The following is a 57,671-nucleotide window of genomic DNA, read 5'->3' as shown; positions in this document are numbered from 1 at the left end:
TCATGGTGGTGGCGCGTGGGTGCGGCTGAGTCTGCGGTCGGAGGAGGTGGGAGGGCGGCGTTACTGGCGGCTGGCGGTGTTGGACCCTGGCCGATCGGCGTCGGTTCCCATGCCGCGTATGCCCGCCCTGGGCGAAATACGCGGGAGGGGCCTATGGCTGGTCAACGAGCTGACAGGCGGCTGCTGGGGCACCGAGCTGACGCAGGTGGGCGAACGGGTCGTGTGGGCGTTGCTCCCGCTGGATGAGCGATCAGAGGAGCCAGCGACGTGAGCCGGCCCGGGGTAGCTGAGCGTTGAGGGCGGCGGCCGGAGTGTGGAGTGATCCGGGACGGTCGGCGGGTGAGCTCGCGAGTGAGCTGGCGGAGCGTCTGGGCCGTCGGGGCGTCACGTCGGAGGTCTCCGAGGCTCACGGGATCGCGCTGGTGGGGATCTGGTCGGTGGGCGTGACGGTGTGGTGCGAGTGGGAACGCGGCATGTGGCGTTTCCGGTGGTCACCAAGAGAGGAACGCGGGACGGGAAGATGGGAGTACACGGTGTGCCCGTGCTCGGAGATGGACACGGCGGTGCAGCGCATCGAGGGCTTGTATCAGGAGCGATACAGGCGAAGGTACGGTGCAGCCGGGTCGGGGACGGGCTACAGGCCGAATGCGGGGCAGGACGGCCGGGCGTGAGCAGCCGCACGAGGGTGGTGCCGTACGTGACGGCGTACGACGGCGAGAGCGTGGCCTATCAGCTCGCCGCATGCCCGCACGCTGAGGCGACTGACGGGTACGGCTGACCTACGAACGCTGTCGCAACTCGCTTACAGAACCACTGCCCGAACCTCCGGGCATGACGGGTTGCGGCCGGCAGGTCACCCACGCGCCGCCAACCTGCCGGGGGTGCATCCCGCGAGCGCTCGTGTGGTGCCCGTGGCTGGGCTCGGAGTCGTATGTCTACACCGCACGGGCCACAGAGCCCTACGGGGTCGTGGCGGATGTGTACCGGACCGCCGCCGCGCGAAAGGTCGTCGTGGTCCAGCACGCCGTGCAGGTTCCCTTGGAGGCGTTCCGGGTGTTGGAGTACGCGCTGGCCACGCAACTGCTCGTCGGGCTCGACGGCCTACAGCGGACGAAGCCGGACGGTCTGGGCAAGGCGTTGAGACCGGTCGGAAGGTTGCCCGCCACATCGCCGACGGGATCACCGCCGCCCCTGGCACTGTCCCCGCGCCAGTGATCGTCACATGGTTCTCCCCTGGAGCCGAGTGGCTTTGGGGCCGCTCTGCTCTGGCACCGCCGACACGTCCGGCACCGGGCTGCTCATATCCGCTGTTCGACCTCTGATCCCACGCAGCTTGAGCGGCCTCCCCCGGATGCCGCTTCCCCCGTGAATGGAGTCCTTCGTCGTGTCCCGTTCGAAGATGATCAGCGTGCTGGCGCTGCTGTTGACCGCCGGCTACGTCGCCTTCGTCCTGCTGGCCCCGGCCAGTGTGACCAAGCCGATCACTCAAGCCCTGGTGGTGGGCCTGCTGATCGCCTGCCTCGTAGCCACCCTGCGGGCGGTCTACCAGGCACGGCGAGCCGCCCACCGCAACCGGCCACATCCCGAACGCCCACAGCCGCCCTCCCCGCCCACCCCGTGAACAGCAGGCCCTCCCCCTCCCCAGCAACCATCCACCACCTTTCGGAGTCAGCCATGCCCAACCCCATCACCCCCGCTGTCGCCGCCGAAGCCGCCACCCACCTCGGCAACCTGCAGGAAGCGCTGCAGAGCTTCGGACTGCACGCTCGCCTGCTCACCCAGGACGACCGGCTACCGCGTCTGCGTGTGATCAACCCCGAAGCCACCACCCTGACGGAGACCATCTCCGTCAGGCCGAGGGACGATCAATGGCTGTTCTGGTGGTCCTGGAACGCACCGATCACCGACGTCGCCCAGCTCGCAACAGCCGCCGAGCGCATCCGCTACGTCCTGGCCACAACATCCCCGAGCGCCGCGTAGCCCCGCTCAACGCGACACGGCCGACGCCCCATTCTCGGCGTACGGATGCCCACCGTCCGGCGGCCCCGGTGATGCATCGACGGCGGCCGGGGCGGTGAAGGGCGCAGTGGTGATCAGAGACACACCTGTCAGGCGGTCAGTTGGCGGCGGCCGTGCCAGTAATCCTCAAAGTCGCGCACCTGGGTGCCGGACCGGGAGGGCTTCAGACGGCGGTATGACCTTCCCCGCCACCGACCTGCCTCGCCGCGCGGACGGGTTGTGTCCACGGACGCAGCCCGGTACGGATGCGCTTCTGCGCCACGTGCACGGCTGTGGCCTCCGTCTCACCTGGCCGGCCCTCTCAGCATCAGGAAGGAGCACGCCGTTGGGCCGTCGCTTGGTGGCGGATCCGTATCCGGTCGTGGGCGGCGCTGACCGTCGAGACGAAACACCGTGATCAAGTGGGAGCCGTATCACAGCTCAACCGGCCAACCGCCTCGGACCAGAGGCGCATGCCGATGTGGCGCACTGGAGTTCGCCTGCCAAGGCGGACACTATCTGGTTCTGCGACGCTCCTGCTCCGGCGACCGTGAGGAAACAGCACGGGGCCGGTATCCGCAGGCACGCGCCGTTTGGGACCACCTGCTGAGCGAGCACGCCGGGCAGTGCAACCAGCCGGACAACCCGATCATCGACATCTGGCTGGACAGGTGGCCTCGACCCCCCTGACAACACAGAAAGGTTGCGGCAGGACGGTCGGGGAGGCAGGTCGGCCGACCTGCCTCCCCACTACGGCTACCTCCCGGAGGTCAGCGTGGCCGTCGTGCTGGCGGCAGAGCAATCACCGACCCGCCGCCCTTTCCCGGCCCATCGTCTACGCCAGACTTCGCTGCGCGTAGCCCCGGCGGCATCGACGACGGCGCGGGAAGCGGTTGAGCGGCGAGCAAGGCGGCGGTCGCTTCTGCCGCCGCGGCGGCGGCTTCGGGGTAGACGCTGGTATACGTGTCGCGCGTGAAGGCCGAGGATTTATGCCCGAGGGTCTCCTGCACGATCTTGATGTCCACCCCGGCGGCGAGCATCGCGGTGGCCGCACCATGGCGGAGGTCGTGGAGCCGGATCGGTGGCAGGCCGGCTTGGTAGCACAGCCAGTAGAAGCGGTCGGTCACGTGCTGCGGGTGCAGCGGACGGCCGATCTCGTCGGTGAAGACGAACCCGGAGTCCATCCAGTCTTCGCCCGCGGCCAGCCGCTCTGCCGTCTGGCGCTTCTTGTGTTCCTTCAGGATCGCCATCGTGTCGGCGTCGACGGCGATCTCGCGGTCGCTGGCGTCGGTCTTCGGAGTGCCCTGGATCGGGTCCCAGCCAAGCTGGGTGATCTGCCAATGCACACCGATCCGCCCCTTCTCGAAGATGACGTCCGGCCAGCGCACCCCCACCCCCTCACCCCGCCGCAACCCGCGCACCGCGATCAACCGGTACAGCGCGAACAGCCGATCCCGGCGCGCGTAGGCGAGAAACGCCGAGGTCTGCTCGGGCGTCCACACCATCACCGGCGACGGCCGCACCGCCCCGATGTAGGCCGCGATCGGGTCAACCCGTTTGCCCTCACGGGCCCACTTGAGCCGGTCCAGGTGCCCGGCGTGGTCCTTGCGCCACTGGGTGACCTTCTCCTCGGTCCAGATGACCGGCTTGGGGCGGACGGCGGGAGCCAACTCGACCACGGCGGCGGGGTTGAAGTCCAGCAGCCGGTCCTGGCTGATCGCGATGTTCAACGCGTGCCGCAACGTCGCCCGGATGCGATGCAGGGTGGTCGGCCCGACCGGACGCCGGTACCGGACCGAGGTGATGCGGGCGGGGTCGCCGCTGGCGCGTTCGGTGGCGATGATGTCGTTGAACTCCTCGATCGCATCGAACATGCCCGCGATGTCCGACACGCGCAGCCGATCCAGCCGAATCTCCCCCAGATACGGCTTCAGGTAGAGCCGCACGTGAGACTCGTACGACCGTTTCGTGGTCGCCTCGATCGCGCGCTTGCGCTTGAGGAACTCCTCCAGCCACTCCGCCACCGTGACGTGCCGGTTCAGATCCTGGCGGGTGCGGACCTTACGCCGCACCTCCTCCAGGTCGGGCAACCGCTTGGTGTCCTTGAAGACCGACAGCATCAGCTTGGTGATCTGCCGCCGCACGGCCGGATCGGCGTCGAGAGCGAGCAGACCGCGGGCGTGGTCCAGCTCGGCCTCGGCATCCTCCAGCGTGGCGAACCCGCTGCGCCGCAGCGGGTTGCGCCGCTTGCCGTCGGCGTTCGCTGGGAGTTCGAGCTGGTAGCCCCAGGTGCCGTGGGTGCTGCTCCACCTGCCGCCGCCTCCGTCTCCGTGGGTGCGGCGCAGCTTGGGGCAGCTCTTGCTGATGTTCTTGCCGGTCACCGGGTCGATACACGAGCAGATCTTGAACGTGGTGCCCTTGGCGACGTTCAACTCTCTGCCCGCCGTGGTGTTCGGGTCTTTGGCCATCGTGGTCATCCCTTCTCTGGTGTCGGGCGGCTGTTGGGGCCGTCCTCGTTGATGCCGTCCTCGTTGATGTGGTCGAGGTTGGTGTGGTCGAGTAGCGCCCGCAGCCCGCGTACCGGCACCGCGTACCGGCCGCCGATGCGCAGCACCCGGCACGGAAACGCGCCTGCCTTGGCGAGGCGGTAGATCGTGGAACGGCTCAGGCCAAGCAACCGACCGGCCGCGAGCAGACTGATCACCTCCGGCTCCTGCTGAGCCGGGTGGCCGGTTGGGCTTGTACTGCTGGTCATGCATCACCTCCGTGACGTTGATGAACAGGGCGCGGCACGGGCCGCGCGGGATGCGCGGGTCCGTATGGCCATGGCGGGCTGTGTGGGTGCTACGCCACCGACCCGGCGCCGCCCGGCCCCCGGGCCGGGGTGTGACCGGCCGTTCATGGACGGGCGGCCACAGCCCCATCACCACGGGGTTCCGGTGCGGACGGGCCGGTGACGGCGGTATCGACGCCCGCCTCCACGTCCCGCGTCAAGCCAAAATCCGCAGGTTCACGCCGCGCCCCAGCGCCCGGCCCGAATTGCGGGCCAGGACGCCGGAAACGATCCGCGCTACTCCAACTCGCACTCCGCTCGAAGAGCCTTCAGCTTTCGTGAACCCGCGGGCTCTTGCGGCCGGCGGAACACGAGCAGGTCCTCATGGGCGACGGCGTGAATCGGCACCCCGCGCGCCCACGCCTTACGCGCCTCGTGCAGTTGGAAGAACGAGGCCCGGTTCAGCAGCCGGCCGTCGCCGAGGCCGCACAGCAGGCACACGATGCGATCGGCGAACACCAGACCGGCCGCCTCCGCCAGCCGGTGGACATGGCCGGGCAGGTCCACCAGCTCACCCCGCACCCGGTACGGCCGCACCGTGATCGCCGCCACGCCGCCCGGCCGCAGCAGCTGCGCGCAGCCAGCCAGGATGCGGCCGAACCCGTCCAGGAGCTGCGGGAGCTGCTGGTGGGCCAGGTTGGCGCGATCGGCCGAGTAGCGCTGGTTCCACTTGCGTACGCCCGGCTGTCCGGTGTCGCGGGTAGAGCGGATGTGCCCGTGCGTGGCCGCCCCGTACGGAGGCGAGGTCAGCACCAGCGCCGCCCGCCCTACCAGGTCGGGCAGCAGCCGGGCGATGTGCCGGGAGTCCCCGGCCACCACCCGCCCGACACCGGGCGCCCCCTGCGCGCGAGCGTGGCCGAGGTTGGCGACCGCCAGGCGCGCCCACCGCTCCTCGTACTCCACGCCCGCGGCATGTCGGCCGAGATGGGCAGCTTCGACCAGGGTGGTGCCGATCCCGCACATCGGATCGACCACCAACTCCCCCGGACCCGTGTAGGTCGCGATCACCTTGGCGGCGATCGAGGGCAGCATCTTGCCCGGATGCCGCATCGACTCCGGCACATACCGGCCCGCGCGCTGCACCCGCGACGGCCGCTGCCCCGTCGCCCACACCGACGTCGTCACCCCGGCCATCAACGCTCACCCCCGCCCTGAACCGAAGACTCCACCGGCGCACAGCTCAGCCCCCGACCCTCGGGTTCGTGCGGAGAACCCTTCAGTTCCCGTGAACCTGCGGACGACTTCGGCTTGGTGAAGATGAGCACGTCACTGTGCACGCGAGCGCTGGCCGGCAACCCGGCGCACCCCGACATCTCCTCGATCGCCGTCTGGGTGCGGCGGGACAGAACCGGGTCGATGCGCTCGCCCCGAGCGGGATGCCGCAGGGCGATGATGTGCTGCAGATACACCAGCCCCGCAGCGCGGGCGCGGGCGATGATCTCCGGCACCGGGTCGACCACACCACCCTCCCGGTGCAGGCCGGTGATCAGGGCCAGATGGCCATCCGGCTTGACCAGTTCCGCCGCACCGGTGACGTCGAAGACCTCGCCTCCGGCCTCAGAGTCCGGTCGGCCGGTGGACGGGAGCAGGGGCTGGCGGCAGGTCTGCTCGGCCACGACCAGCCCTGCACCGCCCGCCAGGTCGGCCAGCATCGGGGAGTCATCGCCGGGGTCGGTGATGCGTAGTTCGGTGACCTCCAGGTCATAATTGGGGTGAGTGCGGGCCAGGCAGGTCCAGGACACGCCCGCGCGGGTGGCGTCGGTGAAGACGGCCACCGGCAGGCAGCCTGCGGTTAGCGCGGCCGAGACGAGCTGGTGGTCGCTCGCGCCGAGGTGGACGACGGTCTCGCCGAGGCGGGCGCAGGCGGCGATGAGGTGGCGGGCCAGCGGGCCGCTGACCGGATGACAGCAGCCCGCCGGGCAGGTCGCGGCTGCTTCGGTGTCGGCTGCGGCCAGCCACACCGACAGCGGCAGGTGCCCTCGACCCGCATCCTGAGCCTCCCGAGCCAGCCGGAGGCCGGGCTCACGGAGCCGGGCGTCCGGCTCGGATGCGATGGATGAGGAGCCGGGCGTGGCAGACCCGGCAGGCCCGGTAGCGGCGCCGGAGTTGGCAGTGGTGGAAGCGGTTGAGGTGGTGGTGGATTCGGTCATGTGGGTGTGGCCCGAAGTGCCGGGCTACCGATCCCTGTCACTATTCCAAATACCTGCCGCGAGACCCGAGTTAGGACAAGCCGTCCAGCAAAGGTTCGGCAATACCAGTCCGTGCCATGCCCCCGCCGGGCACCGCCGCTCGGGGGCTCCCGGCTTCTCATCCACAGGCTGTGGGCGAACGTGCCGGTCAGCCACTCGCCAGACCATCGAGGCTGTACCACGCCTGGAAGGACGATTTTCTGCACCCCACCTAAGCTGTTCACTCTTCGCATTCAAATAGTCACGCAGATAATGTTGCGGCGTACGGGTCGGATGCCGGGAGGGGGATCCGGCCCGTACGGAGACGTGCAGGCCGGGCTGGCCAGTCAGCCGGGCCGGCGCCCACACTCCCGCATCTCCGGCCCGCGACACCTCACCAACGAAGCACGTTTTCGCAGGTCACAGCCGCTCCGGACAGTTTCCGGACAGTTTCCGGGCAATGTCCGTCACCGGCTCCATCACGGGCACCCGCCCGCCGTTGACCCCGTGCGACCTACCCTGAGATGAGGACACACCGAGGCGTGCCATGAGCGGGAGGCGATCAGCATGCCGCGCCAGAAGGACGAACTGGCCGAACGCCGCTTCGCCAAGCTCGTCGCACAGATCGAGGCGATGATGTCGGCCTGCCTCAAGCCGGAGTACCGCGGCTTCTACGGCCAGCTCGTCCTCACCCGCGACGCGGTAGCCGAACTGGGGGATGCGGGTGAGGCGGCCGAAGTCCGACGAGCCGCGCGGACGGCCGGACGCCGGCTCGGCTGGAAGGTCCGGACCCACGCCGCCGACGACGGAACGCTCATCATCATTGATGACCGCGACCCACCTCAGGAGGTCCGGGAGCTGGCGGCCCGCCGTTCCGCCGAAGCCGTCTCGGCCGTCATCGCCGGCGCCCAGGCCGAAGAGCGCATGCTCCGCACCAGCGCGCCCAGCACCTTTCCCACCCGGCCGTCCGGCCCTGGGGACAGCCTCTGAGCGGCCCGGCGCAGGCCGATCCCCGCAGCGGCAATCCAGGGCATGTCACGGGGTTCGGGCTCCGGTCCAGCGCTTTGACGCAACCTTGACCCCGAAAATCTCGGCGTCATCGCATTACCGCAGGTCAAGGCTGTTTTCTTAGTTCGATGCCCTGGATCCTGTCTTCGTGCTTCTCGACGGGCGCAAACTCCCACTCCTCAGTGTTTTCGCAGGTCACCCGTGGGTTCGGAGCGTGACCGGAAGCTGGAGTGATCTTTGCCGTGCCCGATGTCTGATCATTTCCTGCCCGGTTCCTGCCCGGTTTCTGTCTGGGCGCTGTGGCGCCATGGCGACGTCCGAACCGACCACGCCTTCTCGGGAGCGTCGCCTTGTCTCACCCTTCGATCCGCCTCGCCACCGACACCACCGATGCGGCCAGCGCCAGCGAGACCATCACCGGCCCAGCCGCCGACCGTCCGGCCGCTACCGGCCCGACCCCGCCCCACCTGCCCAGGACCCGCCCGGCCCCGGCTGAAGCGCTGTCCACCGGCGGCCTCGACGCAGACGACGCGCACCACAGCCAGGCGTCCGATCTCCTCGACGCCCATCTGGGTCTGGGCGGGGCGCTGCCGCTGGATGCGGCCGAGCACGCCTTCAACCTGCTCATGCGCGGCCCGGACCCGCTGTCGGCCGACGGCGCACTGCTCGGGCACGAGCTTCCGGCCCGGCTGATCCCGCTCCACGAGCTGCGCGCGATGCTGCTGCACCCGTCCTGCTCCCGCACCACCCGCGACCACGTGTGGCGGCACCTCATCGAGCAGGCCCGCACCCAGCGAGGAGCGTGGATGGTCGCCGCCGTCACCCTGGCCATCCCGATGCTGCGCCGCCTCATCGCAGCGCTCGCCGACACCATCCCAGCCGAACGGATGGACCGTGAGGACCTGGAAGCCGACGTCCTGGCGGCCTACATGCAAGCCCTGTGCCGGGTGAATCTGACCTGGTCACACCCGCTGCTGCGGCTGTCGCGGCTGACCCGCATTGCCGTCCTGCGCGCCCACGCCACCGGCCAGCCGCACCCGCTGGCCGACCCTGACCTCACCGACCGGGCCGAAGGCGGCCACCAGCGGACGCTCGCCTACCCGACCGGCCACCCGGACCTGCTCCTGGCCCAAGCCGTCGCCCAGCAGATCATCACCGAGCAGGAGGCGGAACTGATCGCCGCCACCCGGCTGGAGGGCATCGCGCTCAGCTCCTACTGCCGCCGCCGCGGCCTGCTCTACTGCACCGCGCTCAAGCGCCGACAGCGCGCCGAAACCGCCCTCCACCAGGCCCTCCAGACCGGCGAGCTGTCCAGCAGCCTGTAGCGATCGCACCAGGGTCGACGGCGCGCGGCCAGCAAAGATCACGCAAAATCCGCTGGCCCCGATGTCCTAACTCGGCCTTTCACCCAGGTCTTTTAACCACTGAGAAGGCAGCGCGGAAGGCGCCCGGCCCGGCAGCGGGACCCGTACCTGGTCACCGGTCCCTGTCACCCGGCCCAGCCCACCCACACTCACTCGCCGAAGGAGGACGCCCACCGGCCCCGCGCCGGGCCCGGCACCTCCGCGCCGCCACCTCACCCGCACCACCCAACACACCCAGCCCAACCCGTTCCAGGAGACAGCACATGACATCCCGCCAGCGCCACACCAGCCCATCGTCCCAGGCCCACAGCTGCAAAGTCCTGCTCATCGCCGTGACCATCCTCGGCGGCATCGTCCTGGGCATCTTGGTCGAATACGCCATCGCCCACGCCGCCACCACCCGCATCTCCAGCCCTGCCGCCGTCTCTTTCTCCGGTCAGGTTCTGGCCGCGCCCGCCTCACTGAACGCGGTGATCGACAACCTGCGCAACGTCATCGTCGGCCTACTCGTCGCCCTCGCCACCCTGTTCCTGACCGTCGGCGGGGTGCGCTACATCCTGGCCGGCGGCGACCCCGGCGAAGTCGAAGCGGCCAAGAAGACCCTGCGCTACGCCGCCCTCGGCTACGGCATCGCCGTCCTGGCGCCGCTCTTCGTCACCATCCTCAAAAGCATCGTCGGAGCCTGACCGTGACCCGCCACCCACCACCGCGCCTGCACCGGGCAGGCATGCTCCTGGCCATCGCCTGGCGTGGCATGGCGCGGATCCTCACGATCATCGCCATCACCCTCACCGTTACGGCCACGTCGGCTGCCGCAGAACCCGAGCCACCCGCACCCTCGCCCACGGCCAACTCACAACCCGCACCGCCCGCCACGCCCGCGCCGAGACCGGCCTCGACGCCCACGGCACCGACCGGGCCGATGCTGACGCCACCGGTCCAGCCGATCCCGAGCACCGAGCCCACGGCTCCCTTCTCGAAACCGACTCCGGCACCAGAACCCGAGCAAGCCGGGCAGGCGGAGGAGTGCGGGTGGCTGGATTTCGGCTGCAAGATCAACCGGGCGTTGAACGGCTGGTTCGGCCTGATCGTCACCGAGGCCATCCAGCCCGCCTTCCAAACCGTCGGCACCCTGCTGCTGTCCTCGCCGCCGCCCTCGATGGTGGCGCGGGTTCAGGAGCTGTCGGCGCATGTGCGGGTGGTGGCCAACGCGCTGCTGGCGCTGTTCGTGCTGGCCGCAGGTGTGATCGTGATGGCGTACGGCAGCGTGCAGAGCTCCACCACCGCTGCCGAGGTCATCCCGCGCGTGGTGGTCGCCGCCATCGGACTCAACTTCTCGCTCACCCTTTGCGAGTACGCCATCGATCTGGCCAACGGTCTGGTCGGCGCGCTGCTTGAGGACGGGGTGGACGGGCGGCGGGCCGGTGACCTGCTCGCCAACAAGCTGGCCAACCCGCTGGGGCAGTTGCAGGCGCCGCAGATGTTCCTGATCTGGATGATCGGCCTGGCCGTGGTGATGGGCCTCATCCTGGCCTTCATCGCGATCGTCCGCATCGCGCTGCTGCTGTTCCTGATCATCGCCGCGCCATTGGCGCTGCTGTGCCACGCGCTGCCGCAGACCGAGCACATCGCCCGGCTGTGGTGGCGCGCCTTCACCGGCGTCCTGATCATGCAAGTGCTGCAGGCGCTGGTCCTCATCCTGGCGTTCAAGGTGTACTTCACCGACGCCACCGACGCCTTCACCACCCCCGCCAGCGACCCCGCCCTGGCCGCCGTGAAACCGATCGTCACGCGCGCCATCGACGCCCTGGTGCTGATCGGCCTGCTGTTCATCCTGATCAAAATCCCCGGCTGGGTCGCCCGCTCCGTCTGGCAACCCTCCCAACCCCAGCTTCTCGGCCGCCTGGTCAAAGCGCTGATCGTCTACAAGACCCTCGGCCTGGCCAAAACCGCCCTGACCAGAAGCGGCAAGGCCGCCCGCACCGCCACCCGGAACGCTCCAACCACGCACCAGCGCCAACGCCGCCGCCCGCCCGGCCCCGCAGGCGGCACACGGCGCGGCCCCGCACCACCTCGCCCACGAGGCGGACCACACGGAACACAGCCCACCAGCGGACCCACCACCACGACAGGAACACCACCAGTGAACACACCCACCCCGGCCGCACCGCGCGGCCACCAGCAACTCCAGTTGCCGCTCCATCTTCCACCCGCTGCATCGCCATCGGGCTCGCGACGGACCGGATCGGCAGCCGCGCGGGGACGCCAACTGGCGCTGCCGTTTCCAGTCACCCGCGCCGCACGCCCACCCACACCGCCCACCCCGGCCCCGCCAACCGGACGCTGGATCCGCCCGCGCCCGCCCTGGGCGCAACCCATGCTGCCCGGCATGCCCACCCGACCCGCCCGGCCCCGGCAACTCCAGCTCCGCCTTGACCCGCCACCCCGCCAGACGCGCAGGAAGGACAGCCAGTGAACGAGCCCGAACCCTTGATCATGAACATTCCCGCCGATCTTAATTCCCCTGACAAGATCATGTATGGGCTGAGCTTCCGGCAGATCCTCATCATCACCCTGACCGGCGGCATCGCCGCCGCCATCTACTACCTGTTCCACCAGCTCCTGCCCGTCATCATCCTGGCCGCCATCATGCTCCCGCTGCTGGCGCTCGGCCTGACCATCGCGCTCGGCCGACGCGACGGACTCAGCCTGGACCGCTTCGCCCTGGCAGCCCTGCTCCACACCCGCGCCCGCAAACGACTCGTATCGGCGCCCGAGGGGATCGCCGAGCCGCCCCGGTGGTGCCGCCTGCGAGGCACGCTGCCCGCCCCGCTGCGCCTGCCGGTGCGGGCGATCCGCACCGACGGCGCCCTCGAGTTGGCTGACGGAGGGGTCGCGGTACTGGTGGAGACCAGCACCCTGTCCTTCCACCTGCGCACCACCAGCGAACAGACGGCCCTGGTCGGGGCGTTCGGGCGGTGGCTGAACTCACTCGAAGCGCCCGTGCAGATCCTCGCCCGCGCCCGCCCCGCCGACCTGTCCGACCTGATCGAGACCATCGAACAGCAGGCACAGGTGCTGCCACACGCCGCCCTGGCCGCAGCCGCCCGCGAACACGCCGACTACCTGGCCGAGCTGAACGACTCGCGCGAGCTGCTGATGCGGCAGGTGCTCGTCGTACTCCGCGACCACCCCACCACCCACCAGGGACGCCGCGCCGTACGCCGGGACGCCAGCGCCGCCGTCGTCCTACGCCGAGCCGCAGAAGCCGAACGCAGCCTCGCCGCACTCGGCATCGCCACCCGCGTCCTCGACGCCGACCAAGCCGGCCAGGCGCTGGCCGAGTGCCTCGACCCAGGCGGCCGGCACCCGCTCGGCCAGGCCCTGCCCGACGAACTGATCACCTCAACCACCGGGAGCACACCGTGAAACTACGCCGCCGCAACCGCGACCACCAGCCCAGCGCTCTCGCTCACCCTGGGTCGGCGCATGTCGGCGTCCGGACCTTGACGTTGCCCAGCGCGGTCTGCGCGTCGTTCGCCGTCACCGGCTACCCGCGCGAGGTCGGCGCAGGATGGCTCGAGCCCTTGCTCACCTACCCCGGCCACCTCGACGTCTCCCTGCACATCGAGCCGATCCCGCAGCAGGTCGCGGCCATGCGGCTGCGCCGCCAGCTCGCCCGCCTGGAATCGGCCAGCCGCTCCGACGCCCAGCATGGCAGGCTCGCCGACTTCGCCGCCGAAGCCGCCGCCGACGACGCCACCCACCTGGCCGACCAGCTCGCCCGAGGCCACGGCCGCCTGTTCAAGGTCGGCCTCTACCTCACCATCCACGCCGCCACAGAACCCGAGCTGGCCGCCGAGGTGGAGCGCGTCCGGGCGCTGGCATCATCGCTGCTGCTCGATGCCCAACCGGCGACGTTCCGCGCCTTGCAGGGCTGGACCACGACGCTGCCCTTGGGCGTGGACTCCCTCAACGCCACACGCACGTTCAACACCACGGCGCTGGCCGCGGCCTTCCCGTTCACCTCGCCCGACCTCGCCACGACCGTCGGCGAGACCGGGGTGCTGTACGGGCTGAGCGCCACCAGCTCCGGCGTCGTCGTGTGGGACCGCTTCGCCCAGGACAACCACAACTCCGTCGTCCTGGCCCGCTCCGGCGCTGGCAAGAGCTTCTTCACCAAACTCGAAGCCCTCCGCTTGCTCTATCAAGGGGTCGAGGTCGCGGTCGCCGACCCCGAAGACGAATACGCGCGCCTCGCCTGCGCGGTCGGCGGCACCTGCCTGCGGCTCGGCGCCGCCGGGGTGCGCTGGAACCCCTTCGACCTGCCCGCCAGCTACGGCCCCCACGATGACGTGCTGTCCCGGCGGGCCATGTTCCTGCAAACCCTGTGCGCCACCATGCTCGGTGGCGCACCGCTCACCGCGCAGACACGCGCGGTCCTGGATTCCGCGATCATCGCCACCTACCAGGCTGCCGGGATCACCCGTGAACCCGCCACCTGGAGCAGGCCCGCACCGCTCCTGGCCGATCTGGTCGCCACCCTGACCGGAAGCGGACAAGCAGCCGATTCCCCGGAGGCCGAGCTGGCCGTGCAGTTCGCCCCCTACGTGACGGGCTCCTACCGCGAGCTGTTCGATGGCCCCACCACCACTCACCCCTCGGGGCACTTGACCGTCTTCTGTCTGCGCGACCTGCCCGAAGAGATGAAAGCGGTCGGCACGCTGCTGGCGCTGGATGCCATCTGGCGGCGGGTGGCCAACCCGCGCGACCGCCGCAAGCGGCTCGTTGTGGTGGACGAGGCCTGGCTGCTGATGAAGGAGCCCGAGGGCGCCCGCTTCCTGTTCCGGATGGCGAAAGCAGCCCGCAAGCACTGGGCCGGGCTCGCCGTCGTCACCCAGGACGCCGCCGACCTGCTCGGCTCGGAACTGGGCCAGGCGATCGTGGCCAACGCCGCCGGCCAGATCCTGCTGCGCCAAGCCCCGCAGGCCATCGGCGCGGTCGGCGACGCCTTCGACCTGACCGACGGCGAGCGCCAGTTCCTGCTCACCGCCGAGCGTGGCGAGGCGCTCTTGGTCGCAGGCCCCGCGCGTCGGACCGCTCTGAGCATTGTCGCTTCGCCTTCGGAGGAGGCGCTGGCCACGACCGACCCGAAGGTCCTCGCCGAACTCGACCTGCCTGGTCAGCACGATCAGCCCCGCCTGCTCCAGGCGCACGCCGCGCCACCACCCGGCCCGCCCGATTTCACCGAGATCACCACCAGCCAGAACGACAACGAGGAGAGCGACCCGCTATGACGCCCAACCCGACACCCAGCAAGGATGAGCCGTGCCTGCTGTGCGGCATCGACGAACGAGACGTTCGGGAAACCCTGGACTTCCTGGCCGAGCTACCCGCCCGGCTGCCCAAACTCGCCCTCACCTACGGCCCCCGCCTCGCGGCGGCCGTCGGGGTGGTGTGGGCAGTGGCTGCTGTGGTGCGGTACCTGCTCGGCTGGCTGCAGCACGCCGACATGGCACCCCAAGCCCGGCTCATCGAGATCTCCAGCCCACCGCGCAGCGATCCCGAGGGCGCCGTGGTGCTGTGGCGCCAGCTCGTCGGGCTCCTGCGGCCCGCGTGGAAACGCTTCTTCACCGGCCAGCCGCATCTGGTGTGGGAGTACTGCGGCAGCGACGCCGGAGTCCGCATCCGCCTGTGGGTGCCCGGCAGCATCCCGCCCGGCATCGTGGAGAAGGCCATCCAGGCCGCCTGGCCGGGCGCGACTACCACCACCAGCCCTGCCGCCTCGCCCCTCCCGATGGGGGCGGAGGTCGCGGGCGGGCGACTGGTCCTGGCCGCGCCCGAGCATTTCCCGCTCAAGACCGACCACGACCATGACCCCGTCCGCTCCCTGCTGGAAGCCATGGGCGGACTGCGCGACGGCGAGCACGCCGTCGTCCAGATCCTGGCCCGGCCGACCACCGGCAGACGGCTGCGGCACGCCTACCAGGCAGCCGCCCACCTGCGCGGCGGCGGCAGCCGCCACCACCTCGGCCGCGTCTTCGACGCGATCCTGCCCCTGCCCACCAGCAGCCGCGACCACCACCGCACGGGCGATCTGGCCCGTGACTTCCCCGAACGCGCCGAACAGATCCGCACCATCCTGGCCAAGGCCGGTCAGCCGCGCTACACCGTCGCCATCCGCTACGCCGTCGCCACCAGCCGCGCACCCGGCTCCGCAAGCACCTCGGCAACCAGCAACCACAACGGCACAAGCGCCTCTGCTCTGGTCCGCGGCTGGCTACGAGGCGAGGCACACACCCTGGCCGGCGTCTTCGCCCTGTTCACCGGCGGCCACCAGTACCTGCGCCGAGCCCGCCTCCGGCGGCCCGGCCGCGCAATCGGCTCCCGCCGCCTCGACGGCGGCTACCTGCTGTCCGTCACCGAGCTGGCCGCGCTCGCCCACCTGCCCTGGGACATCGACGCCCCCGGCATCACCCGCGCCGGAGCCCGCCCCATCGCCCCGTCCCCGGCCATACCCCGCACCACCGGGGGCGGCACCGCCCGCATCCTCGGCGACGCCGACAGCGGCCCACGGCGGCCCGTCGCACTACCGGTGGCCGACGGACGGCACCACACGCACGTGCTCGGCGGCACCGGCGTCGGCAAATCCACCCTGCTCGCCAACCTCGTCCTTGCCGACGCCGCAGCAGGCCGAGGCGCCCTGGTCATCGACCCCAAGGGTGACCTGGTCACCGACATCCTCAACCGACTCCCGCAGCGAGCCATCGGCAAGACGGTCGTGTTCGACCCGCAAGACGCGGCCCCGCCACCGTCGATCAATATTCTCGCCGGGCATGATCCGGCCTTCGCGGTCGACTCCGTCGTGACCATCTTCCACCGTTGCTTCTCCTCCGCCTGGGGACCGCGGGTGGATGACCTGCTCCGCTCCACCTGCCTCACCCTCACGCACGTCCTGGGCCGCAAAGCCACCCTGGCCGACGTGCCCCGGCTGCTCACCGACGCGGCGTTCCGCGCCCGCACCACGGCCGAGCTGCGCGATGAACTGCTGACCGGCTTCTGGGACTCCTACCAAGCCCTCACCCCAGCCGGACAAGCCACCGTCATCGGCCCCGTCATGAACAAACTCCGCGCGGTCCTGCTCCGCCCGTTCGTCCGGCAGGCACTGGCCAGCCCGGACACCACCGTCCCCATCGGCCGGCTCCTCGACCGAGGCGGCCTCGTCCTGGCCCGGCTCCCGAAGGGCGTCTTGGGTGACGACGCGGCCCGGCTGTTCGGCTCCATCCTGCTCGCCCACACCTGGCAAGCCGCCACCCGCCGCTCACACCTGTCCGAGGCCGACCGGCCGGACGCGTCACTGGTGATCGATGAGTGTCACAATTTCTTGCATTTGCCCGGCCACGTCAACGACGTGCTGGCCGAGGCGCGCGGCTATCGGCTCTCGCTTGTTCTGGCCCACCAGCATCTCGACCAGCTCCCGAGCGATCTGCGCGAAGCCCTGTCCGCCGACGCCCGCAACAAGATCTACTTCAACGCCTCACCCAAAGACGCCGCCGAGCTCAAACACCACACCGCGCCGCTGATCAGCCCGCACGACCTCACCCACCTCGGCGCCTACCAAGCCGCCGCCCGCCTCATCATCAACGGCCAGCAAACCTCCGCCTTCACCCTGCGCACCCGACCCCTCCCCTTGGTGATCGAGGGCCGCGCAGAAGAGATCCGCCAAGCATCCCGCCAGCGGTTCACCGGACCGACAGTCACCCGGCACATAGGCCAGGGCCAGGCATCCGAACCAACCGCAAGCACAGCACCCGGCCACGCCTCTCACGAAGGCGACCCCGGCGCACCCTCAGCATCCAGCCGCTCCTGACCCAACGACCCGACCGATGTCCTGCTCAACCACTTCACGGAGGTTCACCATGTCCATGTCCGATAAGCCCTGCGGCTGCTCGTGCACCTGCCAGCCGGCCAAGCAGCCGGCGAAGCAGCCCGCCACCCGTCAAGCGGCAGCTCGCAAGCTGTCCCGGTTCACCATTCAGCCCATCCCGGCAGCCCAGCCCCGGCTCGACCACACCGCGCTGATGACGCTCGCCGCCAGGCTGACCGAACGCGACTACCAGATCCTCGACCACCTGCACCACCACCGCGTCCTGACCACCCACCAGCTACAGCGCATCTTCTTCACCATCGCCCAAGCCACCCGCGCCCGCATGACCATCCTGCTCCAGCTCAACGCCGTCACCCGCTTCCGCCCCTGGGCCGGATACGGCTCAGGATCGGCCCCCATCCACTGGGCCCTCGGCAAAGCCGGAGCTGCCGCCCTGGCCGCCCGCCACGGCACCACGCTCAAAGAACTCGGCTACAACCCCGACATCCCCATCGCCGTCTCCTCACGCCTGAACCATCAGGTCGGCGTCAACGACTTCTTCTCCCACCTGCACCACCATGCCCGCCACACCCCGCACGCCGCCGTGCGGGCCTGGTTGTCAGAACGGCAATGCGCCAAGCAGTGGGGCGACCTGGCCCGCCCGGACGCCTACGGCTGCTGGCAGGACAACGGCCACCAGATCGACTTCTTCCTCGAACACGACACCGGCACCGAAACCCTCAAACGCGTCGCCGACAAACTGCACGACTACCGCAACCTCACCGACGCCACCGGTATCACCACCCCCATCCTGTTCTGGCTGCCCAACCCCGCCCGAGAAACCAACCTGCGCAAACTCCTCGCCAGCAGCGACCTCCCGGTCGCCACCGCCGTCCACACCACCCACGGCGACGGCCCCGCCGGTCCCGTCTGGCTCCCCGCCCCAGCCAGGGCAGGGCAGACACGGATACGGCTGGCCAACCTCAACCGAGGCTGGCCCCACCTGACCCTCGGCCGCAACCCCGAACAACCCGCCAGCACCGACGACCACGACGACGAACTCCTCGACCGCATCTTCGCCGCCGAGGACGAGACCGAGAACAAGTGAAGGCCATCGCGGCCGGCGCCGCCCTGCTGCTGCTCATCATCTGCGCGTTCATCGCAGCCCCCACCAGCATCCTCACCGGCTCCGGCACACCCGGTGGCCTGGCCTGCGCGATCACACCCGCGACGACGAGCAGCACGACGGGCGGGCCGGTCGCGGCCGGTCCATCGACCGGCGTGGCCTCCACGCTGACCTTGGACGTCGAGCAGCAGGCCAACGCTGCCCTCATCATCCAGGTCGCCATGGAGCGCGGCCTGCCCGCGCGGGCAGGCGTCATCGCGGTCGCCACCGCCCTGCAAGAATCCCAGCTACGCAATGTGCACTACGGCCACCTCGACAGCCTGGGCTTGTTTCAGCAGCGCCCCTCGCAGGGCTGGGGAACATCCGAGCAGGTCCTCGACCCCCGCCACGCCACCATCACCTTCTACCAGCGCCTGGTCAAAGTGCGACGCTGGGAACGGCTCGCACTTACCAAGGCCGCGCAAGCCGTCCAGCGCTCCGGCCACCCCGACGCCTACGCCCGGTGGGAGGCCCTCGCCCAACGCACCGTTGACGCCTTCTCCGGGACCTGCGTCCCGCTCATCCCCGGTGAGCGCATCGCCGCCGTACTCGCGTACGCGCATGCTCAACTCGGCAAAAGGTATGTGTGGGGAGCCGAAGGGCCTGACGCTTTCGACTGCTCCGGGCTGACCATGCGCGCCTACCAAGCCGCCGCAATCTCGATCCCCCGCGTCGCCGCCGACCAATGGCGGCACGGGCCACCCATCCCAGCCGGTCAGGAACAGCCCGGCGATCTCGTCTTCTTCCGCATGGAAGCAGACGGCCCCGGACACGTCGGCCTCGTCATCGGCGACGGACAGATGATCCACGCACCCAACCGGCACACCGTCGTCCAGATAGGCCCCTACCGGCGCGGAAACCTGATCAGCTTCACCCGCCCCATCGCCCACCCCACCGCTGGCCAGCCCGCCACCGGCCGACCCGACCCACGCTGACCGGACGCCACAGCAACAGCCCCGGGCCGCCGCGCCACGGCACCGGACGGCCCCGGACAGCCCCGATGTCATGACACCGGACGGCCCCGCCCCTACCGGCCGCCATACGGCCATCATGGGCCGCGAACGGGCCCGCCCACACCCCCGAGCCATGGCCACGGCAGGCCAGCGACATGGTGCCCCAACCCGGGGCCGCAACAGCATCGGCGGGTGAGCTGCACGTTTCTCCCGAAACTCGTGGTCACACAGAGCGATGTGACCGATACTTTCCGGGAAACCTTCGGCAGCGCCAGTCAAAGGAACACCCCCGTGTGCGCGATGCGGTTCGCCCCGTCCCAGCTTGTCGTCAGCCTCTCCGACGACCTGAACAACCCGATGAAAATCCGAGCCAAGCACAAAGTCGCCGGCATGCTCCTGCTCGACCGCGACCACGCCAACCGCCTCGAACGAGGCTGGAACGTGCCCGGCGCCTACCTCCTGCTCGACCGGCCCAACCGCGACGGCCGGTGGGGCGCCTACGTCGGCAAAGCCACCACCCCCGGACTGCGCCACCGCGTCCTGCAACAGCTCAAAGACCGCGCCCACTGGTACCGGGCCCTGCTCATCCGCTACGAATCCAACGACGACGAAACGTTGAACAGCAGCGAAGCCGGATGGCTCGAGGGACGCCTCTACGACCACCTCGCCAAGGCCGGACAGGTCGAGCTGCGCAACCGCAACCGGCCCCACGACCCCACCCTGTCCGACGACGACGAGACCAGCCTGCTCGACTACCTGCGGCCCATCGAGTCCGTGCTGCGGCTCATCGGCCACACCCTCTACCCGAGCCCAGCAGACGCCCCCGACGGCGGCGGCCCCCTCGTCAACAGGATCAAGCCCAAGCCCGAGGCGAACAAGCCCGCCCCCCACCTCAGCCCGCTCGGACCGGCCCCCGCCACCAGCCCGCCGTTGGGCCCACCTAAAGACGTGAAGAAGATCATCGCGCAGATCAAGGCGGGCACCTATGTGTATGGGGGACAGCTAAGCCGCTAACGTCATGAGACCCGGTGGCAGAGGAGGTGTGCCCCGGCCAGCGCACTTTCTCTGTGCTGGACGGGGCGCACCCCCTACGCCACCGGATCAGGCGCTACCGAACATGTCCTCGTCCGGCATGTCGCCCTCTTCCTCCGTCTCCTCCTTGTCGTCGTCCTCTTGGCCGTCGAAGATCCGGCAGGCGAGCTCCTCCTCTTCGGTGAGGATCACGGCGGACAGCTCCGCAACCCCGAGGGCCACGGCTTTGCACAGGCGGTGCCAGCCGTCGATGATCAGCATGCCGCCGTTCGGGACCCTGGCCATGATCAACGGCTCGGACAGATCCACCCGGTATGCGTGCTCGGCGTCGATGGCGATCAGCTGGATCATGGCCGCCCACCGCTCGGGCACGATCCACCCATCCGGGGCCCGGCCCTGAGTGATCCTCTTGGCCTCGGTGATATCCCAGCGCCAGCCGAGCATCTGGAAGAACTCCACCCGCGAGCTGTCCGTCCGCCCGGGCTCCGGCCCGTCCAGAAGCGGAGACGCCGGGAAGGGAAACCGGGGCTCGCCGGTGACGGTGCGGCGGCGGGTCATGCCGTGGCCTCCTGCCCGGCCGAAGCGCTCGGTGACTGCTTCGTGATGGAGGCCGGCACGAGTGTCTCGGCCTGGGCGAGGAAGGTGCGGGCGGCGCCTTGCCGGATGAGCGCGAGGCTGTGGTCGAGGTGGGCCAACGCGGGCTCGAGTTCGCCGTCCTGCCCGCCCGCGTGTGCGGCCCGGCTGGACTCCGGTGGGGTGGGGTCGTCGAGGTAGGGCGTGATCCAGGAGACGAACCTGGCCACGGCCTGAGCCGGACGCAACCCTCCGCCATCGGCGTACTCGAGGTGCCGGACCAGCAGCCGCCACCACGTGCACACGGTCTGCGCGCGCAGCGTGTCGAAGATCTGCTCGGCAGTCAGCCGCTCGCCCCGGCCCAGTCGCCGGACGATGTCGTCGAGGTGACGCTGCCAGGTTTGCCGGGCCTGCTCGGTGATCGCCTGTAGTGCGGCCGGGACCTGTGCGGGTGGTGCGCCGGTGGCGGGATGCCGCTGGGCGTTGTTCATGACAGGGCTGTCCTTCCTTCGGGGGATGTCGCCAGCGCCGGGATGCGCTGGCCGGGTCGGCTGGCCGGTCATGGCCCCGCCACCGTTGAGGCGGGCGGGGCGGGGGTGACCAGCCCGGGGTGGTCGTGGTCCACCGGTGCGGCCGTGGCCGGGGTGGTTGTGGCTGCCTGGTTGATGAGGTGCTGGGTGAGCAGGTGGCCGCTGTCGGTGAGGAAGTCACGCGCGGCGATGCGCGCGGCGTGGGCGAGGGCGTGATCGAACAACGTGCCCGGCCGGGCGGCCGGAGGTTCCCCGGTGAGGTAATGGCGGGCCCAGGAGCGCATTCGCCGTAGGGCGTGATCGCAGGTCAGCCGCTTGCCCGTGATCTCCTCATCCACCCGGTCCCACCAGGCGCGCGCCGCCTGAGCGTGGACGGTGACGAACAGTTGCTCGCTGGACAGCCGTTGCCCGTTCTGCAAGGCGAAGATCGCCTTTGCTGCCGCCGTGTAGAAGGCGTGCCGGACGGCGGTGATCTTCTCGGCGGTCAGATGATCGACCAAGCGCCGCTCCTGCCCGGCCTGGTCGGCACCGATGTCCCGCGCGGGGATGATGCTGCCCGGTCCCCCGGGCGGGGACGGGGGCTGAGGGTCGGGCTGGTGGGGGTGCTCCATCGCGTGTGGTCCTTTCCTCGGGTGATAGGGATCGGTGAGAATTGAGAGGGTGGAGGGTCATGGAATGGCCGCCCGGCTGGCGGCTCGAAGGTTCGCCCAGCCCTGGCCGAGAAGGCGTGGCCGGGCAGGCTGAACGGTGGGCGGCGGGTGACGGCCGCGCCGGGGATGGGAACCGCGATCAACGGCCACCCCGCCCTGCGTGAGCACGAGTCCGACCCCACCAGAGGCGGTCGGCGGCGCCGCCCGCACGATCGGCTTCGCCTCGGCCTTCTCCTGCGTTCGTGATCGGGAGAAGAAAGGCCAGCACTGCCCAGCGGGCATCGGCGAGCCGGGCAGGCTGCTGGGTGGCGGCCAAGAACCTCGCATGAACGGGGTCCCACTCCCAGCCCATCAACTCAAACCGGGAACCACCCACGCGCCTCGTCACGGCCGGTGCCCATTCGCGCAGTCCCGCACGGTCGCGGCCTCCAGGGTGCCGATGTCGGCCGGACAGGCTTCCTGATCGACGGGCAGGGCCAGCGCTTCGGCGAGCTTGTCGGTCGCGTCCAGGAAGGCACGCGCGCCGCCCCGGCGGGACTCGGCCATCGCCAGGGCGAACAGGCCGCCGTTGCTCACCGGGCGGGAGTTGATCAGCACCTCCTGGGCCCGCCGCCGCACGGTCAGCACGGCGGTGCCGCCGTCCACCGTGTCCTCGCGGCCGTGGGTGAGGTCGGTGACCTGCTGCCACCACGACAACCGCTGGTAGGCGTAGGCGATCCGGGCCAAGTCCTTGTCGTGCAACGTGCCCTCCTCATCGAGGAACGCGATGCGGTTGAGCGCCTCGCTGAGTTCCCAGCGGGCGGTGTTAGCGTGGCGGACGGCCTGGTCTTCGAGTCGTCCCATGAGGATCTCCTTCGGTGACGGTTGGTGATGGTTGGTGGGGTGGGGTTTCGGCCGATCACGGGTGCCCCCCGGGGTCAGGCACCGACCGGCTGCCCTCCCCCCGGGCGCATCCGGTGTCGAGGCGGGGCCGGTGTGGCCGTCGGCCCGGTTCTGGGAGCGGGTTCCGGCACGCTGCCGGGTAGCGCCGTGGTGCCCGGTACCGGCCCCTGCCGGGGCCGTACCGGACGCCGGGCTATGGGGACGGTGAGTTACGCGGTGGTCAGGAGCCGGAACGCGCGCGCCTTGAGCTTGGCGTTGTCGTGATCGTCGAGCAGGGCCCGCTCCGCCCGCACGGTCGCCACGTCGCGGCTGCCGAACACCGGGCTCTTGTGGTCCAGCCGCTCGGTCACCGCGTTGTACGCCGCCCACCGCGTGTTCCGGATCGGCTCCTGCGTCGGCGCGGTGGTGAACAGGTACTCCAGCTCCCGCATCGCCAGGTCGTGATTGCGCTTCGCGAGTTCCTTGGCGTCGGCCGGGAGGGGGTGCAGCCGGTTGGCGAACTGCCGGAACTCCTTCACCTCCATCGGCACCGCGAGCAGCTTCTCCGCCTCGGCCGCAAACGCTTCGCCGTGCTTCCAGGTCAGCTTCAGCGCCTCACGCGCCTCGGCGATGCGCCCGGCAACGTTGCCCGTGTGCCGGACGGTGAACTTCGAGGCGTGATTGGCCAACGCAGCCCGTTCCGTGTTCGCACACACCACCCGCACCGGCGTCGCGACGGTGACGAACGACCCCCACCCGTCATGCCGCGAAAACGCCGCTAGATACAGGTCGACCTGATCGAACCCGCCGACCATGAGCGGCTCGGGCAGCCGCATCGTGACGAACACCCGGCGTCCGCTGTTCAGCGACCCGCCGGTGTCGAAGATCGCCCCGGACTCATCCACCAGCGTCTGCAGGAACCCGGTCACGTCCTCGTTCTGCAGGACCTGGTAGTCCCGGCCGACCCGGCCGAGCCGTTCTGGTGCCCCGGTGATCGGGTTGGTGCGTACCACCAGGAAGTCCTCGTCCGTGACGACCGGCAGACCGGTGACCGGGTCGGTTACCTGGCCGACCGGCACCTTCCGCACATTCCACCCGGCCAGCTGCGCGTTCGACAGCAGGTCCTCGGCGGTCATCGGACCGGGCGCGGTATAGCCGAGCCCGTGCCAGCCCGGCTTACCGGCGGCGGCGAACCCGGCCGAACCATTGGCGAACATCTCGATCTCGTGAGCCATGACAGGACCTTTCTGACGTGTGGTGCTGATGCGTGGTGGTGATGTGCGGGCAGGCGAAACAGACGCGATGGGGTGTGGTGGGGTCCGGTCCCGCCGTGGCGGGTGCCGGACGGGCCGGTGATCAGGGGGTGTCGCAGCGCGGCGCGGGGCCGAGGCCACGGGTGGGGCGGGCCGGTCGGGGCGGCCCGCCCGCACCCCGGCTCAGTCGCCGTGGGTGTCGGCCCCCACAGGGTTCTCGGCGTCAGCGTCGGCGGGGAGCGCCGGAACCGTGACGGGGGTGGCGGTGGGGGCGAGGGCGAAGCGGCGGGGCCGCTCGCACGTCAGTACCGCATCACCGAGGCTGATCAGCCGGTCCAGGGCGTTGGCCACCGCACCGGACGAACGGTCCAGCGCCCGCCCGATCTCATACGGGGTGAAGTCCTTGTCCGGAAACTCAAGCAGATGCGCATGCACCATGTCCCGCAACGCACCCGGCCGGACCCCGTCCCCCGCACCCGCTCCGCTTGCGGTCCCCGGACGGGCCGCCGCCGGGCGGGCCGGGGCGGCGGTGGTGCCGGTCAGCACCGCCCGGGCGTTGCGGTGCGCCGAGGCGACCTTCGTCATCGCCATTTCCAGGTACCCCAACGCCATCACGGCGTTCCCCTCGTCCTTTGCCGAGAGCACCCCGCCGAACAGTTCGATCAGTTCCGTCAGGTCCGCCCCCGCCCGCTCCCATGCCGGATCATCGGCCACCGGCTCAGACACCACCTCGGACATGTCGGCGTCGGAAACCGAGTCGTGTTCGCCGCCCTGTTCGTCTTCTGAGTCCTGACCAGCCGTATCGTCACAGCTCAGCCCCTCCGGCTGGCCGCCCGGCTCCTCAGCCAGATCCGCCTCGCCGGTCAGCTCCTCCGCCATGGCGGGCTCGGCCGAAACGATGGCGGACGGGACCACCTCCTCATCCGAGGCGGGCACCATGTCCGCGTCCGGGGTTTCCGTGTCCGGCGCGGTGATCGCGGCGGGCGCGACCTCCGACGGCTCCGGCTCCGGGGCCGGAACCGGAGCCGGAGCCGGGGCGTCGGCGGTGCCGGTCGGCACGGGGATGTCAGCAGTGATCGGGAACCACCGGTCAGCCGCACGGCCCCGCGTCTGACCGTCGTTCGCCCCCGGCTCACGGCGGGCGCGTCCCTCGGTCTCGAACTGGTTGAGGATCTTGCCCGCGACCATCCGGCTCAGCCCGGCCGCCGCCCCGATCACCGTGGCCGACCCGCCCGGCTCGGCGTTCAGCGCGGCCCACACCGCCGCCACACGCCCGTCCGCATCCGTGGCGGGGCCGGTGTCCGGGGCAGCGGCGTCGGGGCCGTCAGGGGCCGTCACGGGCGCGTCGGCGGGAATGGCGGCGGCGGTTTCCGCGTCAGCGGGAATGGTTTCGGTGACGGTCATTTCCGGGGTTTGAATAGCCATTGCGTGACGCCCTTTCTGGTCGCATCACCGGCCCCCGTCCGGGCCGGTGTTTTTCGTTTGCGTCACGACCATCCCTCGCCCATAACGCGGACGGCAAGTCGACCGGGCCATTTTTTATGTCACCCCAACGGCTGGAGAGGCTGCCCTAACAAATCAACCACCGACCTGCGTAAATGTCTTCCAAGAGGCTTATAGAAGCGGCTTGACATTAGACGCGCGTCCAGCTCTTCACCTATTTCACCGGACGACGGCGAACGATGCCCGAATGCCCGAATGCCGCGCGAAAGAATCTGCGACGTCAATGTGCATTCCGGTTGACAAACATTGCGTGATCGAGCGTCCATGGAATGAGGCGGTAAACGCCGCCGGACACGGCCCCGGAATAACACGCCGGGGGAAATCGAAAGGCACACGCATGACACGCACCGCCACCGCCGCCCGCCGCATGGTCAGCCCCGGGCACGCCCGCGCGCTGGCCAACCACGGCCCCGGATGGGCGATCATGTGGAACGAGGGCCACGTGCAACCCGTCATCGTCCGCCCCGAACACGGCGACGACGGCAGCCTCCTCGAAATCTGCACCTACGAAGAGATGTACACCCTCGGCCGCGCATGCGACCCCGGCACAGACGGCCCCACCTGCCCGGCATGCGACCCGCACGCACAGCCCGACTTCGACGTGATCGCCGCCCACATGACCGACATCCTCGGCGACATCTACCACGACCGCGCCGACATCGCCGCGTGCATGCCCCTCACGGTTCCCTACACCCGCGCCCTCGCCGAACACGGACTCCACCGCCGGTTTCAGGGCGTACGCCGAACCCACCTGTTCGATCAGCTCTACCGCTCCCCCGACGGCCACCTCATCGAGCTGACCATCCCCCTACCCACCACCCCCGATCACGCCCCCGCATCCCCGCTCATGATCGAGTGGACCTACCTGTGCACCCACCCCACCACCCCCGACCACCCCGGCCCGGAATCCGTCGCCCCGGCCGACACCCCGCCCGCCGACATCGCCGCCATGATCGCCACCCACCTGGCCAGCCACCCGCCCACACCCACCACGGATGCCAGGAACGGCGCTGACGTGGCCGACACGCCCACCCCCGCCTGACCGGGCAACGGGAACGGCACGGCCCCCGGTACCGCCCCACGGCGGTATCGGGGGCCGTACGCGCGCCCTCGGCCGGTCAGCCCACATCAGCGACCCCGCACCCGGCCGCGTCATCCCACGCCGCCAACCCCCAAAACACCCGGCCGACAGTTCCCCGGCCCCGCGTCGCACCCGTCACACGCTCGCCACCACACCATGACCACCCCGGACGAAGGCGCTGCTCACCGCTCACTCAAGCCGAGGTCACCACCAGGGCCGGCTCGCGGCCAAGCCGCGAGCCGGCCAGACTGCTGGTAGCCGAAGAAGAATCAAGGGACACAGGGCAAGCCACCGAGCCGGACGCCGCAGCACGGCCAGCCCCTCAACGTACGCGCACACATATTCAAAGGAGTCGTCTTTAGACGAGTCGGGCCGCCCACCGCACTGTCCGAAACCGGGAAGACCTGCGAAAACAACACCTGCGCGGGGTAGCGGCCTTAATCGCGAGAGGGAACGCCACCCCTATTTCCGGCAGGGAAATCTGCCCCCATCCGACACGCCTCCGCCGCCGCCCATGCCCCGAGAGCGCACCCGGGAACCGAGGGTGACGCGGCCCTCTCCCCGGACCTGGGCGGGTGTTCGCCTCGCCCCGACGCGAGGCGAACCCACCCAGGTCCGCCCGCACAGCACCCCCTCCCCGCCGGACGGGCGGCGGGCGGACGGGTATCAACGCCCACCTGCACCCCAGGTGTCAAGCCCGCACCCCCGCCCGGAATCACCCGCCCATCACACGCGGGCACATCACCGCTCAGGCGGCAACGGCAGCCGCGACCGCTGCGGCAGGCTCCGAGCGGACCCGCCGATGACGCGGCCCGGCCCCGCCAGCAGAAAACCGGTCACGGCCCGCCCGTCTGCCGCCTGCCCCGACCCGCGTCTCCAGCCGGGAACGGTCCCGCCGCCTACCCCACGGCCACCACCCCACCCGCGCCCCGTCAGCGGCGGCAACCGCCCACGTGCCCGTCCCCGACCGTTCAGCGGCCACCACCCCCAACGGCGGCAAACCCACCGTCAGCGTGCCGCTCAGCCCCACCCCGCTACCACCACCCCCGCACAACCCGCCCACGCCCACCCCTGCCACCGACGCAGGCAGCGGTGACGTGCCCGGCCGCACTCGGCCCTCATCCGGCTCCGCCACCCGCAGCCCAAGCAAGGGCGACACCAGCGAGCCGGACCCCGCAGCCCCACGCTCGTCCAGGACGAAAATGGCCGATCCGGCCAAGACGGACTTGCCCGAAATCGGCGGCAGGGCCTGACGCAGTTCCTCCGGACCCGCCGCGTCGATCACCACGTGGGGACCGCGCATCGCGCGCCACCGCGACCGCACCACCAGGAAGGCCCAATCGGGCCAATCCCGGCGCAACCCAGCCAGCGCCTGCCGCGCCCATGGCTCTTGACCGAACGCGGACACGCGGTCCTCCTCCTGTCTGAACACGCCTCCCGCAAGCGACGCGAAAGTTCCCCGGCCACCGGCCTCCTCCTGACGTCCGGAACCCGGTCGGCCCACCGGCATCGTCACGACGCCCGGAAGGCTGCCCGGCACCTGGCCTGCGCCCTCCTCGTGCCCCATCAACGCGGGGTCGACACACAGGTCAGCGCGCATCATCTCTCGCTCGCCCAGACCGGCTGCCACCGGCTCCAGCTCTCCGCGACCCGACTCCACGGCCAGCGCGGTGGAGTCGATCACCTCGCCCACTGAGACCAGGCACGCCTCCTCCGCCTTCCCCAACGCTCCGGCAGTCCCACCGGTGAGGGCGAGTTCGGCCCAGACCGCATGCCCGATGACCGCATCACCCGCCACCCCGACCCGGACCGCCAGCTCAGCCACCCCCGCCAACCCCCGCCCATGCTCAGCCAACCCCGGCACCGAACCCGGCGTCCGCGAGAAGTCCGGAACCGACCCCCCGCCCAGGTCGTACACCACGATCCGGGCCACCTCCGCGCCGCGCAGCACCTCCATCACGAAGAACCCTTGCTCCTGTCCCGACCGCGAGTGGCACAGGGCGTTGGCGACCAGCTCGGCTGTCACCCACTCCGCGTCCTGCCTCCGGCCGGTGTCCGCCAGCAACCGGCCCACCATCCGGCGCGCCGGAGCCGACTGATCCGCCCGCCCCGGGAACGCCTGCCGCCAGGCCATCCCCCGCCACACCGGCCGAGAGCAGAAGGTCGACATCACCAGTCCCGGCGCCAGATCCGGAAACTCCTCCCCCAACGGCTGCCGGTACGTCCGCAGTCCGAGGAGGCGGCTCTGCTCGTCCGAGATGTGCTGCGTGCGGTCCATGCTGACGGTTCCTTCCGGTCACGCCCCGGCCCGTCCGGGGAGCGGCCAGCACCATCGCCCACCTCGCCGCCCGAATCACATCCCCAACCCGCAACCCCACACCCAACACGCTCCGACCAGCACCAACGCCACCCGCGCCGCCCACCACACGCCCGCACGGATCCCGGCGATCACCCCACGCAGAGACTTGAGCCCCTCGCCAGAGCTCGTCTACCGTCCCCCAACCCGCGCCAACAGGGCGCCGCCACCGTCACGACCGAACCGAGCCAGGGGGACCCGACCTATGTCCGGCACCGGCTATCAGACGCTGCTCGACTGCCGCCGCCGCAGCCGATACCTGCGCCAGCACGGCTTCACCACCGACCAAATCGCCACCATCCTCGCCCTCGACCACCCCGCCACCCCGCTCCGCCTCTACCGGTATGCCGCCGGCCTCACCGCAGCACAAGCCGTCGCCGCCTTCCACCGGCTCGCCGACACCACCGGTGCCGGACTGCGCGAGTCCCGTCTCTACGAGTACGAAACCGGGCCAAAAGCAGGCCGGCGACCCTCCGTCTCCACGCTTCGCCTCCTGGCCCGCATCTACGGCACCCGCCCCGCCCACCTGCTCACGTCCGAGACGCTGGCCACCTACGCACAGCGCGACCAGCGCACACTTCACGAAGAAGGGTGAACCCCGGCCCAGGCACCGCCAGGTCTCCGCCATCCACCGCTCCTAACGGGTCCGATCAACGAATGAACCGCTCATACACCTGCCGCGCCTGCGCGCTCGGCACCGCGTCGATCTCCGCCAGCCGCTCCCGCAGCAGCTCGAACGAACGCCGGACCGCAGGCAGGCGCCCGAGGTCACCTTGAACCGACATCAGCAGACACCACAACGTCTCGCTGTACGGATCGATGCACTCGACCGCCAGCCTCAGCACGTCCACCGCCCGCCCTGGATCATCGGCCCGCATCAGCTCGGCCATCCGCTCAGCGGCATCCGCCGCCTGCCGCTGAGCGGCCTGCCGCAACGGGAGCACCCACAGATCATCACGCCCAGCCAGCAGCGGCCCCCGATACAAGGACAGCGCCTCGTGCAACGCCGCCACCCGCACAGCGTCCTCAGCCGCGATCGAGGCCAGCTTGCACGCGTCCTCGAACCGCCAGAAGTCCACGTCGAACGATGCCGCCGGCAGCAGTCGCCGCTCCCCGGACTTCAGCACGAACCGTACGCCAGCCGCACAACTCACCGCCTGCCGCATCGCGCGGTTGATCTCCCGCACCGCCGATTCCAACCGGCGCCCGCCAACCTCCCCTGGCCACAGCGTCTCGGCAATCCCCTCCGCCGAAACGCCGTCCCGCGACACCGAAAGCAACGCCCACAACTCCCGTGCCTCGGCACGACCGAAACAGACCTCCACCCCGCCATACGACAGCCGCGGCACCCCCAGCACCTCGACCTTCGCCTTACCCGCAGCCGCTACGAAACCCGACCCCAGCCTGGCCGAAGCGCTTGATACGAGGGGCACCTCAGCCTCCGTTTCCGCCTCTGGAGCCGCTGAGCGAAAGCCGGGCTGGTCAGGCTGGGACGGAGTCGCCGTCATGTGCTCACCGCGGTCGCGCTTGGCAACCGACTCCGCCGTCCCGCAGGTGACCGTAGGCGCCTGCACCCCAGCGGATGACAGGGCAACCGCCGGGGATGCTTCGGCCTCCTCTCCGTTGCGATCATCGATGCCGCGTGGGCGAGCAGCACCGCCAGACAGGCTCGCAGCAGATGAGCTCGCGCCCGCCTGCGTCGGCCAGGGCCGTAGCCGACCGATTAGCGCAGTGGTCAGGACCATGAGCATGAGCCCGAATGCCAGCGCGCCACCCAGCGGACCTATCGCCTCAGGCAGATACCCTGACCGCGGCCTCACCACATCGCCCCGTGCAGGCGCAGAGGAACCCGTTGCGGGCGCAGGGGAAGATGTCGGGGCCGATGCCAAGGGCGTTTCCGGTGCAGCAGCCGGTGCTGTTGGAACCGTCGTGGATGAGGGCTTCCTATTGTCCTTGTGTGGGCGCTGCTGACGGTCGGCCCTTGCCTGACGATCTCGGTTCAGAACTCGACCCGGAGCCCGACCGACTTCCCTGCTGCTTCCAACCAGGAGGCGCGCTTCGGGTTCCCTCCCACGAAATCTCGCTGGGTCAACTTCAGGCTGTTTCCTCGTTGAAACCGCACCACGCGGCTTCGACACCCTTTGCGGCTCAGAAGAAGGCGAGGTATGCGCCCGATTACGCTGCGACCGCGCCAGCAATCCCAAGAGATCCGAGATGGCCTGCACGCGGCCCTCCACCAGATCGCCATACGCCAACGCACAGAACTTCTCGATGTCGTACACCTGATGCGGTATTCGGCCCACGGGCGGACAGTAAGGCTGCGCGTTTACCAGCGCGCTGGCTGGCGAACTCACGGCCCACAGCATTGACGCCGCAACCACTGCGCCCAGCTTCCTGACCACGTCTTCGACGAGTTGCCGCCGCATAGTGCCTCCCTGCCGCTCTTGAGCCTTCGCACTGATCAGACCGTGCGCGGCCCCGCGACAGGGGTGGTGAAACCCTCCACGGCAGCTACTGATCGGCGGCGCGGTGTCCAGGGCGGCGAGAACCCCTATGGCAGCGGGTTCTCCTGCGCAAGGCGCGCGATGGTGAGAAGTCACCATCGCGCGGAACCACCCATCAGCCGACACGGCAAGAAGGACCGTCACGGAGAGCGTCGTCACCATTACTCTCTGATCGGAGGTGGCGGTGGACGGACAGGATCAGGTCAAAGCACAGCGCCTTTTGGAAGGCGTCGTCCCGGATGAGATTTTCGTGTCGTACTCCATCCTGCTCACGGAGGGCGGCTGCCCGGAGGACGACGCCGCGTCCTTGCTGGGAAGCAAGGAGCACGTCACGGAACTGACGGCCCGCGGGATGGCGCATCGCCGGCCGGACGGCCCCGCGATGCCGCCACGCCTCGTGCCCGCTCCCCCGGAACTCGCGCTGCAGGGCGTCCTGACGGATCTCTCACGCCGTCTCCTCAGCGATCAGGAGCGGCTGCTGGCAGGGCACAAGCGACTGAGCGAGTTCCATCAGACCCCGGCCGCGGCATCCTCAAACTCGGCGATGGACCGGCTCGTACACATCGTCACCGACCGAGACGAAATCAGTTCCCTGTCCTACGCACTCATCAACGCCGCCCGGCACGACTGGCTCACGCTGGACAACTACGTCCTGGAGGCGCCCGTCGAAGACGCCACCGGCTACGTACCGCTACCGGTCTTCGAGGGCCAGGTGCAATGCCGGGCGATCTACGAGACCCGCTGCGCAGAGCATCCGATCGGCGCCAAGACGATCGAGGCAGCGGTCCAAGCCGGCGAACAGGCGCGGCTCCTGCCCCGCATCGGGATGAAGATGAAGCTCGCCGACGAGACCGTCGCCCTTGTCCCCTTGACACCGACCGGCATGGGAGGGGCACTGCTCGTACGCTCACCCGTCATCGTGGGAGCGCTACGGGAGTACTTCGAACTGCTCTGGGAGAAGGCGATCCCGTTCGGCAGCGCGAAAGCCGCCGGCCCGCTCACGCCCGCGCAGGTGCAGGTGCTTCAGCTGCTCAACCAAGGACTGCCCGACGAGGCGATCGCCCGGCGGATGGACATCAGCGTCAACACCATGCGCCGGCACTGGACCGCCATCCGCGACGAACTGGGCGTGGAGACCCGCTTCGCCGCCGGAGCCGCAGCAGTACGCCGCAACTGGATCGACTAAACACCGAAAGGGTCTTGTCATGCCCGGATACCTGGACTTTGTTCCCCAGCAACGATTCCAGCCCACCCTCGCGTTGTCCCCGGACGGCGAGCTGGTCGCCTATTCCAGCCACGTCTCCGGTCACTACGACCTATGGGTGGTTCCCGTCGCCGGTGGCCAGCCGCGTCGCGTGGCCGGCTTCGACGACCGGACCGTCCGCCAGATCGCCTGGACACCCTGCGGCGAGCGGCTGGTCTTCACCGCCGACGAGAACGGAGACGAGCAGTTCCGCCTCTACCTCGTCGCGCTGGATGGCAGCGGCCTGACCGAGGTCAGCTCCGGTCCGGACTGTCAGCGTGTCCTGGCCACCTCGCCGTTCGACCCGACCGGCCGCTTGCTGGCCTACACCGCCAACGACCGCGACCCCGCAGCTCAGGACCTCATCGTCCACGACCTGCAGACCGGCGGACTGCGCCGCTTCACGCCCCCTGAAGGGGTCGCGTTCGAGGCCGTCAGCCTCTCCCCCGACGGCCGCCGGCTGCTGGCGACCGGGTTCCGTTCCAACACCGACATCGCTATCTACCTCACCGACCTGAGCGACCCGGACGCCAAGCCGGTCTGCCTGACATCCGCCCTGGGCGAGGGCGTCTTCGAGCCCGGAGTCTGGGCGGCAGACGCCAGCGGCTTCCACCTGCTCACCGACCATTGGAGCGAGTTCACCGCCGCCGCCTTCTACGACCTCGCAGCCCGTTCTCTGCAGGCCATCGCACGCCCGAGCTGGGACGTCGAGGTCCTCGACGCCGCCGCAGGAGTCCGCATCTGGTCCGTCAACGAAGGCGGCAGCTCACGCCTGCACGCCGACCGCGACGACAGCCCCCTCCCGCTGCCCGCCATCCCGCCCGGCGTCATCACCGCGCTGTCCCTGGCGCCTGACGCCTCCTTCGCGATCATCCTGATCAACTCCGCGGCCAGGCCGGCGGAAATAGCGGTCGTGGACCTGGCCCGCCACGAGTTCCGCTACCTCACCGACACCCGCCCCCCGGCCCTGCACGTCATCGACCCCATCGCCCCCGAGCTGATCACCTACCCGGCTCGCGGCGGACGCGACGTCCACGCCCTGCTCTACCGCCCCGACGGCCCCGGCCCGCACCCGGTCCTGCTGTCCATCCACGGCGGCCCGGAATCCCAAGAACGCCCCATCTACGCCCGCTCCGGCCTCTACCAGCACCTTCTCCACCAGGGCATCGCCATCCTGGCCCCCAACTTCGCCGGATCCACCGGTTACGGCACCGCCCACCAAAAGCTCATCTACCGCGACTGGGGCGGCATCGACCTCGACGACCTGGACCACGCCGTCAAACACCTCTACGTCCTCGACTGGACCGACCCCAGCCGCCTCGCCGTCATGGGAGCCTCCTACGGCGGCTTCGCCGCCCTGTCCTGCCTGGCCCGCCTCCCCTACCCCTGGGCCGCGGGCGTCTCCATATGCGGCCCGAGTAACCTCCTCACCCTGGCCAAGGCATCACCCCCCACCTGGAAGACCTTCGTCGCCACCGTCCTCGGCGACCCCGACACCCGCGCCGAACACCTCCTGCAGCGCAGCCCCGTCACCCACGCCGACAACATCACCACCCCCCTGTTCGTTCTCCAGGGAGCCCACGACCCACGCGTTCCCCAGGCCGAATCCGACCAGATCGTCGCCCGGCTACGCGAACGCGGCGTCCAGGTCCGCTACGACATCTATCCCGACGAGGGCCACGGCTTCACCAACCGCGCCAACGAACTGACCGCCTACGAAGCCATCAGCGCCTTCCTCCACACCCACCTGATCGCCACCACCGCCGACCACCCCGAACCGCTCCATGTGAGCTGAAAGTTCCACATAGAACCTGCCTCGACCTCGACAGGCTCAGCATCTGGTCATCCAGTGGACCACTGGAATACCAATGCCATGAATCACCAAGGCATGATCAAACCCGCGATTCAGCCGCAGAGCCGCAGCTACGCTACGCATCGTAATGATCAAGAGCATCCGGGGAGCAGAGAATGCCCGACAAGGGTGAACGACCGCGTGGACAAGCACGCGCCAGGACTCTGCTGCAGGCGGGCGGAGCCGCCGCCGTAGCCACCGCGATGGTCGCGATAGCCCTGAGTGGCGCTGAGACAGACAGTTCCAGCGGTCAACAGGGTTCGTCACCTCAAACCATGGACGCTCCGCACGGCGTCACCGGCAACCATGCCGATACCTCTTCTCCGCCGGGGCGTAAGTCGACCATCTCATCCACCTCGGTGACACCAGTGTTGCTGGCTTTCCCTCTCGAAAAGGCCGCCGAACGAGGCGACGACAGGAGCGGCACCAAGAGCGTCGCCGCAGCCAGCTACCGTGCACAGGTGAATGAGCCGCATGGTCGCCAGGAATTCCTCCGCCCACGGCCACCGGCCGGTCCAGCAGCCGATCGTCGCTCTCCTCGGTCGAATCCTCGATCTAAGCGCGCACCGAGTGATCCGCGTCCGGCCTGGCCGGACGCTGCCGGACTCGGCGGGAACCCATCGCTGGTCGACATGAAGTGCGACGAGTTGTTCCCCGCTCACAGGAGTGAGTTCCGGATTCGCAACATTGCCTGTCATAGGCTCTTCCGCTGACCCACTTCCAACCGCGGCTGGTGCTGCGGGCAACCAGAGCCGGTCAAAGAAGGTCGGCATCTTCTTCGGCTGCCCCCGGATCGCTGGCCTGTTGGGCCGGCTCACCGAAGCGGGCGAATAGCCATGCGACCCAGGGCCAGCGCGGCGTACCTTCTGTCGGGGCCGAGCCGTAGTAGCCGCCGTCAGGGCTGAAAGGGAGGTCCATCGCGTGTTCCTGGGCCCCGTGAGGGGCCATCCTGGCCGAGCAGCGCCCGCAGCCGGTCTTCGGCGTGACCCACAGCCGCAGCCAGAGCGTGCTCGTGGACCTGAGGCAGACGCCCGGCTCCGAACCCTGCAGCGGTGATCACCTCTTCGAGGTTCTGCTGCTGCTGATCAGACATGTGGGAGCGCATCCCCTGATGGCCGAGGACGTCGCGGGCGGCGTAGGCATCGGTGGAAGCCACCTCGACAAGCGCTACGCCCAGACGGGCGGCGCAGGACGGGGATTGGCCAGCGGTCAGGTCGAGCGCGGTCAGACCGAGTCGGGCCCGGAAGGCCGCCATCGTCGGTTCGTGTTGGGTGATCAAAGGCAGCGCCTTCTGGACGACATGGTCCGGTTCCTGCGGTGGGGTGGTGGTGCCGGGCGGACGGCAGGCGATGCGCAACAGCGCCGCAACGGTGTGCTCCCATTCTTCCGCAGGGACGGTGGCGTCGATCATGGCGGCGGCCTCGTCGGGAAGTCCCTGTTCCATCAGCGCCATGATCTTGAGTTGGCGTCCGTCGAGTAGCCGTTCGCCGATGCCGCGGTGGGCGGCCATGGCGTCGGCGGCCTCGCCCCAGCGGCCTTGATGGGCCAGAGCTCGGGCCCCGTCGATGAGCAGCGCGATCCACAACTCCGTGCAGAGGGCGCGGTGGCCGTCGCGGTTGTGGATCAGAGGCGTCAGGTCGACGGCGTGGCCGTGGATCACGGTGGCGCCGCGCTGCTGGGCGGCGCGGTAGAGCTGGTCGAGCACCTCGTAGGCGGCTTTGCCGTCGCCTTCGCGGATCAGCAACCGGGCAATGTTGATCAGCGGCATCAACGACATGACCGCGATCTCCTGCTCAAGGCGGCCGCTCTCGGCGAAGATCTTGTGCTGCCTCCAGCACAGATCTGCGGCCAGGTCGGGCAGTCCGGCGTCGGAGGCGATGAGCGCGGAGATGTTGAGGACCCCGCAGGCGCGGGCTACCAGGTCGTGGTGGTCGGCGCCTGCGGGTTCGATGGTCAGCGCGCTGAGATCGGCGATGCGCGCCGCCAACGGTTTGCCGGGCGGTTTGGTACGGCAGACCAGCGGGATGCGGGCGGCGATCGCAGGGTTCATCACGACGCTGGTGTCCCTTCTACGGCCAGTCGACGATGAGCCGGCTCGCGGGCTTGTCGATGATGAAGCGCGGATCGGCCGCCTTGAGCTGGTCACGGCTGTCGCCGGTGGCCATGCGGAAGCCGGGGGCGGGAGCGTGGTTGCCGTAGTCGCGCTCCCATTCCTCGATCGCGGTGGCGACCTGCTCGGCCAGGACGGCGGCGCGTGGACCGTGACCGATGACGCCGATCGCCCAAAAACGTCCCTCGGTGTCCTGTCCTTCGCGGATGGTCAGGTAGGCCAGGGTGTCGCCGTCGAGCGCGGCCATCGAACCCCACGCGAAGTGCGGGGTGAACCCGGCCCGCCGGCCGGGCATCCGAGACAGCCCGTTCGGCAAGACGCACGCCAGCCACAGATACACCCACTGCCACGGGTCTCCTTGCCGGAACTTCACCCCGGTATAGGCCGGGTGGGCGGGGGTGTCCAGGATCGCCGGCATCGCCTCGCGGTCGACCTGCTGCTCGCTGAAGGTCTCCAGGTGGACATCGCCGTCCCCGGCTATCTGGACGCGCGTGTAGATGTCGTCGCAGATGCCCTTGCGCAGCGGCACGAAGGTCGCCATCTCGCAGGAGACCGTCTTCCAGGTGTCGCCGTCGCGTTCGAAGGCGAAGCTGCGGGAGATGCTGCCGCGGAGGCGCATCGGGATGACCAGACGGCCGCCGGGGGCGAGCTGGTCGAGCACCGTGGTGGAGATGTCGCCGGCGCCCACCGTGAACTGGATGCGGTCGAAGGGGGCGTGCTCCGGCAGCCCGGCCGCGCCGTCACCGAGCACGGCGGTCACGTTGCCAGCCCCGGCCGCTGCCAGGTGGGTGCGGGCGGTGTCGACGAGATCCTGGTCGACGTCGATCGTCCACACCCGGCCGGTCGGGGCGACCAGGTGGCCGAGGAGCGCGGCGTTGTAGCCGGTCGCTGCCCCGGCCTCCAGAATTTTGTGGCCGGGGCGGGCGCCTACCTGCTCCAGTTGGGTGGCGACGATGGACGGCGCGGAGATACAGGAGATCATCTCGCCGCCGGTGTCGTGCTTGATCGGCACCGCGTCGTCGACGTAGGCCGCCTCGACGTCGGCCTCAGGGATGAACGTGTGGCGCTCGACCGTACGGAAGGCGTCGATGATCTCTGGGGTGCGCAGGTGGCCGGAGTCGATGTACGTGGCCACCATGGCCTCGCGCAGCTTGGTGGGGTCGACGGGGGTGCTGATGGCGGTCTCCATCCTGGTAGAGGTAGGGGCTACTGGTGAGGTCCGGCTGGTAGACACGGCCGCCGGTTCGATATCTCCGAAGGCGGCCTGCCAGCCGAGCCACGCCGCCGCGGCCTGCTCGGCCACGGGCGTGTTGTTCCGGTTGAACGCAAAGATCGCGTGGTGGGCGAGGACGGCACGCAGACCGCGCTTCAGCTGCCCCTCCTTCGCCAGGCGGGCAAGGCGGCGGCCGGCTTCCTCGAACGCGGCGACGCGCTCGACCCAGCCCGGTTCGGGGTCGGGCCGCTGGGCGGCGTCAGCGTTCATGAGGCGCCACATCGTGGTGATCGCCGCCGCCCGGCGGGCCTCGGCGGGCGGGTCGATCGGCGGGCGCAAGTCGCCGATCTTCGCCCACACGTCGCCGACCTCGAACGGATCAAGCCCGGCGGCCCGGTACATCGCCGACAGCAGCAGGATGCACCGCTCTCTGCCGTCGGGGCTGCCGGTCCCGGCCAACGCGGCCGGGCTGTCGGCGCAGAACACCGCGTGGGCGATGACCATGCCCTGCGGACCGCCGAACGCGTCGGTCTCAGCCTCGTAGATGCCGCTGACCCAGCCGGCCGCTACCTTGTCAGCGACGAGCTGGTCGAGCAGGGCGTCCACGGAACGGTCAGTGCGCAGCCGCAGCCCTCCCTCCTTGCGCAAGAAGTGGAAACGCCGTCCGGTCAGCGCGGCCGACAGCGTGGCCGCCGCCTCGGGGCTCACCCCGGCATCGCCGGGAAAGCGGATCGTGACCTGCCACCACTCAGGCTCAGCCGGCGGGGCGAGATTGTCCTCGTAGCTGTCCATGTCGTCGTTGTTGCTCCTGCTCGGTCGGGTGCGGCGTGTACGGCGGTTATTCAGTGGATGAGCAAGGCGCTGGTCCAGCGGGTGGTGTTGGAGCCGTCCAACGCCAGTTGCGCCCCGGCGCGCCCTTCCAGAAATCCCGGCTTGGGCAGCTCGTTGATTTCTGCGGCCAGTCGTTGGCGGGCGTGCTGGATGCACGTCGTGAACCGGTCGGGGGTGGCGCTGTCGGCGGCGAGGGCGGTGGTGACGGTCAGGATTCCGGCCCAGCCGTGGCAGAGGGAGGCATCACTCACCTGTTCGAGACGTTCTGTGTCGGCAAGAGCGGCCAGGGCGATGCCCTCGGCCTTCTGCCCACGAGCAGGATCGCGCTGCGCGAGCGCGGCCAGCTGCAGGGCACGAGCGATCCCCAGGTCCCCGTAGCACCAGGACGGCCGCAGCGGCGGCACCCGCAAGGGCTGGTCAGTGAGCTGGTCGACAGTGATCCAGTAGGAGCTGCCGAACTGCTCCAGCCAGGTTGCGAACGTGGTGATGGCGCTGTTCTGACCGTCGACGCGGATGCCGCGACGAGCGGCCATGGACAGCAGTGTCAACGGTCCGGCGATGCCGTGCGCGACGCCGTTGTTGCCATGGCCACCGACGATGTCTACCTCGTGGGTGGGGCTGTCCGGCGACCACCATCCAGGCAGCATCCGACCCTCGGTTTCGACCGGGCACGCCAACGACACCAGGTGGATCAGGATGTCTTCGAGCAGCGGTGAGGGACCGGGGCGGGTAAGCAGGAGCGCGCCCAGCCCGGTCAGCCCGCGGATGAGGTCGAATTCCGCGAGCGTTGGCAAGTGCCGGGCCAGCCGTCGCCGGCGGGCGGTGGCCAGGCGGGTGGCCACGACCCGGTCGACCCCTGCCTGTACCTTGGAGTCGATGCGCCCGGCACGGCCGAGAACGAACTCCAGGGCCGGAGCTCCGTGATACAGGCTGGCGTTGGACCCGATACTGACACCACCGGCGACCGCCTCCTGCAATAGGGGCCGCGCGGCGGCCAGGTCGGCGCGCTCGATGTGCAGCAGCGCCGCTCCGAGCGCGTCCTCGGCCAAGGCCTGCGTCGCCAGTGCGGTCATCGCCTCGACTCCAGTGAGACGACGATGCTGTGCGCCCGCCCGCCGATCCACCCATCGGCATCCGGCGGCGGCGTCTCGAACAACACCGCGACCGGCGCGGCGCCCAGGTGCGCGCGCAGCAGGTCAACGTCCATCTCCCGGGTGAGGTCCAGCGGCAGATGCTGGTCATCGACGGCCAGCAGCACCCGCTCGGGCACCCCGGCACGGCCGCGCCAGGCATGCAGGCGCTCGGCCCACTCCTCCAGGCGCGCCGTACGGCCGGGCAGCGTCCGGGCGCGCAGCTGCCAGCGGGCGGCGACCAGGACGGTACGCCGGTAGTGCAGGGCCGGGGTGAACGGCAACGTCCACGCGGCTCCCCAATCGAACCACGTCACCTGCGCGGTGGCGGCGCGGCTGATCTCGGCCAGGAACCGGACCAGCGGCGGCGTGTAGTTGTTCCAGAGAAAGTTGATCGCCGTGGGTGCCAGCAGCTCAAGGCGTTCCCCGGTCGCGGCCACCGCCAGATAGAGGTGACCGTCCCGGGCGCCGACGACCAGGTCCCGCGGGTGCAGCACGTCCTGTTGGCCGCTGTCTCGGTACTCGCCGACGCTGACCAGCTTCGCCAAGATCCGTGGGGCCCGGGTGAGCAGGTCGGCCTCGGCCCGGGTGGGATGGAACGACAACTGCGCCGGCACCGCGCCGGGCGCGACGGTCGGCAGAGCGGCATACCCAGCGGCCAGGTCCGGCAACAGATGCCAGAACCGTCCGGACATGGCGCCGGCCGCACGAGAGACGGTATGGACCCGAAGCCGGAAGTCGCCCGCGTCCAGAGCGGCGATCGAGCGGGCCTGAACCTGGGCGCACACCTCGAAGTGCGGCGCGGGCGCCAGGGTGGTGAACGGCTCAGCCGCAGCGGCCTCCAGATCCTCAACCAGGGCCTCGGACAAGATCACCGCCCGGCTGCCTTCGACGGCGGCCGTCCCGGCGAGCTCCAGCAGCAGCCGGTCCCGGCGCGACATCGCTCTCGGCGGCTCCGACAACAGGCCGAACCCGTCCGGCAATCCCAATCCGCTGCCCGGGTCGGTGAGCTGCTCCACCGGCACCTCGACCCCCTCGCCGTAGCGGTCGGCGAACCGTTCGGCGTAGCGCCGCCAGGCCGGCGTACCGGCGGGATGAGTCGCGAGCCGAGCCAGCACGGTTGCCGCGGTCTCCATCTCGACCGCGACCGTTTCGGGCAGCCGCACCTCGGCGTCCAACCGCACGTCCACCGCCGTACGGTGGCAGGCGGCCAGGAGCGCGGGCGGCACGACGGCGGCCGGGTCGGTGACGGTGGCCGGGGCACGCAGTCCAGAGCGCAGCAGTCGCGTACACAGCAGTTCAGCGACCAGCTCGGCCCGGCGGCTGGGCTCGACGTGCGGGAACTCGGCCGCGAGCTTCCCCAACAGGGCCGCATGCGTAATAGGAGAGCTGGCCGCCTGCAGCACCAGCTCCACCGCCGCCGTCGAGGCCAAGGAGAACTCATCCGCACCCTCGGCCGGAACATAGACACGGCCATCGCGCACGCGGGCAAGATTGTTGACACACACCTCGACGTCGGCCATCCGCTCCCCGCCGATCTCCCACGCGGTGATCGCCAAGTCCAAGGCTGCGGGCTCGGGCCGGGCAACGGCCTCGTGCGCATCCCCGACGCGCGCAAGCGGCCTGTCGCCGAACTCGACCAGAGCGACACCGGCGAACAGGCCGAACGGTGTGGAGCGGTGCGCATAACGCAAGGCGTATCGGGCGACGGCGAGCGCAGCGCGCCGGGCCCGGCGGGGGTTGGTCACCTGCCCGTCGAGCACGGCCCGGACCTGGCGAGCCAGGTCCGGGCTCGCGTTGATGAGCGCCTGACGGAACGGCTCATCCGCCCACACCGGGGACAGCCACGACCGCCATCGCCCAATCGAGCAGCCAGGTTCCGGCCAATCCGGAAGGGCAGGAGGAGCCAAATGCACCGTGGCGCGCAACATCCCGGCACCAGTACGCCGATACCGCCTGATCCGCGTCCGCGTCATCGTCTTCGCTCCGTCGTCGCTCAGCATTCAGGGCGGAAGGCCCGGGTCCGGCCGAAAGGGACCCGGGCCGGTGCGGTTATGACGTGGTGCAGGCGCTCGGGCAGGAGCTCCCGCATGTGTCACCGGTGCCGCATCTCAGCGACGTGTTGGCCGCCGGAGTGTTCTCCGCGAGCTTGATGTCGAGGTTGAACGGGTCGAACTCTGTTTCCGCGCCGGCGACCTCATTCGCCTGATCGGTGGCCTGCTCGATGGTTGAAGTAGTCATTGGCTTCTGCTCCTGTCCTGCGTTGACGTTTGTGAAGGGAAGAGGATTCAGGTTGTCGGCGGTGCCTCCGTCCGAAAGCGCCGCCGTTGCTGCGCGGCGCAGCCGTCCGCCGCAGCCGTTACCCACCGCGCATAAGGGCTGTCGCGTGCGCGGGAGTTGTCGATGTTTCACGGACGACTCCCCTCTTCTTGGCCGTGGTGAGCAACTGGTCGATGGCGGATGCCGGCGGGCTGACTCGCGGTTAGCCGCGCCGTCCCTTTGCGAGGAAGGTGTCGGGCTCCGGTGTTTCTCCGCGGCGTACGTGCTCAGCGTTGTGCGCCTCGGCGAGAGCGATGTAAACGTCGAGGGCTCGGCGGTAACGGCCGCGCCCGGTCTCCTGGTAGCCGTCTGCTGTGGAACGCAGCACGAAGAAGCTCCCGCCCTCGCAGCCCCACTCATACCGGCCGCAGCAGGAGGTGTGCGACACCCGGAGCGTGCCACCGGACGGCCTGTGCGGCGCCCACTCGAACACGGCCTCCTGCTCGTGGCCCATCGTCTGCGGTTCTTGCGCCCTGGCCATCGTCTGCTTCTTCCACGTGGTGTGCGTTCTGGTCAGCCGCGCTCGGACGCCAGGAGCTGCTGCGCAACCTGCCAGGAGACGTCGTCTTCTCTCGCGCGTCGTGGTCATCGGTCGGCGTCTTCGTCGGGAAACACAGGCGATAGGCCGGGCACATCGACGGCCGAGGAAGGCCTGGCCGCAAGACGTGGAAGGGAATCTCCCAACCAGTCCGGTGGTGCAACCCGGCTCATGAGCTCCCACAACTCATCTGGCGTGGCCGCCTTCAGGACAATGCCGTGATCGCATTCGCCCATATAGATGGCCACGAAGCGACGCCAGTAGAGCGAATACATCAACAGGAACAGCCCACGAGCGCGTTGCTGGAGGTCGGTGACATGCTTCTCGGCCACCGCATCAGCGGTGGCGTCGGCCTGGCCCAAAGGCAAGACCCCGTCCCGCGGAAGCGTGGACCGCTGATGGCACCGTCCGGGGTTCTCCGGGGTGGGGCCGTCATCGGTGCCTGAGGTGCAGCGGCGAGCAGACGGTGAGCGTCCGCATGCCCGCCACACGGCGGATACCGCTCGCAGAAGGCACTGCGTACTTTGCCAGCGGGCGGCCACGGAGATCGTCATGGACGATCCCACGCGTCAGTAGACGCTCCCACCACGGCAAGGGAGCCTGGCACGAATCCAGAAGGCAGCACCCAGGCACTCACAGGATCCCCAAGAACGCGGTACATCAGACGAGATCCTCGAAACTCGCGGCGCCCATGCAACATTCGCCAGTTGTCCAGCACATAGCCCTGCCCCGGCCGCAGCGGAAGGTCCCGCTCGTACCTGCTGATCACGGCGCGTAGCACCGGAACGGCCTCATCAACGGGCTCGGTGAAATGCTCCAAACCGTCAAGCCGGAGTCGCACCGTCACGCGGCCATCCACGGTCGGCTCAAACACCGACCCCCAATACCCAGGGTCGCCAAATCGGACCGTTCCAGGCCTTCTCAACCGCTGCAAGAAACCAGGCGCACGAGCGGCCAGGTCGGCATAGACGGCGGCCCCGTCCACGACACACGACTCGCCCCCGGACTCGGCAGGTTGGATGCACACCAGCATCACCAGCCGGGGCGGCCGGGCCAGCGCGGAAGCGTCCGTGTGAGGATGAAGCTCTCTGGTTCCGAATCCGGCATAGCCGAGACGATCCGCCACGGAACCCCGATCGGCGATCATCGTGACACCGTCCGCCCCAGCATCCCGGTGCTCCCAGGTGGTCAGCAGCCGCGAGGCAAGATCGACCACCGAGCGCCGGTCGTGAACCCCGTCGAAGGTGACCAGGCCATCGCGCGCCAACATCGCGGCGGCCCGCTCCAGCCCATCGCTGCTCGCCAGGCTCACGTAGTGGCTGGTGAAATCCTCATGGTCCACCGTCATCACCTCTGATAGCTGCCGGGGCGGGAATTCTCGGCTCCCAGCGTCCGGTAGACCGTGCGCATTGAACAAGTGACAGATTGTCAACTCCCGGAACCCCGGTCAGCAGCGGTTGACCGTGTTAGGTTCCAGGCACAGCCATCCACGCAGAGAGGCCGCTGCCGATGAACTACCGCCCCCACACCTTTCCTGTGTCGGTGAAGGGCGTGATCGTCCGCGATGGCAAGGTGCTGCTGCTGCGCAACGAACGCGATGAATGGGAACTGCCTGGCGGCAAACTCGAGCTCGGCGAAGACCCGCCGGCCCGGCTTGAGCGCGAGATCAGCGAGGAAGCCGGCTGGGATGCGCAGATCGGGCCGATCCTAGACTCCTGGCAGTACCACATCCGCGACGGCGTCGACGTGCTGATCGTGACGTACGGCGCCACCGTGACCACCGACAAGCCGCCGGTGCTCAGCCACGAGCACAAACAGGTGGGTCTGTTCGCCGAACACGAGGTGGAGAACCTGCGGATGCCGCAAGGCTACAAGCGCTCGATCGCCGAGTGGTTCTCCAGGCTGCGTGACCCAGTGAGGTAGAGCACATGCAGTGTGCCGCGTGCGCGACAACCGTCGACGACGGATGGAGCGCCTCCCAGCTCTGCCCCGCCTGTCACGTCATCAGCGGCGCCCCACTGCCCAGCCGCGCCTCCGCCGGCTCACCGATCTGGCTGTGGACATCTCCATCCGCGAGCCCAGCCCTGGCCTCCGGCAACCTGGCAGTGATCATCAAGGCGTACCGGCGCACCGCCCAGGTCACCCAGTCCACCCTCGCCGCAGCGCTGGGCTACGACACGACCTACATTTCGATGCTCGAGAACGGGCGGCGAGCCATCACGGACGTGGCCACCCTTCGACGGGTGGCCCACTACATGGGACTGCCCCCACACGTTCTCGGCGTTACCGACCCCGCAGACGCCGATTTCATCTCCATGATCAAGTTCGGCGAATCCACCATCCGCCTGTCCTCCATCGCCCGGGAGTCAGGGCACAGTACCGAGGCCATCAACGAACTGTGGCCCCTCGTCTGGCGGCTCGAAGCACGGCTCCTCGAAGGGCACGCCGACCATGCCGCCGCGCGACTCCTCGGACAAGCCCGCGCCATGCTGGGTGTCGCACTCGGCGACGTTCTTCCCGAGGAAAACCTCGCCTCCGCCGCTCGCTGGACCGGCCGCGCCCTCCTCATCGCCCACCGCCTCGACGACGTCGCCCTTCTGACCCGCGCTCTACGCGTCCACGGCAACGAACTACGCAAGATCGGAAAGAAGCCAGCAGCCGCTGCTCGCCTCCAACGAGCCTGCGACATCGCTCCACCTTCCGAACGCGGCGCAGTTCTCATCCCCCTGGCTCGTACGCTCGCCGAACTCGGCAACATCGAGTACTTCGACACCACGATCATCGACCTGCAACGCTTCGTGGACACCCACCACGGCACACCCCTGGTCAACCCCTTCGTTCTACGAGAAGTCCACCTCCGGGGCCTGCTCGCCACCGGCCGCCTCCAGGAAGCAACACGTCTCGCAGAAGCGGACACACCAGACGCGACCGGTGTCGCGCCACAATGGCGAACCATCGAACGCGTCACCGTCGCCGAAGTCTTCCGCGCCACGGGTGACAAAGCCGCAGCCTCCCACGCGCTCCTGCAGTCAATCGCGACCGCGGAGAGCACACGGCTTCCTCATCAGATCCAACGCGCCATGCGAGCCTCACGAGGAGTCTTGCCAGAAGTCGAAGAGGCTGGCGCAGCCGCTCTTCAACGCCTGTACCTCACATTGCCGGCGGCTTGAGCCACACCGGCCTCCCCCAATCTGGGCTGGGGGCATCGTCATCGTCGTCTCTCCGTCCTGCCAGCGGCCGCTTTACGACGGATAGCGGCACCTTCGATAGCACATCCGCGAGACGCTGGCATGCCAGGGACCGGCGCTCAGGTGTCAGCGATCACGTTATTGAGCCAGAAGAGCATGATCGATTTCACCGATTTGAGCCGGATCGGGGAGCCTCAATCGCCTAATTGAGCCAGGTCACGACGTGTGTGTGTCGTCTGGACTTGGTCAATCCTGTCCATGATCCTTTTGGTAGTCCATCAAGGACAACATCGGGGCGGCCCTGGAGGAAGCCGGGTGCGGCTTCGCCGATGTTGTACGCGTGCGCTACCTGCTGCCCGACCGCGACGACTTCGACCGTGCTGGCCGGTGCTTCGCGAGCGCTTCGGCGAGGTACGGCCCGCCACCACGATGCTCATATGCGGCCTCGCCGACCCGCGCATGAAGATCAAGATCGAGGTGTACGCCAGGAGACGCTCCGCCGCCTGAGGTTCGGGGAGAATGCCTCCCATGCGCGAGCCGTACAACGTGGTGGTCTACGTCTTCAGAACCGTGGCAGGCGGGCCTGAGTACGCGGTCTTCCAGCGGTCCGACGACGGCCACTGGCAGGGCGTGAGCGGTGGGGGCGAGGCGGGCGAGGATCCGCCGGCCACGGCCCGCCGCGAGAGCGCGGAGGAGGCCGGTCTGCCGGAGACGGCGCCGCTGTATGAGCTGGACATGATCAGCGGCGTGGAGAAGGAGTGCTTCGCCGCCGCCGCGAGCTGGCCCGAGGGCCTGTACATCGTGACGAAGCACTATTTCGCCATAGATGTCACAAGCCAGGAAGACGAGATCGTGCTGTCGGGGGAACACCGCGCAGTGGGGTGGCTGGCGTACGAGGCGGCCCGCGAGATCCTGCGTTACGACGACGACAGGACCGCCCTGTGGGAGCTCGATCAGCGCCTGCGCCGGGATCACCTGCCGAAGGCGTTGTGAGGCGTGCGGTCGGATCGTCCTGCGTCGGTGCGTACAGGTCGGCGACCGGCGCGTCCACCAACAAACGCCCTGGCCAGACGCCTGCGGCCAACCGGGCCAAGAGCCGCTCCTGAGTCGCTCACCAGCGCTTCCCAGATGGACGGTCCCCCCGCCTCCACCTCAGCATTCACCCCGAACCGCCACGTTCGACACGCCAAATCCGCCCGACGATCGCCCTGCGATGGCACAGCTCAGGACAGGGCCGGGGGCGATCGGCGCCGCACGACCTCCTTCGTCGGCCGCACGGCAACGGTTTGCCTTCTCACCCCTTCCGATCAAGCCGAGGCAACCGAAGCCCCAAGCGCAGTGCCGAACCATGAGGAATGCCGTCACAACGGCCGGTATTGGGCGTCGGCTCCGAACGGGCCGGTGACTTCAGGTGGCTCAATTCCCTGATCGTTGCCCGGCTCAATTAGACGATCGCTGACACTCAGGAAGGACTTGATGATGCGTATCGGCGTGACCGGCCACATGAACCTGACCCCGGCGGCGGAGCTTCTCGTCGCCGACGCGCTCCGCGCGCACCTTGCCTCGTTCACTGGCGAACTGGTGGGCGTGTCCTGCATCGCTCGCGGCGCGGACAGCCTGTTCGCTGACGCGGTACTCGCAGCCGGCGGATCGCTGGAGGTGGTGCTGCCGTCACGGGACTACCGGCAGGCCAAGGTGAAGCCGGATCATGCCGAACAGTTCGACCGGCTCATGGCGGCGGCGAAGACCGTCCGCCTTATGGACTGCGACCACGCCGACAGGCAGGCGTACGAGGCTGCGAACGAGGCAGTCCTTTCGTCGGTCGATGAGCTGGTGGCTGTCTGGGACGGGCAGCCCGGTACCGGCTCGGGCGGGACGGCCGAGGTCGTGGCGGAGGCCAGGGAACGCGGTCTCTCCGTGACCGTCATCTGGCCAGAAGGCGCCGCGAGAGGGTAGTCCCACCAGGTCGTCGGCTGGCATGACGGTAAGCCCGGACACAGGCATGCGCGCCAACCGTAACTGTCCATCAGCGGGAACGTAGCCAAGTACGGGCGTCGGTGGGCGATGAGTCCCACCTCGGCGAACATGACCTGTCTCGTTCTTTAAGTGTCGGTCGTCGCTCGCGGAAGGTCGCTGGTGTTCAGCCGCCGCACCTCCCATGCGCATCCGACGGTGGCGACACCGGCCAGCACGAGGGCACCGGATCCCGCCAGCACGGCCCGCACGCCGACGGCGTCGGCGAGGGGGCCTGTCACCACGTACGCGGCCGGTACCAGGAGGCTGCCCAGGGTGGCGTTCGCTGCCAGGATGCGGCTGAGCTGGTCCTCAGGGATGGCCTCTTGCAGGAACGAGGTCCAGACGATCAAGTGGAGCGTGCCGGCGCCGCCGGTCAGCGCTCCCGCCACGGCCAAAGCGTGCAGCGGGACGCCTGCCGCCATGCCGGTAAGCAGCAACGCTTCGGGAATCGCTGCCAGGCACAGCACCAGGCCGACGCGAGCGGGCGGGAAGAGCAGGGCGGTGATCGACCCGGCGGCCAGGCCGATGCCGATGGCGGAGTTCAGCAGCCCGAAGCTGACGGCTCCGTCGAGGTAGCGGGTGGCATAGATGGGGCCGAGCACGCCCATGCCGGCCGCCCAGCAGGCCGAGGTCAGCATGCTCAGACCGGTGAGCAGCCACAGCCAGCGGCGCCCGGCAAAGGCCGTCCAGCCTTCGACCAGGTCAGCCAGGAAACCGCCGCCGCTCCTGCCGGGCAGCTGGTGGCAGGCGTAGCGTGGCGAACACCGCGGCCGAGACCAGGAAGGTGAGCGCGTCCCAGGCGAGGATGACGCCGGGGCTGCTCTCGGCGATCACCAAACCGGCCAGCCCCGGCCCGACGATCGCGACCGCGTTGAAGCAGATCTGCAGCAGCGCATTGGCCTGTACCAGCATCGGCCCCGCAGGGACGAGCTGAACGACCAGCCCCTTGGCGGCCGGTTGAAAGAACGCGCCCGCCGCACCGGCGAGCACCGCCAGTCCGGCCAGCGCCCACACCGTCGCCGTCCCGGACAGCACCAGCACGGCCGCGCCGAGCTGTGCCACGCCGCAGACGAGCTGGCAGGTCACGATGATGGCCAGCCGCGGCAGCCGGTCGGCCAGCACGCCGGCGGCCGGAGTGACCGCGAGGAAGATGAGCAGCCCGCTCATCAGCACGAACCCGAGCGCCGTGGCTCCGCCACCGAGATCGACGACGGCGAACGCGAGCCCGAGCGGCGCGACGGTGGTGCCGATGGTGGAGGAGATCCGGGCGAGGGCGTACCGGCGGTAGCGGCGGTTGCTCCGCAGCAACTCGACAGCGGCGGCCAGACGGCGATGCGTCATACAGCGATACCTCCCTTACCGTCCTCTGTGCCTGTGATTCGTAGTTGGCGGCTGTGAACGATAGATGGCGGACGTCAGTTGGGTCAGCCTGCGCAATGCCACCATGATCTGCTCCGGTGGCGGGCCGATTGTGTTGGGCAACTCAGGAAGGTGAGAGCGGTCCTGTGCCGTTGTCGCATTGTGCCGCGAGGTTGGCGGCGTACTGGTTCAAGCGGCGACGGAGGACGAACGATCCTGCCCTCTGGCGGCTGGGAGTCAGGAGTTGGGCGACCGTGTCGCCGACTCTGCGGGCCTCCGGACCATCGATTTGGCGCAGGGTTTTCAGGGGCGGACACTGCAGATGTTCAGCTTGAGTGACTTCCGACCACACAAGTGCGGTGCCGATCAAGGGGTTTTGTGTAGCCATTCGGGCCATCTTGGGGATGCCGGTGCATAGTCGTATCCAGTCGGCCTGGGGCATCTCCCAGGTAGCCATGGCGCGACGCCGGTCGGTGTAGTTGATGCGTTCGGGATCATTGTCGAGGATGCAGGCGATCTGTTCGACGGCGGTTTCGAACTCCTGCCACATCCCGTCGTCGGGGATCTGGTTTCGCAGGACCGCCTGTGTTCGCGATGCGCTTCCCTGGAGCATGCCCAGGGCGTCGGCGCTTTGGACATAGTGGGTGCCTGAGGCCATTTCGACTAACTTGAGTGAGGCCGCCCTGCGCAGGTGGCGTATGGTCCAGTTATTGGTGTTGATCATGCGCTCAGGGAAGCCGGCGAAGTGGGCATCAAACCAGTCCTGGGGTAGCAGCGGAGGGATCTCTTCGACGCTGAACAGACAGTCGCGCGAGGGGACGAGCAGGCGAGCTTGTTCGTCGCCGCGATGGAAGACGCGGGCGCGGCGGACCATCGCGCGGGCCAGCGCTGGGGAGAAGTCTGCGTCACGAATTGCGTGGTAGGTGCGTTGGGGCACGCGGTCGTAGGCTGCCTGAATCAGCGGTTGAATTCGTTCGCGCAGCGAGGCAGGGTCGCGGTCGCCGAGGATGTTCTCCGCTGTCAGCAGGAGCGCTCCGCATTGAGCGGTGTGGTCGGGCGACGCCCAGAGGTCCGAAATTCGGAGGTAACCACCACGGGCCTGCGGGTATTGGCGCTCCAGAATGGCCGTGATCGGCTCGATGTGCTCGTTGAGGAGTGCGGCCATCGCGTCTGAGGGTGCGAATGGCGATGCGGCAGGCCAGCCAACCTTGATCAACTGACTGACGATGATCAGGTCGGAAAAGTAGAACTCCTGGACGATATCCTCGGCGTCGGCGTGCCGGTGCTGGTCGAGAGCTTGATCCAGGCGGTCTTCGAGAGCGAGAAGGCGCGCCAGATCCTCGGGGGGCAGCGCATCTGCTGAGCGCGGCGTGGCATCGAGGCGTGCACCGCAGGCTGCGTGATAGCGGGATGCCGTCCCCGCTGGTTGGCCGCTAATCGGCGCGTTGCGGCACTGCAGCGGGTGAAGCTCAGCTCTGCCGGGCCGGCGGATGAGGCTGCCGCGGCCGCGGATGGACCCGCCCAGCGGGTTGCGGCAGGCCGGGCATGCACTTTCCAGTAACCGCTGATGCAGGGTGCAAGCGAACACGATGGGCAGATGCCATCTGAGCTTCCAGGGTCCGCCGAGGCTGGTCTGGATCGGGCTTCCATCACCGGCGAGGCATTGAGGGCAGTAGCGGCTGGAGTCGTTGAAGGCCCAGGCGTCACGTTGTGCGGCGCGGTTCCGTGTCGTGTGGGCTTGAATCTTCTTCAGCGCCGGGTAAGCGGCAGCGTAGCTGCTGAGGGTGAGGGTGTGTGCTTCGGCGATGGACAGACGTGTCGCGGAGGCGAAGGTCGCGGGGTTGGGCAGGGCGAGAAGGTGATCGGTGGCGACACGTCTGGCGTCGCTGCTCAAACCGGATAGCTCAGCGACCCGGATCGGGGACAACCCCAGTCGATGCGAGAGCCGGAGCAGAAATCCAGGCAGCGATTCATCAGGGAGCGGGGCCAGGCTTCTGGCGAGGGGTTGCCCGGGTGAGGCTGTCACGGTCGTTCAGCTCGCGGTTTCGCATGCGCCACGGTCGTCGTAGACGGTGTTGCGGGGTTTGGTGGCCTTGCGTGCCGGTGCGGCAGCAGGTTCTGGGATGTGGGGCATCTCGCCGGACTCGGGGTCGAGATCGGGTAGGTCAGCAGGGCTGAGGGCGAGTTCGTCCAGCAATCCGATGGTGAGTCGCTCGCGTCCCGTTTCGATGGCGTAGCGGCATCCGGATTGGATGAGTTTCCTCAGCAGTCCGACCACGCCGCCGGTGCGGCGGTAGAGGTATTCGGGCATATCGCCTTCGCTGAGCATGCCGTCTTCGGCTTTCAGGAGCCGTAGTTGCTGCTCGATGCCGACCAGGTGGGCGGTCCAGGCGGCGATGGCAGATTTGGTGTCGTAGGTGAACGCACCGAGTTCCAGGAGGTCGAAACGCAGATCGGTTTGGCCTGGAGCGTCAGCGTTGGGGCTCCTGCCACGGTCCTTGACCGGCGGGAATAACCATTGGCCGGTGCGGGGGTCACGGCGGCCGTCGCGCAGCAGCCCGGAGGAGGGGATGCCGACACCGACAAGGATCAAGGTGACAGGCAGGCTCATCAGCTCCCGGATCAGGTCCAGGACGTCCTGGTCGGCCTCGCGATGAAGCTTGAGACGAGTGATGTCGTCCAGGACCAATGCCTTGGTGGCATGATCGTAAATGGCGGTCTTGACGGTGCGGATCAGGTCTTCCTGCCGCATCCCTTTGTAGTCCTCGCCGTAGAAGTCCAAGATCCGCTGGCAGGTGGAGATCGGAGTCGCCTTGACCGGAGTGCGAATGTAAGCGACCGGGGCGTGCAGGTCACGGGTGCCGGGCATGGCGCCGGGGATCTGGTCGTAGAGGCTCAGCCATGCCTCCTCGAACGCGGCCAGGACTTCGCAGATCGTTTCGGTCTTGCCTTGGCAACCGCCGCCGTTGAGCATCGCGCCAGGACGGGTGTCGGGGCCGTGGTTGAGGGCGTTGTCCTCGATCAGGGCGCGCAGTTTCCATGCGACGTGAGCGCTCATCGGGGTTTCCTGGATCGCCAGGTTGGAGTGGGTGGCGACCCGGTGCAGGTTGTGGACCCGCTGCTGCCGGCTACTCATGTCCTCAAAGGCCTTGAGGGTGATTCTTGGGGCGGGGACGAAGTCGTGACGGGTGCGCCGGAATCGGTCCCAGCCCGACCAGATCGTCCGATCAGGGACCGGGCCAGGCAGGAACATCGCGGGCTTCGCCTGAGCGCTGGCCACTACTCGTCCTCCTCGGGAAGCAGCAGCAGGCTGGTGCGACGCAGCCGGTCTGCCAGCCGCTCCGGCGGTGAGGGCCGCTCAGCGACGACCTGCTCGCGGCGGCGCCGCCGTTCGGCGTCGATCGCGTCGCCGACCTGAACCGCCTGGTCGGGCCAGCGCAATGGGACGACCCTGCCCTCCGTATCTTCTCCGCGCCGATCGCCCGCCGCTTCGGGCTCCGCCCCAGGCCGCTGGGCGGGAGTGAGACTCAACCGGTCGCTGGCTGCCTGATCGCCTTGGGCGACCTCGCGAGCTCGTTCCTTCTTTCCCTTCTTGCCGAGTTGAGTCGGCCACTGTTCGACCGGGACCAGCCCGCCCAGCAGCCTCAGCAGGACCGGCAACAGTTCCTCATCGGAGTGCGGCGATAGCCCGCAAGCGCGGGCCTCGCGCAGCAACTCTTCGGCGGTCTTGTCGGAGAAGGCGGGAACCTCGTCCTCGGGCGGGAGTCCGTTCCAGCGCAGAGCATGCCAGACGGATGGGTCGGCAGGGTCCTGGAAGAACGCCGTCCTCCGGTCGCGTCGGTCGGACCGGATCACCCATTTGCCCTTGTGCCGGCCACCGCGATCCGACAACTTGCCCCGGTAGGGGTCCAATGCGTGATGGGACTTGCCGTACCACAGTCCGCCGATCTTCACCCCGCGGCGGCCGTGGATCTTCACGTAGTGAGCCGGAAGAAGCTGGTAATACAACTCCGGCTTAGGGATCTGCAACGCGAACCCACCCTGGTTCATCGCGGCGGCGAACAGGGTATTGGGGCTGTGCTGTTCCCCTGGCCCCCAGGCCGGAGCGTGCTCACCCAGGGCCCTGTTCTGCCACACGCTGATGAGCCAGGTGGCGATCAGATGCTCCATCCGCGCCATGGTCACCACGGCGTCGCCTTCGGGGTCGGCGCCCCGGTCGGCGACATCCACGCCGGTGTAGCCGGGTAACTGCTCAAACAGCAGGCTCCTCAACGCCCCGAAAGCCCTCTCGCAGGCGGCCTTGTCCTGAGGGCGCAGCGTGCGGGCCGGTAGGATGTTGCAACCCAACACCCGCTGAGCGTCCACCAAGGCGTGATTCTTGTAGACGGCACCATGATCGGTGGTCACTGTCTCCGGAGCGAAGAACGGCAACCCGGCCACCTTGTGTCCAGCAAAGGAAGCGACGACCTCAGCCGGGACACCGGGGTAGGGCCATTCCATCTCCGGGCCCCAGCTTTCCCGCATCGGCAGCGGCAGCATCACATCGCGTAGCAGCATCGCCACGTCCACCGAGGTATCCGACACCAGCGTCAGCCGGAAACCGACTACCGAGTGCGTGAACAGATCCAGCGCAAGAGTCAAATGCGTCGATACCGGGTCACCGAACACCCCGTCGCGCACCTTCACCGGCAACACGGTGGTGTCCAACGCGACGACCTGACCGGGCCGGTGCACCACCACATGAACCGGCGAGCCGTCGCCCACGGCGGCCGAACGAACATAACGCTGCCGGGTCCCGCCAGGGCCGAACCACTCCAGCCAGACCGCCCGCAACGTCCAGTAACTGGGGACGGGGACCTGCGGTCCGAACTTCTCAGCGACGTACTGATGAATCTGGACGCACCGGGCCCGCATGCTCATCCTCGATCGGTGCAGGCTTTCGGCCCGAACCGCGAAGATCGCCTCTCTAATTTCCTCCGTAATGCTCGGGTGGCCGCCACCTGCCCGCAACCACCGTCCATCAACGCAACCGGCCGGGCCGCTCTTGCGCCAGGCCGCGGCCATCCGCTCGAGCGTCCTCTCGCTTACTTTCCCCAGCCCCAACAACGCAGCCTCTTCGTCACCGAGCTCCCGCAACTCGGCGACCTTGGCGCGCCGACGCTGCGTCAACGTCGTGCTCTGCGGGTCGTAGGCGGGATGGGGTTCCCCAAGCCTTGGATGCAGCGGATCACCGTCACGGAACCCGGTTTCGGTCTCCAGCAGATGAGCGACCCGGAGCCAGACCACTTCCCTCTGATAGCTGGTCAAGTCATCCAAGCTGGGCGGCTGTCTGACCGGACCGTCCGCTACCTCGATCTCTGTCGGAACGCTCTGGCAGTCGCGGTGGTGCGACAGCCACCGGATGCTCCGCCACATCTGCTCCTCACCCGCATCCAGCAACACCCGGCCGTACTGGGCCTCCAGGGCCGCCACCCGCCACTCCACGCCGTCCAGGCGCAGCACCGACCCCGCCGCCAGCTCTAGCAACCCCGCCTGGCTCGACATCAACCGGACTCCGTTACCGACCACACCAGCGAGTGGTCCCCCAACGGGCGAGACAGATCGATGCCCAGCCTCCGATGCCAGAGCAGATGAAGAGCATGCGCGCGAGCGACCACCGGCAACGAAGTCGCCGCCACCATCTCCCCGAACGTGACCGAACCCCTGGATAAAGCCTCCAGCATCCAATCCTGCAGCCCTAGCTGATCCTCAAGAGGCCGGCGCTGCGCCGACAAGGCGTCCAGCACGCTCAGCACGTGCGACCGCCATCCGGTCACCACCGAATACCGCCACCCCACCGCCAGCGCCGCCTCACCCGACGCCGCGAAGCACGTCTCGTCTCGCTCTTTGATCAGAGGACCCGGGCGGACGTCGAACAACCACCGCGAACCGTCGTGGAAGACCGCCAGGAAGTCCGGAATGTGCTCGCTGAACCCCTCGGCGGTTTCGAACCGCAGACGGAACGGCTGCGGCAGGACCTCCACCACCGTCCCCGCAAAGTCCAGCGCCACCAGCAGCGACCGCTCCTCCAACGACTCGAACCCGTGCAACCGGCCCGTCGACACCAAAAATTCCAATCCAGGCCGGTGCCGCTGCCGAGGCCGCCAAGAAAACCGGCGGACCGGCTCGCACTGCGCCACCGGAACCGCTCCCAGATCCCGGACTGCGCACGCCACCTCACCACCCGAAGTCCGCCAAGTGCCCGTCCACCTCCGGGCCCAATCGGCCCGCAACGCCAGACGGCCACGCTCCGCCTCGCCGACCTCGAAGGCCAGAAACAACTCATCCAGCCCGCAGCGATCTGATCGCACCAACCCTGAGTCGCGCAGAGTCACCGACAAAGCAGAGCATGTCGTGCAGAAATCGGCGGTACCTACGCCGTCGATGATTCCGAACCGAGATCAACGCCCGCTGTCGGCGTACCCGTAGACGTGCAGAGGTAGGTACGGCCATTCGTACACAGACGTTGTGTGCCCCATGAGATGCCCTCCCTTCAGGGTCTGAGCCTCTGGGCTATGTCCAACCAGATCGTGACGTCGGGGGCGGCGAAGTGGCGGATCGCCCAATCCACCATGCGCAAGCTCATGTGCGCCCAGCAGACCACAGCTACGGCGTCCGGGACGCTGACTTGCAGGTCAGGGGCTCGATGGGCTAGATCGAAGCGGAGCGTGAAGAGGTCGAAGTCTGCGTTGCCGCGGACGGCCCCGTCCCAGTCGATCACGCCGGTGACGATTCCGTTCTCGTCCACCAACACGTTTTCCGGGTGGAAGTCGGTGTGGACCAGGTCGTCGCCCTCAAGGGTGTCGGGGAACGCGTGGCCGATCTCCTCAATCTGATCGAGCAGATAACGGGTTCGGCTGTCATAGGAGCGCAGCGAACCGTGCAGGCAAAAGCCAGGTCCGTCCTCACGTAGATAGAGCCGGAGTGCAGGCAGGTCCGCACGCCCTGCGAGCACGCCGCGGCACCGCTGGTTGATCTCGATCATGCACTGGATGGTCTCCGCCGTAGGAACGCGTGCGATGGTGCCGGGGAGCAGTTCCTGGACGACGATCGGGGGGTGAACCAGTTCGTACTCAGGCGTTGGGATGCCGACGGCCCGGGCCAGGGACAACAGGTGGCTCACGTTGGGGCCGCGGGTCAGAACGGATCGATGGCCGTCGGGCCAGCGCACGTAGGCGGCACCTACTTGTCCGCCGGGGCAAGGCCCCTCGTAGATGAGAGGAACGGGCAACTCGCTCAGGGCTTGATGAATATCGAGCTTAGGGACGGGAGGCGGCGTCATTGGGTCCTCATGCGGTCGAATCGGCGTGCGTGATCAACATGACAAATCAATGATCAATTGCCAACTTCTGGCGGCGTCACCCTGTGTACGTCTGCGTGTACCTGACTCTGCTGCGACTCCCAGTTATAGATGGCGGCTGAGAGTTGGCTGGCCGCTGGACTTGTGGTGTTTCCCAGGGGTTGTTGGCGGGAATTCCCAGGTCTTCTTGGCGGCTGCGTACACGCCCTTCAGCCGACCCAACCTCGGCCCCACCGGCATCCGGCCGCTTCGTAACCCTGATCAGTCTGACCGCGACGAGGATGCCCCTGAGCGATAAGCCGTACCTAACTGAGCCGATCTAGAGCCCTCCCGACCGCTCGCATGAACGTACCGGGTGGGTTTCGCGGCCCTTCGTCCTTAAGCAGGAAGACCCACATCAACGCGAAGAGCCTGCGACACTCCAACAGCCTGCGCTCCTCAGCGGAGTCGAGCTCGAAACGTAGCTCGCTCTCCCCATGTACCCAGCACGACACGTGCTCGGCCATCTCCGCGATCTCGGTCGCCCGATCGCTGCGACCGGACTCCTCGAAATCGACGATCCTGACGCGCACGCCGTCCCACAGAAAGTTCGCCGTGTTGCCGTCACCGGCCCCGAACACCGGCCGCACCCCGTGCTCCCCCGGCTCCCACCTAGATAGCCACCGCACACCCTCCCTAACGGCCTGGTCTGCGAGCTCATTCTTCGGCTGCCACCGCCCGGCCCACGCGAGCAATTGATCCCTGATCCGCTCCACCGGCCACAATCGCTGCGGTACTTGGTCGAGTACCTGCCGAGGCACGGCGCTATGCAGCCGGTCCACCGCCTCCACCAGT

50 protein-coding genes (2 of these 50 cut by a window edge) are annotated in these 57,671 nt (G+C 68.9%); 22 read left to right on the top strand and 28 right to left on the bottom strand.

Translation table 11 applies throughout. The annotated features are described in order from the left end of the window. The 4 genes from C4V41_RS66305 to C4V41_RS51820 all read left to right on the top strand — a co-directional run. Positions 1-271, top strand: the 3' portion of a protein-coding gene (locus C4V41_RS66305) for an ATP-binding protein (protein ID WP_146104134.1). It extends 254 nt beyond the left edge of the window; only the last 271 of its 525 coding nucleotides appear in the window; the start codon falls outside the window, past its left edge; the stop codon is at positions 269-271. A 560-nt stretch (positions 272-831) separates the two neighbouring features. Then, the gene (locus C4V41_RS51830; protein ID WP_146104130.1) at positions 832-1,215 is read left to right on the top strand and encodes a hypothetical protein; all 384 of its coding nucleotides are present in this window, start codon (positions 832-834) and stop codon (positions 1,213-1,215) included. 169 nt (positions 1,216-1,384) lie between these two features. Beyond that, the gene (locus C4V41_RS51825; RefSeq protein WP_146104129.1) at positions 1,385-1,621 is read left to right on the top strand and encodes a hypothetical protein; all 237 of its coding nucleotides are present in this window, start codon (positions 1,385-1,387) and stop codon (positions 1,619-1,621) included. 53 nt (positions 1,622-1,674) lie between these two features. Next, positions 1,675-1,980, top strand: coding sequence for a hypothetical protein (locus C4V41_RS51820; protein ID WP_103963468.1), 306 nt, complete (start codon positions 1,675-1,677; stop codon positions 1,978-1,980). A gap of 788 nt (positions 1,981-2,768) precedes the next feature. On the opposite strand, the gene C4V41_RS51815 is transcribed toward C4V41_RS51820, so the two are convergent. The 4 genes from C4V41_RS51815 to C4V41_RS51800 all read right to left on the bottom strand — a co-directional run bounded on the left by C4V41_RS51815 (position 2,769) and on the right by C4V41_RS51800 (position 6,792). Next, entirely contained in the window at positions 2,769-4,466 is a 1,698-nt protein-coding gene (locus C4V41_RS51815; protein ID WP_160150694.1) for a tyrosine-type recombinase/integrase, read from the bottom strand. 5 nt (positions 4,467-4,471) lie between these two features. Next, entirely contained in the window at positions 4,472-4,753 is a 282-nt protein-coding gene (locus C4V41_RS51810; RefSeq protein ID WP_103963466.1) for a helix-turn-helix transcriptional regulator, read from the bottom strand. 315 nt (positions 4,754-5,068) lie between these two features. After that, positions 5,069-5,965, bottom strand: a complete 897-nt coding sequence (locus C4V41_RS51805) for a DNA methyltransferase (RefSeq protein WP_103963465.1) — start codon at positions 5,963-5,965, stop codon at positions 5,069-5,071. Further along, positions 5,965-6,792: a hypothetical protein gene (locus C4V41_RS51800; protein ID WP_103963464.1), complete on the bottom strand. Its 828-nt coding sequence runs from the start codon at positions 6,790-6,792 to the stop codon at positions 5,965-5,967. The genes C4V41_RS51805 and C4V41_RS51800 overlap by 1 nt, the downstream gene beginning before the upstream one ends. Before the next feature lie 774 nt (positions 6,793-7,566). On the opposite strand from C4V41_RS51800, the gene C4V41_RS51795 reads away from it, so the two are divergent. From C4V41_RS51795 to C4V41_RS51740, 10 genes are all read left to right on the top strand, one after another. Then, positions 7,567-7,989 carry a hypothetical protein gene (locus tag C4V41_RS51795; protein WP_200824843.1) on the top strand — a complete coding sequence of 141 codons (423 nt, stop codon included), beginning with the start codon at positions 7,567-7,569 and terminating at the stop codon, positions 7,987-7,989. Positions 7,990-8,357: 368 nt separating this feature from the next. Continuing rightward, a complete protein-coding gene (locus tag C4V41_RS51785) occupies positions 8,358-9,332 on the top strand; it encodes a hypothetical protein (protein WP_160150693.1) in 975 nt (324 codons plus the stop codon). Positions 9,333-9,634: 302 nt separating this feature from the next. Beyond that, positions 9,635-10,057, top strand: coding sequence for a pilin (locus C4V41_RS51780; protein ID WP_200824842.1), 423 nt, complete (start codon positions 9,635-9,637; stop codon positions 10,055-10,057). Positions 10,058-10,098: 41 nt separating this feature from the next. Beyond that, a complete protein-coding gene (locus tag C4V41_RS51770) occupies positions 10,099-11,847 on the top strand; it encodes a hypothetical protein (RefSeq protein WP_160150692.1) in 1,749 nt (582 codons plus the stop codon). Next, on the top strand, positions 11,844-12,800 hold the full coding sequence (locus C4V41_RS51765; protein ID WP_103963459.1) for a PrgI family protein: 957 nt from the start codon (positions 11,844-11,846) through the stop codon (positions 12,798-12,800). Before C4V41_RS51770 ends, C4V41_RS51765 begins: the two co-directional genes overlap by 4 nt. Beyond that, the gene (locus C4V41_RS51760; RefSeq protein WP_103963458.1) at positions 12,797-14,668 is read left to right on the top strand and encodes a VirB4 family type IV secretion system protein; all 1,872 of its coding nucleotides are present in this window, start codon (positions 12,797-12,799) and stop codon (positions 14,666-14,668) included. The genes C4V41_RS51765 and C4V41_RS51760 overlap by 4 nt, the downstream gene beginning before the upstream one ends. Continuing rightward, entirely contained in the window at positions 14,665-17,241 is a 2,577-nt protein-coding gene (locus C4V41_RS51755; protein WP_103963457.1) for a type IV secretory system conjugative DNA transfer family protein, read from the top strand. The genes C4V41_RS51760 and C4V41_RS51755 overlap by 4 nt, the downstream gene beginning before the upstream one ends. A 49-nt stretch (positions 17,242-17,290) precedes the next feature. Further along, positions 17,291-18,346 (top strand): replication-relaxation family protein, encoded by a 1,056-nt coding sequence (locus C4V41_RS51750; RefSeq protein WP_160150691.1) that lies wholly within the window; start codon positions 17,291-17,293, stop codon positions 18,344-18,346. Further along, entirely contained in the window at positions 18,343-19,338 is a 996-nt protein-coding gene (locus C4V41_RS64920) for a C40 family peptidase (protein WP_103963455.1), read from the top strand. Before C4V41_RS51750 ends, C4V41_RS64920 begins: the two co-directional genes overlap by 4 nt. A 309-nt stretch (positions 19,339-19,647) precedes the next feature. Then, a complete protein-coding gene (locus tag C4V41_RS51740) occupies positions 19,648-20,370 on the top strand; it encodes a GIY-YIG nuclease family protein (protein WP_146104128.1) in 723 nt (240 codons plus the stop codon). 87 nt (positions 20,371-20,457) lie between these two features. On the opposite strand, the gene C4V41_RS51735 is transcribed toward C4V41_RS51740, so the two are convergent. The 6 genes from C4V41_RS51735 to C4V41_RS51710 all read right to left on the bottom strand — a co-directional run bounded on the left by C4V41_RS51735 (position 20,458) and on the right by C4V41_RS51710 (position 25,659). Beyond that, on the bottom strand, positions 20,458-20,946 hold the full coding sequence (locus C4V41_RS51735) for a hypothetical protein (protein ID WP_103963453.1): 489 nt from the start codon (positions 20,944-20,946) through the stop codon (positions 20,458-20,460). After that, complete coding sequence (locus C4V41_RS51730; RefSeq protein WP_103963452.1) at positions 20,943-21,452, bottom strand: hypothetical protein; 510 nt, start codon at positions 21,450-21,452, stop codon at positions 20,943-20,945. Before C4V41_RS51730 ends, C4V41_RS51735 begins: the two co-directional genes overlap by 4 nt. A 68-nt stretch (positions 21,453-21,520) precedes the next feature. Then, positions 21,521-22,102 carry a hypothetical protein gene (locus C4V41_RS51725; RefSeq protein ID WP_103963451.1) on the bottom strand — a complete coding sequence of 194 codons (582 nt, stop codon included), beginning with the start codon at positions 22,100-22,102 and terminating at the stop codon, positions 21,521-21,523. Between the two features lie 423 nt (positions 22,103-22,525). After that, a complete protein-coding gene (locus C4V41_RS51720) occupies positions 22,526-22,984 on the bottom strand; it encodes a hypothetical protein (RefSeq protein ID WP_103963450.1) in 459 nt (152 codons plus the stop codon). A 248-nt stretch (positions 22,985-23,232) separates the two neighbouring features. After that, positions 23,233-24,237, bottom strand: coding sequence for a DUF932 domain-containing protein (locus tag C4V41_RS51715; RefSeq protein WP_103963449.1), 1,005 nt, complete (start codon positions 24,235-24,237; stop codon positions 23,233-23,235). Between the two features lie 201 nt (positions 24,238-24,438). Next, positions 24,439-25,659 (bottom strand): hypothetical protein, encoded by a 1,221-nt coding sequence (locus tag C4V41_RS51710; protein ID WP_103963448.1) that lies wholly within the window; start codon positions 25,657-25,659, stop codon positions 24,439-24,441. A gap of 436 nt (positions 25,660-26,095) precedes the next feature. Between C4V41_RS51710 and C4V41_RS51705 the strand changes: the two genes are divergently transcribed. Then, a complete protein-coding gene (locus C4V41_RS51705) occupies positions 26,096-26,800 on the top strand; it encodes a hypothetical protein (protein ID WP_103963447.1) in 705 nt (234 codons plus the stop codon). Positions 26,801-27,587: 787 nt separating this feature from the next. Here the strand turns inward: C4V41_RS51705 and C4V41_RS51700 are convergent. Next, positions 27,588-29,117 (bottom strand): ATP-binding protein, encoded by a 1,530-nt coding sequence (locus C4V41_RS51700; RefSeq protein WP_103963446.1) that lies wholly within the window; start codon positions 29,115-29,117, stop codon positions 27,588-27,590. A 283-nt stretch (positions 29,118-29,400) separates the two neighbouring features. On the opposite strand from C4V41_RS51700, the gene C4V41_RS51695 reads away from it, so the two are divergent. Then, complete coding sequence (locus C4V41_RS51695) at positions 29,401-29,790, top strand: helix-turn-helix domain-containing protein (RefSeq protein ID WP_103963445.1); 390 nt, start codon at positions 29,401-29,403, stop codon at positions 29,788-29,790. A gap of 55 nt (positions 29,791-29,845) precedes the next feature. Here C4V41_RS51695 and C4V41_RS62470 read toward each other — a convergent pair whose 3' ends face one another. Continuing rightward, positions 29,846-30,544, bottom strand: coding sequence for an AfsR/SARP family transcriptional regulator (locus C4V41_RS62470; protein ID WP_160150690.1), 699 nt, complete (start codon positions 30,542-30,544; stop codon positions 29,846-29,848). Positions 30,545-31,883: 1,339 nt separating this feature from the next. Here C4V41_RS62470 and C4V41_RS51685 point away from each other — a divergent pair. Together C4V41_RS51685 and C4V41_RS51680 are read left to right on the top strand one after the other, a co-directional pair. Continuing rightward, on the top strand, positions 31,884-32,885 hold the full coding sequence (locus C4V41_RS51685; protein ID WP_146104127.1) for a helix-turn-helix transcriptional regulator: 1,002 nt from the start codon (positions 31,884-31,886) through the stop codon (positions 32,883-32,885). Positions 32,886-32,904: 19 nt separating this feature from the next. Next, positions 32,905-34,737, top strand: coding sequence for a S9 family peptidase (locus C4V41_RS51680; protein ID WP_103963442.1), 1,833 nt, complete (start codon positions 32,905-32,907; stop codon positions 34,735-34,737). 952 nt (positions 34,738-35,689) lie between these two features. On the opposite strand, the gene C4V41_RS51675 is transcribed toward C4V41_RS51680, so the two are convergent. From C4V41_RS51675 to C4V41_RS51640, 8 genes are all read right to left on the bottom strand, one after another. Then, entirely contained in the window at positions 35,690-36,844 is a 1,155-nt protein-coding gene (locus C4V41_RS51675) for a hypothetical protein (RefSeq protein ID WP_103963441.1), read from the bottom strand. Positions 36,845-36,863: 19 nt separating this feature from the next. After that, complete coding sequence (fxlM, locus tag C4V41_RS51670; protein ID WP_103963440.1) at positions 36,864-38,909, bottom strand: methyltransferase, FxLD system; 2,046 nt, start codon at positions 38,907-38,909, stop codon at positions 36,864-36,866. A 50-nt stretch (positions 38,910-38,959) separates the two neighbouring features. Beyond that, the gene (locus tag C4V41_RS51665; RefSeq protein ID WP_103963439.1) at positions 38,960-40,021 is read right to left on the bottom strand and encodes a lanthionine synthetase LanC family protein; all 1,062 of its coding nucleotides are present in this window, start codon (positions 40,019-40,021) and stop codon (positions 38,960-38,962) included. Then, a complete protein-coding gene (locus tag C4V41_RS51660; protein ID WP_235030915.1) occupies positions 40,018-41,913 on the bottom strand; it encodes a lantibiotic dehydratase family protein in 1,896 nt (631 codons plus the stop codon). Before C4V41_RS51660 ends, C4V41_RS51665 begins: the two co-directional genes overlap by 4 nt. Before the next feature lie 217 nt (positions 41,914-42,130). After that, a complete protein-coding gene (locus C4V41_RS64915) occupies positions 42,131-42,490 on the bottom strand; it encodes an FxLD family lanthipeptide (RefSeq protein WP_235030914.1) in 360 nt (119 codons plus the stop codon). A 70-nt stretch (positions 42,491-42,560) separates the two neighbouring features. Then, positions 42,561-42,878: a hypothetical protein gene (locus C4V41_RS51650; protein ID WP_103963437.1), complete on the bottom strand. Its 318-nt coding sequence runs from the start codon at positions 42,876-42,878 to the stop codon at positions 42,561-42,563. Positions 42,879-42,982: 104 nt separating this feature from the next. After that, positions 42,983-43,303 (bottom strand): hypothetical protein, encoded by a 321-nt coding sequence (locus C4V41_RS51645; RefSeq protein WP_103963436.1) that lies wholly within the window; start codon positions 43,301-43,303, stop codon positions 42,983-42,985. A gap of 182 nt (positions 43,304-43,485) precedes the next feature. Next, the gene (locus C4V41_RS51640) at positions 43,486-44,277 is read right to left on the bottom strand and encodes a TauD/TfdA family dioxygenase (protein ID WP_160150688.1); all 792 of its coding nucleotides are present in this window, start codon (positions 44,275-44,277) and stop codon (positions 43,486-43,488) included. A gap of 200 nt (positions 44,278-44,477) precedes the next feature. Here C4V41_RS51640 and C4V41_RS51635 point away from each other — a divergent pair, with 200 nt between their 5' ends. From C4V41_RS51635 to C4V41_RS51615, 4 genes are all read left to right on the top strand, one after another. Further along, the gene (locus C4V41_RS51635; protein ID WP_235030913.1) at positions 44,478-44,858 is read left to right on the top strand and encodes an NUDIX hydrolase; all 381 of its coding nucleotides are present in this window, start codon (positions 44,478-44,480) and stop codon (positions 44,856-44,858) included. Between the two features lie 182 nt (positions 44,859-45,040). Next, entirely contained in the window at positions 45,041-46,105 is a 1,065-nt protein-coding gene (locus tag C4V41_RS51630; protein WP_200824841.1) for a helix-turn-helix domain-containing protein, read from the top strand. A 546-nt stretch (positions 46,106-46,651) separates the two neighbouring features. Then, the gene (locus tag C4V41_RS51620) at positions 46,652-47,116 is read left to right on the top strand and encodes an NUDIX hydrolase (protein WP_160150687.1); all 465 of its coding nucleotides are present in this window, start codon (positions 46,652-46,654) and stop codon (positions 47,114-47,116) included. Positions 47,117-47,599: 483 nt separating this feature from the next. Further along, entirely contained in the window at positions 47,600-48,079 is a 480-nt protein-coding gene (locus tag C4V41_RS51615; protein ID WP_103963431.1) for a hypothetical protein, read from the top strand. A 146-nt stretch (positions 48,080-48,225) separates the two neighbouring features. Here C4V41_RS51615 and C4V41_RS51610 read toward each other — a convergent pair whose 3' ends face one another. The 8 genes from C4V41_RS51610 to C4V41_RS63605 all read right to left on the bottom strand — a co-directional run. After that, on the bottom strand, positions 48,226-48,777 hold the full coding sequence (locus tag C4V41_RS51610) for an MFS transporter (protein WP_103963430.1): 552 nt from the start codon (positions 48,775-48,777) through the stop codon (positions 48,226-48,228). A 64-nt stretch (positions 48,778-48,841) separates the two neighbouring features. Then, complete coding sequence (locus C4V41_RS51605; RefSeq protein ID WP_103963429.1) at positions 48,842-49,480, bottom strand: MFS transporter; 639 nt, start codon at positions 49,478-49,480, stop codon at positions 48,842-48,844. A 142-nt stretch (positions 49,481-49,622) separates the two neighbouring features. Then, entirely contained in the window at positions 49,623-51,524 is a 1,902-nt protein-coding gene (locus C4V41_RS51600; protein ID WP_103963428.1) for a TniQ family protein, read from the bottom strand. A gap of 6 nt (positions 51,525-51,530) precedes the next feature. After that, entirely contained in the window at positions 51,531-52,778 is a 1,248-nt protein-coding gene (locus C4V41_RS51595; protein WP_235030912.1) for an AAA family ATPase, read from the bottom strand. Beyond that, entirely contained in the window at positions 52,778-55,042 is a 2,265-nt protein-coding gene (locus C4V41_RS51590) for a transposase (protein WP_103963427.1), read from the bottom strand. The genes C4V41_RS51595 and C4V41_RS51590 overlap by 1 nt, the downstream gene beginning before the upstream one ends. After that, the gene (locus C4V41_RS51585) at positions 55,042-55,872 is read right to left on the bottom strand and encodes a TnsA-like heteromeric transposase endonuclease subunit (protein ID WP_200824840.1); all 831 of its coding nucleotides are present in this window, start codon (positions 55,870-55,872) and stop codon (positions 55,042-55,044) included. The genes C4V41_RS51590 and C4V41_RS51585 overlap by 1 nt, the downstream gene beginning before the upstream one ends. Positions 55,873-56,030: 158 nt before the next feature. Continuing rightward, the gene (locus tag C4V41_RS51580) at positions 56,031-56,708 is read right to left on the bottom strand and encodes an aminoglycoside phosphotransferase family protein (RefSeq protein ID WP_235030911.1); all 678 of its coding nucleotides are present in this window, start codon (positions 56,706-56,708) and stop codon (positions 56,031-56,033) included. Between the two features lie 434 nt (positions 56,709-57,142). After that, positions 57,143-57,671: the 3' portion of a phosphotransferase family protein gene (locus C4V41_RS63605; protein ID WP_200824839.1), read on the bottom strand. Its footprint extends 221 nt past the window's final position; the window shows 529 of its 750 coding nt (coding positions 222-750); its start codon lies off the right edge, out of view; its stop codon occupies positions 57,143-57,145.

Source organism: Nonomuraea solani (genome assembly GCF_900108335.1).
Taxonomy (GTDB): domain Bacteria; phylum Actinomycetota; class Actinomycetes; order Streptosporangiales; family Streptosporangiaceae; genus Nonomuraea; species Nonomuraea solani.
This window is presented reverse-complemented; position numbering and strand designations above follow the sequence as displayed.

Coding starts and splice junctions, on each gene's coding strand:
- C4V41_RS51650 (WP_103963437.1), bottom strand. CDS start 42,878: ATGGCCAGGGCGCAAGAACCGCAGACGATGGGCCACGAGCAGGAGGCC.
- C4V41_RS51695 (WP_103963445.1), top strand. CDS start 29,401: ATGTCCGGCACCGGCTATCAGACGCTGCTCGACTGCCGCCGCCGCAGC.
- C4V41_RS51665 (WP_103963439.1), bottom strand. CDS start 40,021: ATGACCGCACTGGCGACGCAGGCCTTGGCCGAGGACGCGCTCGGAGCG.
- C4V41_RS51605 (WP_103963429.1), bottom strand. CDS start 49,480: ATGACGCATCGCCGTCTGGCCGCCGCTGTCGAGTTGCTGCGGAGCAAC.
- C4V41_RS51780 (WP_200824842.1), top strand. CDS start 9,635: ATGACATCCCGCCAGCGCCACACCAGCCCATCGTCCCAGGCCCACAGC.
- C4V41_RS51815 (WP_160150694.1), bottom strand. CDS start 4,466: ATGGCCAAAGACCCGAACACCACGGCGGGCAGAGAGTTGAACGTCGCC.
- C4V41_RS51770 (WP_160150692.1), top strand. CDS start 10,099: ATGCTCCTGGCCATCGCCTGGCGTGGCATGGCGCGGATCCTCACGATC.
- C4V41_RS51675 (WP_103963441.1), bottom strand. CDS start 36,844: ATGAACCCTGCGATCGCCGCCCGCATCCCGCTGGTCTGCCGTACCAAA.
- C4V41_RS51710 (WP_103963448.1), bottom strand. CDS start 25,659: ATGACCGTCACCGAAACCATTCCCGCTGACGCGGAAACCGCCGCCGCC.
- C4V41_RS51705 (WP_103963447.1), top strand. CDS start 26,096: ATGACACGCACCGCCACCGCCGCCCGCCGCATGGTCAGCCCCGGGCAC.
- C4V41_RS51725 (WP_103963451.1), bottom strand. CDS start 22,102: ATGGAGCACCCCCACCAGCCCGACCCTCAGCCCCCGTCCCCGCCCGGG.
- C4V41_RS51830 (WP_146104130.1), top strand. CDS start 832: ATGACGGGTTGCGGCCGGCAGGTCACCCACGCGCCGCCAACCTGCCGG.
- C4V41_RS51735 (WP_103963453.1), bottom strand. CDS start 20,946: ATGACCCGCCGCCGCACCGTCACCGGCGAGCCCCGGTTTCCCTTCCCG.
- C4V41_RS51610 (WP_103963430.1), bottom strand. CDS start 48,777: ATGCTGACCTCGGCCTGCTGGGCGGCCGGCATGGGCGTGCTCGGCCCC.
- C4V41_RS51720 (WP_103963450.1), bottom strand. CDS start 22,984: ATGGGACGACTCGAAGACCAGGCCGTCCGCCACGCTAACACCGCCCGC.
- C4V41_RS51810 (WP_103963466.1), bottom strand. CDS start 4,753: ATGACCAGCAGTACAAGCCCAACCGGCCACCCGGCTCAGCAGGAGCCG.
- C4V41_RS51715 (WP_103963449.1), bottom strand. CDS start 24,237: ATGGCTCACGAGATCGAGATGTTCGCCAATGGTTCGGCCGGGTTCGCC.
- C4V41_RS51805 (WP_103963465.1), bottom strand. CDS start 5,965: ATGGCCGGGGTGACGACGTCGGTGTGGGCGACGGGGCAGCGGCCGTCG.
- C4V41_RS51750 (WP_160150691.1), top strand. CDS start 17,291: ATGTCCATGTCCGATAAGCCCTGCGGCTGCTCGTGCACCTGCCAGCCG.
- C4V41_RS51680 (WP_103963442.1), top strand. CDS start 32,905: ATGCCCGGATACCTGGACTTTGTTCCCCAGCAACGATTCCAGCCCACC.
- C4V41_RS51795 (WP_200824843.1), top strand. CDS start 7,567: ATGCCGCGCCAGAAGGACGAACTGGCCGAACGCCGCTTCGCCAAGCTC.
- C4V41_RS51615 (WP_103963431.1), top strand. CDS start 47,600: ATGATGCGTATCGGCGTGACCGGCCACATGAACCTGACCCCGGCGGCG.
- C4V41_RS51590 (WP_103963427.1), bottom strand. CDS start 55,042: ATGTCGAGCCAGGCGGGGTTGCTAGAGCTGGCGGCGGGGTCGGTGCTG.
- fxlM (WP_103963440.1), bottom strand. CDS start 38,909: ATGGACAGCTACGAGGACAATCTCGCCCCGCCGGCTGAGCCTGAGTGG.
- C4V41_RS51820 (WP_103963468.1), top strand. CDS start 1,675: ATGCCCAACCCCATCACCCCCGCTGTCGCCGCCGAAGCCGCCACCCAC.
- C4V41_RS51730 (WP_103963452.1), bottom strand. CDS start 21,452: ATGAACAACGCCCAGCGGCATCCCGCCACCGGCGCACCACCCGCACAG.
- C4V41_RS51700 (WP_103963446.1), bottom strand. CDS start 29,117: ATGGACCGCACGCAGCACATCTCGGACGAGCAGAGCCGCCTCCTCGGA.
- C4V41_RS51755 (WP_103963457.1), top strand. CDS start 14,665: ATGACGCCCAACCCGACACCCAGCAAGGATGAGCCGTGCCTGCTGTGC.
- C4V41_RS51620 (WP_160150687.1), top strand. CDS start 46,652: ATGCGCGAGCCGTACAACGTGGTGGTCTACGTCTTCAGAACCGTGGCA.